Source organism: Metallibacterium scheffleri (assembly GCF_002077135.1).
Lineage (GTDB): Bacteria > Pseudomonadota > Gammaproteobacteria > Xanthomonadales > Rhodanobacteraceae > Metallibacterium > Metallibacterium scheffleri.
Genome location: NZ_LDOS01000001.1, coordinates 959658 through 1007500, shown reverse-complemented (window position 1 = coordinate 1007500; position 47843 = coordinate 959658). Strand labels below are relative to the sequence as shown.

Sequence of the window (47843 nt, the reverse complement as noted above, 5' to 3'; positions counted from 1 at the left end):
ATGGTGGCCTCGGTAGTGAGAGCGTTGCGCGCGGTGTGCAGCCTTGGCGCGAAATTCGCTGCATCCAGTTAATTGTGGGTTAAATCAAGCGCGTCGTGCAAAACCTTTGCAAACAAGACGTTGACGAGGTTTTGCCGGGGTGGTTATGGTACTTGTCAATTTCCGTACGAGGGGCCCGTCGATGGGCGATCACCCGCAGGCGCGCAGCATGCGCCATTTCACCCTGCGCGCCATCGCCTCGCGGCGCCGTGTGCGTTACTACCTCAGCGCCGCGCGCCGCGCGCGCGGAATTCTGCTGGCACGCAAGCGCCATCGCTGGATCCTGGCCGGCGTTGCATTCACCGCGATGATACTGGGTCTGGCCATCCTGCCAGCCTGGGCCACCCTGCAACGCGAGCACGCCGCTCTGGGTCCACGCATACAGTTGGCGCTGGCCATGCCGAGTCTGGTCCGTGATCAGGCCGACATGCTGGCGCAAGAGCCTGTCTGGCAACAGGCCATGGTGCTGCCCGGACAGTCGCTGGCAGATCTGTTCAAGCAGCAGGGCCTCAGTGCAACCGAATTGCAGAGGGCGCTGGATGCCGACAACGGCCAGTCGGGCCTGGCGCGCATCCGCCCCGGCCAGCAGTTCGAGTTCCTGCGTGGCGCGCATGCCGAACTCCTGGCGATGCGCTACGAGCGCAACGATGCGCAGCGCGTGACGCTGCAATTTTATGGCAACCGCGTCGCCGAGACCGTGCAATCCCTGGCGCTAGAGCGCCGCACGCAAGTGGCGCACGGCGTGATCACCGACTCGCTGTTCGATGCCGGCAGCCACGCCGGAATGAGCAACGCCATGGTGCTGGAACTGGCCAGGGTGTTCGGTTACGACATCGACTTCGCCCAAGACCTGCGCGTTGGTGACAGCTTTGCGGTGGTCTACGACAGCATGTACCGCGGCGGCGAGTATCTGCGCCCGGGCACTATCATCGCCGCAGAGTTCGTCAATCGCGGGCGCCGCTACACCGCGTTCCGCTACACCCAGCCGGATGGCAACGTGGCCTATTACAGCGAGGACGGCCGCCCGCTACGCAAATCGTTCCTGCGCACGCCGGTGGATTTCACGCGCATCTCCTCGCGCTTCTCGGTGGCGCGCTTGCACCCGGTGCTGGGCCGCATGCGTGCGCACAAGGGCGTGGATTATGCTGCACCCCAAGGCACGCCGATCTACGCCGCCGGCGATGGCGTGGTGCAGTTCAAGGGCTGGGAGAACGGCTATGGCAACTTCGTGCTGATCCGCCACAACAAGGACGTCAGCACCGCCTATGGCCACATGTCGCGCTTTGTCAGCATGCTGCGCAAGGGTGAGCGCGTGCGCCAGGGACAGGTGATCGGCTACGTAGGCATGACCGGTCTCGCCACCGGGCCGCATCTGCACTACGAGTTCCGCGTCGATGGCAAGCAGCGCGATCCGCTGACGGTGACACTGCCCAAAACCGTGGCGCTGCCCGGGCCGCAGCTTGTGGCCTTCCGTCGCAGCATCGCGCCGATGCTGGCGCAGATCGAGCAGGCGCACAGCCGCGACACACGCCTCGCCAGCGCCAAGTGAGCGCCGCATGAGCAGCGAGCTGTATCTGGGCCTGATCTCTGGCACCAGCGCGGATGGTATTGACGTCGCGCTGGTCGACTTCTGCCACGGTGCGCGCCTCCTACATGCAGCAACCTATCCGTATGCGCCCGAACTGCGCGCCGAAGCACTGATGCTTGCGCAAGGTGAAGGAACTTTCGAGCTTGATCAATTTGGCCGTCTGGACGTCCGCATTGGCGAAGCTTTCGCCAGCGCTGCCATGAACTTGCTGCGCAGCGCTGACACCCGCACAACCTCGGTGCGCGCACTGGGTTCGCATGGCCAGACCGTGCGCCATCGCCCTGACGGTCCACACCCGTTCACACTACAACTGGGCGATGCCAGCGTCATCGCCGAACGCACCGGATTAGTTACCGTGGCCGACTTCCGCCGCGCAGATGTCGCTGCTGGCGGCCAGGGCGCGCCACTGCTGCCGGCGCTGCACGCGGCGCTGCTGGCGCAGCCGGGCGAGGCCCGCGCGGTGCTCAATCTAGGCGGTATCGCCAATTTCACTTTGCTCGGCGTCGATGGCGGCGTGCGCGGTTTCGACACGGGTCCGGCCAATGCGCTGCTGGATGCGTGGTGCCAGCGCCATACTGGCGCTGCGTGCGATACCGACGGAGCCTTGGCGGCCAGCGGCCACGTCGACCAGACACTGCTGGCTGCGCTGCTACGCGAACCCTATTTTGCTCTGCCAGCACCCAAGAGTACCGGCCGCGAATATTTTCATCTGCGCTGGCTGGATGCCCGACTAGCGGGGCGCGCGCTGAGCGTGGCCGACGTGCAAGCCACGCTGCTCGCCCTGACTGCGCACAGCATCGCCGCGGCACTGCAAGCCCACGCACCGGACACACACACGGTCTATGCCTGTGGCGGCGGCGTGCATAACCCTGTACTCATGCGCGCGCTGCAGCAGGCTCTGCCCTGCACGTTGCTGAGCACCGCTGCCGTGGGTGTCGATCCGGATTTCATCGAGGCCATGGCGTTCGCGTGGCTGGCCCGCGAGCGCCTGCACGGGCGTGCCGGCAACCTGCCCGGCGTGACCGGTGCGCACGGGCCACGCGTGCTGGGTGCGGTGTATGCCCCCCTGCCAACTTCGCACGCGGCGCAATGAACAGCGCCATCAACGCTGCGGGCCGTCTTCAGGTTTGCGCGCAAATTGTCCGGCCGGCACATCAGCCAGCGCCGCCAGTGCTTCACTGAATGCGCGATCCTCGCCTGCACTGAGCCCGGTGCCCATCTGCCGGCCAAACTCGACCTCGCGCCCGGAGAAAGGATCGCAGCTGGCCATGCCCAAGCCATGACGCAAGGCGTGCAAAATCACGTCGTTGAGCGACCACTTGCGCGCCAGCGCCAGTTCCTTGATGCGCTCAGCCAACGCTTCGTCGATATGACGCACCACGATATCCGGCACTGGCTGGCTCCCGATGTCATGAGTCCTGCCCCTGTGCCCGGATTCTGCCACGGCGCGAGTACTGCGATAACCGCCACCATGGCGCGCTCAGTTCGCGGCATGGTGTTGCAACAGTCGCGGCCGCACCCAGAACCACACCACCAGGGCCGGCAAAGTGGCCAGGCAGGAAAATATGAAAAATCCGCTGAAGCCCACCGTGCCAACGATAAAACCCGACAGCCCGCCGATCAGTTTGCCGCTGACCACGGTCAACGAACTGAATAGCGCGTACTGGGTCGCCGTGTAACGATGATCGGTAAGGTCCGACAGAAACGCCACCGCGACAGTACCCAACAAGCCGGTGGAAAAATTGTCGCCGGAAATCATCACCACGAACAACGGCATGCTGCCGTGATGCCAGGTCAACAGCAAAAACAGCAGATTCGACAAAGCCGCGGCCACCAGCGCCCATGGCATGCAGCGCTCCGCACCCCAGCGCAGCACCGCTGCACCACCGGCGAAAGCACCCACGAGTCCGACGATGACGCCGTAGAGTTTCGAAACCTCGGCCACCTGCACCAACTTGAATCCGGCATCCAGATAAAACGGCAGCGCCACCGGGCCCAGCATCTGGTCTGAAATCTTGAACAGCAAGATGAAGGCCAGCAACAGCAGTGCGAGATTCGCGCCAAAGCGCTCGAAGAACTGCCGGAACGGCCCGATCACGCCATCATCCAGCGCCGCGCGCCAGTTGGCCGCACGTGCGCGCCGCTCGACCGGTTCACGCGCCAGCAGCGTGGTTGCAATCGGCACCAACAGCAATGCCGCCATGATGCGATAGGCCTCGCTCCAGCCAGCGTACTGCGCCAGCACCAATGCTCCAGCGCCGCTGGCGATTAGCGCCACGCGATAACCGAATATGTAGGTCGAGGCCAGTGCGCCCTGCATCTCAGGCGGCGCGATTTCGATGCGATAGGCATCAATCACCGTGTCCTGGGTGGCGCCGGCGAATGCAGCTACTCCCGTGATGAGCAAAAACAGCGACAGCTGCGCATGCGGAGTGACTTGCGCCATGCCCAACAAGGCCATGGCCAGTATGCATTGCGCCAGCAACAACCAGCTGCGGCGCTGCCCAAGTCGTCGCAGCAGCGGCAACCGGATGCGATCCACGGCTGGTGACCACAGGAACTTCAACGAGTAAGTCAGGCCGATGTAACTGATCAGACCGATGTCATCGAGCGAAACATGATCCAGCTTCAGCCAGCCCGACAGCGTGTAGCCGATCAGCAGAAACGGCAGGCCCGAGGAGAAACCGAAAAAAAACAGCGTCAGCGCCGCCGGCTGGGCAAACGCCGTCAGCGTGGCGCGCATGCCATGCGCGGTACTCATCGCAAATCCATCGCGTAATCCACGGCATACGGCGCATGGTCGGAAAAGCGCGGACTCCGATGCACGCGGCAGGCACGCAGGCGTTCACGCATCCCCGGTGTCGTCAACTGGTAATCGATGCGCCAGCCGACGTCATTCGCGTAGGCTGCGCCACGATTCGACCACCATGTGTATTCTTGCGCCGCGGGCTTCAACGTGCGATAGGTATCCACCCAGCCGCGTTGTTCGATCAGCTCATTCAACCAGGCGCGCTCCTCGGGCAGACAGCCCGAGTTTTTCTGATTGGATTTCCAGTTCTTGATATCCAGCGCACCGCGCACGATGTTCCAGTCACCGCACAGCACATACTCGCGGCCGCTGCGCAGCCAGCCATCGAGCACTCCGGAAAACCACGCCATCACCTCGAACTTGAAGCCCTGGCGCAATTCGCCCGAGGAACCCGAAGGCAGGTACAGCGACACCACGCTGAGTGTGCCGAAGCGCACTTCGAGATAACGCCCCTCGCAGTCGAATGATTCCCAGCCCAGCGTATCCAGCACCGAGTCCGGCGCATGCCGCGAAAATACCGCCACGCCGCTATAGCCCTTCTTGCTGCGCGCGTCGTGCCAGTGGCAGTGATAGCCGGCGGGACGATGCGCTGCGTCGAGCTGCGCTTCCTGCGCCTTGGTTTCCTGCACGCACACAACATCGGCCTGCTGTGCCGGCAGCCACTCGAACAGACCCTTGCGCGCGGCCGAGCGGATGCCGTTGGCGTTCAAGGTCAGGATACGCATGTGTGGGCTCGGCGACGAAGCAGGCGCGACCATGCCTCGCCGATGCGCGCGAAGTCAACGAACGAAAACCAAATGACCCGCACATGCGGTGCGGCTGCAACCCATGGATGCGCCGTGCAGCCCTCGCCTCGATAATGCCCGCACTTGGCTCGCGGTGATCCCCATGCATGCTTACCAGCACGATTTTATCGCCCTCGCGCACCGCGCCGGGGTGCTGCGTTTCGGCAGCTTCACGCTGAAATCCGGACGCCAGAGTCCCTACTTTTTCAACCTCGGGCAGATCGCCACGGGCGCCGGACTGGCACGTCTCGGTGCCGCCTACGCTGCTTGTATCGAAGCCTCGGGCGTGAGTTTCGACATGCTGTTCGGCCCCGCGTACAAAGGCATTCCGCTGGCCACGACCACTGCCATTGCCCTGGCTGAGCGCCACGGCCGCGATATGCCGCTAGCCTACAACCGCAAGGAAACCAAGGATCATGGCGAAGGCGGGATGATCGTCGGCGCACCTCTGGCCGGGCGCGTGCTGGTGATCGACGACGTACTGACCGCGGGCACCGCGGTACGCGAATCGCTGGCGCTGATCCGCGCGCATGGCGCCACGCCCGCCGGCGTGGTGATCGCGCTGGATCGTCAGGAACGCGGCACTGGTGAACGCTCCGCCGCGCAGGAGTTGACCCACGAACATCACGTGCCCGTGCTCGCCATTGCCGGCCTGAGCGAAGTCATGGACTACGCGGACACACAGCCCGATCTGGCCGTGTTCAGCGCCGAGCTGGCGACGTATCGCGCACACTACGGCGTCGCCTGAGCGCGCGACGTCGGCCACGGCACGCGCGGCACAGCGCTTGTTGTTCGCCAACAGCCGGTTACCATGCGCGTCTACTCGCGCCAGTGAGCGGAATCGAATGCGGATGCAGCTGATGCGGGTCAACGTGATCGCCTGGGATAACGGTCTTGGCTTGTCCCGCCATCTGCGCCTGTTGGCCGGCGCGCTGCGCGCCAGCGGCCACGACGTCACCATGACCGGTTTGCGCCGCGGCAACTGGCGCAAGCTGGGACGGCGCATCAAGCTGGGCACGCGCAACGTCTGGAATCACGCCTTTGGCGATCGCGGCTGGGCGCGGCACGACGTCAATCTGCTGATCGAGCACATCCGCCCCGAATTCCTGCCGGCCGCGCGATACAACGTGCTGTTGCCGCATCCGGAATGGTTTCTCGACAGCGACCGCGAATTGCTGCCACGCATCGACGCGGTGTTCGCGCAGACACGGCACGCCATCGCCATCTTCGAGCAGCTCGGCCAGCGCGTGCTGTACACCGGCTTCACCAGCGAGGACCGTCGCGATGGCGCGGTACCGCGCGAGCGCGCGTTCTTTCACCTCGCCGGGCGCAGCCAGCATAAAGGTACCGTGCGCCTGCTGGCACTGTGGCGCAAGCATCCGGAATGGCCACGCCTGACCGTGGTGCAAAATCCCAAGAGCGCCACGCCAGGCGCGTCTGCCGCCAACATCGAGCATCGCATCGATTACCTCGACGACGCGGCGCTGCAGCGTCTGCAGAACGCGCACTGGTTCCACCTGTGCCCGTCAGAAACCGAGGGCTATGGCCACTATCTGGTCGAGGCCATGGGAATCGGCGCGGTGGTACTGACCACTGACGCCGCACCCATGAACGAGTTCATCACCTCCGCGCGCGGTCTGCTCGTGGCTTGCACGCGCAGCGGCCGGCAAAACCTGGCCACCACGCACTACTTCGACGAAGCCGCGATGGAACAAGCCGTCGCGCAAGCCATTGCACTGAGCGATGCCGACCTGGCGCGTCTGGGCAACGCCGCACGTACCTGGTTTGCAGATAACGCACGTGCGTTTCCGCTACGCGTGGATGCTGCGCTGCAGGCTTTGCCACACTGAAGCAGTTGCACATTTACCATTGCTGCTTGGGCATTATTTTTGCGCTGCCGTTGCAAATCATGCCGTGCGCCACGGAATCCGCGCCGCGTAATTTAATCGTATCTTGTGAGCCGCACGCGTCATGCATCAGCATTCAGCCCGCATTCGCACAGCGACCAGCACACCAGTGCATGATCATGCCGGGCACAGGGGCGATCGTAAGGATATGTGGATCTGCAATGGAGTGGCTCACCATGGCCAGCGTCAACTTGGTCTATCGCGACAATGGCTTCGGCCTCAGCCGCGACTTTCGTCTGCTGGCTGGCGCCCTGCGCCATAACGGATGTGAAGTTTATGCCACGCGCATTGATGCGCGTGGCGAGCGCCGCCGTCGCCGCCGCGGTATCGCTGCGTGTCTGCAGGCACCGCGATCGCTGTTTGGTGGCTTGCAGCGGCATCTGGCCGCACCGCGTTTTGATTTGAACATCATGTTCGAGCACCTGTGGCCCGAGCAACGCCCGCTGGCGCAGCGCAATGCCGTGCTGCCCAACCCGGAGTGGTTCGATCGTCACGACCAACGTCGCCTGCACAGCATCGACGCGGTCTGGGCCAAGAGTCGCGATGCGCTGGATATCTTCCAGGCGCTGGGTTGCAGCGCGCAGTTGGTGGGCTTTCACAGTGAGGATCGGCTGGACCGCGACATACCGCGCCAGCGCCAGTTCTTGCATCTGGCTGGTGGTAGCCGTACCAAAGGCACGCGGCGATTGCTGGCACTGTGGCGTCGCCATCCGGAATGGCCGCTTTTGACCGTTTTGCAGCATCCCAGCGAAGCAATCGAGACTCCTGCGGCGGCCAACATCGACCATCGTATCGGCTATCTCGATCCGCGCCGACCCGAGGCGCTGCATGAATTGGTGCGACTGCAAAACAGCCACCAGTTCCATGTCTGCACCTCGGAGACCGACGCCTGGGGGCATTATCTGGTCGAGGCGCTGGGCGTTGGCGCAGTGACGTTGACCGTGGATGCGCCACCGATGAACGAGCGCATCACGCCCGAATGCGGTTTACTGGTGCCCTACGCGCGGCACGAGCCCATGGCCTTGGCCACACGTTATTACTTCGACGAACAGGCGCTGGAAGACACGGTGAATCATGCATTGAGCCTGGACACGCGCGCGCTGCGGCAGATCAGCGACAACGCCCGTGACTGCTTCGAACGCAATCGCGATGCCTTCAATCATCGCGTCGGTCTGGCGTTGCATCGCAGCCTGCGCTGAACGCATGACGGAGGATCTCGCCGCGTACTGGCGCGCGTGTCTGCGCCAGCCATGGCAGACGTGGCTGGGGCTGAGCGCACTGGCACTGGCTGCGCTGACCGCGGTCAGCAACCTGCCGCAGCCGCTGCAATCCAGCACCGCCGCGGCGCTGGCGCTGTTGGCACTGCTGGCCTGTGGCGCGCAGCCATGGCAGGCATTGCGTCGGCATCCGCTGCCGAAGCTGATCCTCGCGCTGCTGCTGTACAGCCTGCTCCAGGCCGCCGTGACCGCGCAGCCCGGCGCGAACCTGGGTTACGTGCGCCAGCTCACCCTCGATCTCGACCCTGTCAAGGTGCTGATCTACGCCTGCGTGTTCGGCTGGTGGCTGGGGCGCTATCCACAGTGGATCATGCGCGTGCTCAAGCTGATGGCGCTGGGCTGGCTGTTGTGGGGGCTGGCGCAATTGCCGTGGCTGCGCATGGACGCTCTTGCCGCGGGCACGCTGCGCCTGCGTCTGGGCTATGCCGAAAATCTAACCGGCGCTTTTGCCTCCCTGGTGCTGTTGATCGGCATGTATGGCGCATGGCTGTGCCGGCGCAATGGGCGTGCGCCAGAGGCGACCGGCTTGCGTAGCGACGCCTGGGCGCTGCTGACGCTGGCGGCACTGCTTGCGCTGCTGTTCGCGCAATCGCGCGGCGCGTGGCTGGCTGCGGCTGTCGGCACCGCGCTGTTGTTCGCGCTGGGCCGTATACCGCAGCGTGCCTCACACCCGCTGCGCTGGCGCCGATGGGTCGGCCTGGGCGTGCTGGCTATCGCGCTATTCGCGTACATGGCGCGCCCGGCGGTACTTCAGCGTTTCGATGGCGGCGGCGCGGCCGCCTTGAGCGTGCTCGATGGCGGCGCGGTCACCGCCGCAGCACCATCCATTGGTCTGCGTCTGGAACTGTGGCGCTTCGCCCTGCACCTGATCGCGCAGCGCCCGCTATTCGGCTCCGGTCTGGCAAGCATCCAGCCAGCCATCGCCGCCCGCGGCATCGCCTGGCAAGGTTATGTGCCGCCGCACTTGCACGACACGCCACTGCAGGTCGCCGCCGGCATGGGGCTGGTCGGCTTGCTACTGCTGGGCGCTGCGTTCCTGCTGCCGTTGCGCGATCTGCTGCATGCATGGCGCCGCGATGTCGACGCGCGCCCGCTACTGGCGTTGTTGCTGGCGCTGTGCGTCGTGCTGCTTACCGTCAATCTGTTCGATTATCTGGCGTGGAGCAACGGCTACATGCGCGGCCCGCTGGAGATCGTGCTGGGTTGCGCGATGGCGGTCTCGCTGCGCTGGCGCAGCAGCGAATTTGCCTTGTCGGCGGGCTGATTGCCGTGCAGCAAAAAGCCCGCTGCAAGGCGGGCTTTTGCGTCGCGCCGACCATCGTGCTCGCTTACTTGATCTTGCCTTCCTTGTAGATCACGTGCTTGCGAACGACGGGGTCGTACTTTTTGACTTCCATCTTGTCCGGCGTGGTCTTCTTGTTCTTGTCCGTGGTGTAGAAGTGGCCGGTGCCGGCCGAGGACGTCAGACGGATCTTGTCGCGCTTGGATGCCATGGCTGCATGCTCCTCAGATTTTCTCGCCGCGCGCGCGCAGCTCGGCAATCACGGTTTCGATGCCCTTCTTGTCGATGGTACGCAGGGCGTGGCTGGATACGCGCAACTTGATCCAGCGGTTCTCACTGGGCACCCAGAAACGGCGCTCGTGCAGATTGGGCAACCAGCGGCGACGGGTTTTGTTGTTGGCGTGCGAGACGTTATTGCCGACCTGCACACCCTTGCCTGTGACTTGGCAGACGCGGGACATCGGAACCTCCGGTGATGACATGAACGCCGCCCTTGGCCAGAGCGGCAGCGGCCGGCGACCCAAGCGGGCCACGCGATGCCGACAATGTGCCGCAAGCCCGTGCATCGCGTCGCGCGGGCGACCCGGGCAAGTGCACGAGTCGGCGTAATACAGCCGCATAGCTTAGCCAGTTTGCCGGCGCGCAGGCAACAGGCGCTCGCGCACAGGTGCAGTACGGGCGCTGCTGTGGGATGATTTCCGGCCTTTGTTCCCACACATCCCTTCAAGCATACGGAGTCCAACCCATGGCAGAGACCCTCACCAACGGCCAAGCAGAGCAGCCGCAACTTTCACTGCAGAAACTCTACGTGCGCGATGTGTCCTTCGAGGCACCCAATGCGCCGCAGGTGTTCCAGGACATGGGCCGCAGCGAGGCGCAGCCGCAGATCCAGCTTAATCTCAACCAGAAGGCCACCGAGTTGGGTGAAGGCGCGTATGAGGTGGTGCTGACGCTGACCCTGACCTGCACCATGGACGAGCGCACCGTGTATCTGGCCGAAGTGCAGCAGGCCGGCATTTTCGGCATCACCGGCTTCGATGATGCCAACCGCGAGGCCATCCTGGGCGCCTACTGCCCCAACGTGCTGTTTCCCTATGCACGCCAGGTGATCTCCGAACTGATCCAGAACGGCGGCTTCCCGCCCTTCTTCCTGCAACCGGTCAATTTCGACGCGCTGTATGCCGAGCAGCAGCGCCGCCAGGCGATGCCGGAAGCGCCAGCCGCGCACGTCTGAGGCAATGAGCGATACCACGCGCGTCGCGGTTCTGGGCGCCGGTTCCTGGGGCACCGCGCTGGCCGCGGTGCTGGCGCGACATGGCAGCGACACCTGCCTGTGGGGACGCGATGCGGCGCAAATGACGGCGCTGGCCGCAGCGCATCGCAACCTGCGCTATCTGCCGGAGCTGGAACTCCCGGACACGCTGGCGTTCACGCATGATTTGTCGCGCGCGCTGGCCAATGTCGACGTGGTGCTGATCGTGGTGCCCAGCCACGCTTTCGCCACGCTGCTGCTGCAGATCGAACCCCTGCTGCCGGCGCAGGCCGCGATCGCCTGGGCGACCAAGGGTTTCGAGCCCGGTACCGGACGCTTTCTGCATGAGTTGGTCGGTGCGCGTTATCCCGGGCGACCGGCCGCAGTGGTCACCGGGCCGTCATTCGCGCGCGAAGTGGCGCAGGGCCTGCCCACGGCGCTGACCGTGCATGCGCTCGACGCCACGTTCGCGCAGCAGCTTGCCGCGCTGCTGCACGGCCCGGCATTGCGCGCCTACTCCGGCACCGATGTGCTGGGGGCGGAGCTGGGCGGCGCCATGAAAAACGTGCTGGCCGTGGCCACCGGTGCCGCCGACGGCATGCAGCTGGGCCTGAATGCACGCGCCGGATTGATCACCCGCGGCATGAACGAAATGCTGCGTCTGGGCGTAGCCCTGGGCGCGCATGCGGAAACGCTGATGGGTCTGGCCGGGCTCGGCGATCTGGTGCTGACCTGCACCGGCGACTTGTCACGCAACCGCCGTCTTGGCATGGCCTTGGGCCGCGGCGTGCCGCTGGCGCAGGCATTGGCCGAAATCGGCCAGGTCGTCGAAAGCGTGCTCAGCGCAGAAGAGGTTGTGCGCCTGGCCGAGCGCCTCGATCTGGACCTGCCGATCAGCTTCCATGTGCGCGCCGTATTGCGCGGTGAAATGACGCCCAGCGAAGGCCTGCGCGCGCTGTTGGCGCGCGAACAGAAGCCCGAATACCCGTCCGGGCTGTTCGAGTCACGCTGAATCGGTTCAATGCCACTCCCTTGCATATCGTGGACCGGTCGCAGTCATGGCCGCAGCCGTCGTCCACGGTGCTAAGCTCGAAAGGTTTGGCGCCCGCCGGGCGCCTGGAACGAGACTGTGGGGAGCACGCCTTCGCGCATCCGCCCGCCGGCCGCCGAGCCGCAACTGATCAGCCTGCCCGCCGCATGGCGGCGGCTGTTTCTCCGCCCTGCGCCGACGCCAGACGCGGCCGGCGTGCTGGGCTTCCTGCTTGAATTGACCGCCCCTGACGGCCAGGCCGCGGCCGAACTGGACGTGGCCCCGGTCCTGTTGACCGCGCTCGGCAACAGCCGTTATGCACGGCCGTTGCCGCTGGATGCCAAGCGCCTTGGACAAGGCGGCTTGAGTCTGCCGCAACAACGTTTGGCATCGAGCCTGCTGGGGCTGCCACAAGTGCCGCGCAAGGGCCGCAGCTATGCGCGTCTCGCCGGTGCACTCGGCGACCTGCTCCTGAACGAAATGCTCGATAGCGCCCCTTGCCTGTTCGGCGGCGTCGCCGGCCTGCACATGCAGCGCGGCACCGGCAAGCCGCTGCGCTGGCACTGGCAACTCGAAGCCGACGGGCGCCAGCGTCTGTTGCCAACACTGCACCCCGGCCAGCGCCTGCTGCGCATTGGCGCGTTATGGGTGCTGGATGCCGAGCATGCCAACCTGTGCCCATTCGAAGGCGAGGCCGATGCCGCGGCGCTGCTCGACGCACCACCGTTGCCACCTGAATCCAGTGCCGCCCTGGCCACGCTGTTGCCGGGCACACGCTGGGCCGGACGTATCCCGGCACCCCAACAATTCGCCGCGGTCGCGCGCGCCGAACTCAGTCCCAAACCGGTGCTCACCCTGCACGCGCTCACCCGCCACGCACGCCTCGCCGCCGGCGCACCGCCGCCGGCCTATGCGCGATTGAGCTTCGAATACGGCGGCGAACGCCTGCCCGGACGCGGCGGCGAGGGCCTGGTACGGCGCGTGCGCGAGGGCAGACTGGTCGAGATCGCACGCAAGCGCGCCGATGAGCTGGCCGCGATGGAACGTCTCGAGGCCGCCGGCCTGACCCCGGCGGTGGACACCGAGGGCTTGCCCTGGGATCTGGCCGACACGCTGCCCGAGGACGCATGGATGTTCCCCGGCGCCGGCCACACCGGCGCACTGGAGGTCAATACGCCGGCGCGCTGGCTGGCCTTGCGCGCGCGTCTCGAAGCCGAAGGCATGCAGTTCGATTACGCGCCCAGTTTCCCGTTCGAGGTGCTGGATGGTGCCCCGCAATGGTACGGCGTGGCCACGCCCAGCGCCGATCAGCAGCAGTTCGCGCTGGAGGTGGGACTGGAACTCGACGGTCGTCGCATCAACCTGCTGCCGGCGGTGGCACAGGCGTTGGCCGAGCGCCAGATCAGCCTTTCCCCAAGCGCGCACGAATCCGAGGACGCGGTGTGGTACGCACCACTCGATGCGCGGCGCCGCATTCCGGTGCGCCTGTCCGCGCTGCGCGCGCTGCTGGCGCCGCTGGCCGAATATCTGGATCGTCCACGCGCGCAGTTGCTGCTGCCGCGCGTGCAGGCCGGGCGCCTGGCCGAACTGCGCAACGCGCTGCCGGCCGAGCGTCCGCTGGAAGCGCCGGCCGAGCTGGCCGACTTCACCCAGCGCCTGCTGCGCACTGCCGCCGCCGCCAGCGACGCACCACCCGCGGCGCTGCGCGCCGAACTGCGTTCCTACCAGCGCGAAGGTCTGCGCTGGTTGAATGCGCTGGCCGAGGCCGGCCTGGGCGGCGTACTGGCCGACGACATGGGTCTGGGCAAGACCGTGCAGTTGCTCGCGCATCTGCTCACGCTGAAAGCGCAAGGCAAGCTGCCGGCGCCCGCGCTGCTGGTGGTGCCGACCAGCCTGATCCCCAACTGGGAACAGGAAAGCGCGCGCTTCGCCCCGGATCTGCGCCTGCTCACCCTGCACGGCGCGCAGCGCAGCGAGCACTTCGCACGCATCGCGCAACACGATGTGGTGCTGACCAGTTATGCGCTGCTGCCGCGCGATGTCGCCGCGCTGCGCCGTGAACCGTTCGCGCTGGCGGTGCTGGACGAAGCGCAGCAGGTCAAGAACCCGCGCACGCGCGCGCGCCGTGCATTGCAGGAGCTGGCGCCACCGCGCGTGCTGGCGCTGACCGGCACGCCGCTGGAGAACCATCTTGGCGAGCTGTGGGCACAACTCGATCTGACCGTGCCCGGCCTGCTCGGCGACGAACACGGCTTCCGCAGGCACTACCGCCAGCCGATCGAGAAACAAGGCGATGCCGAGGCGCAGGCACGACTCAACCAGCGCATCGCGCCGTTCATCCTGCGCCGTACCAAGGCGCAGGTCGCCACCGAACTGCCGCCGAAAACCGAGATCACGCGCAACGTGCGCCTGGAAGGCCGCCAGCGCGAACTGTACGAGGGACTGCGCCTGACCCTCACCGAGGAATTGCGCCAGGTGATCGTGCAGCGCGGCATCGAGCACAGCGGCATCATCGTGCTGGATGCGCTGCTGAAGCTGCGCCAGGTGTGCTGCGATCCGCGCCTGGTCAAGCTCGAAGCGGCGCGTGGCGTGCACGAATCGGCCAAGCTCGAATTGCTCATGGAAATGCTGCCGGCCCTGGTCGACGAAGGTCGCAGCGTGCTGCTGTTCAGCCAGTTCACCAGCATGCTGGCGCTGATCGCGCGCGAGCTGGAACGCCTGCGCATCCCCTATCTCTTGCTCACCGGTGACACGCGCGATCGCGCCACGCCGGTGCGCCGTTTCCAGGCTGGCGAGGTGCCGCTGTTCCTGTTGTCGCTCAAGGCCGGCGGCGTCGGCCTCAACCTCACCGCCGCCGATACCGTGATCCACTACGACCCGTGGTGGAACCCCGCCGCCGAAGCACAGGCGGTCGACCGCGCGCATCGCATCGGCCAGGACAAACCCGTGTTCGTGTATCGACTGGTCGCCGCCGGCACCGTCGAGGAGCGCATCGAGGCACTGAAACAGCGCAAGGCGGCGCTGGTCGAGGCGGTTCTCGACGGCGGTGGCAGCCGTGAACGGCTGAGCTTCGATCAGGATGATCTGGATCTGCTGCTGGCACCCTGCGCCAGCGAGTGATCGGATGCCGCGCTGCTGTTGCGTGCGCGTGCACAGTGCGTGCGCCGCGGCGCACTTGGCGACCGGCGCGAACACACGCATATCGCTCGCAGTGGCGCAGCGCGCCTTGAGGAATCACCGCCATGAGCACTCGCAACCTGATTCGCCGCATCCCCGGCTTGCCCACCAGCGACGGCGCTGGGGTCAAACTCACGCGCCTGATCGGCCAACCCGCGCTGGACATGCTGGATCCGTTCCTGTTGCTCGATGCCTTCGGATCGGAGCGCGGCACGGATTACATCGCCGGCTTTCCCGAACACCCGCATCGCGGCTTCGAAACCGTCACCTACATGCTGGCCGGGCGCATGCGCCATCGCGACAACCACGGCAACAGTGGCCTGCTGGTCGCCGGCGGCGCGCAGTGGATGACCGCGGGCGCGGGCCTGATCCACTCCGAGATGCCCGAACAGAGCGACGGCGAGATGCGCGGCTTCCAGCTGTGGGTGAACCTGCCGGCCACGCACAAGATGATCGCGCCGCGCTATCAGGACATCGCACCGGAACAGATCCCCGTGCTCACCCCGCTGCCTGGTGCCAGCGTGCGCGTCATCGCCGGTGACGCATTCGGCACGCAAGGACCCGTGCAGGGCATCGTCACGCAGCCGCTGTTCGTGGACATCACACTGGCCGCTGGCGCCGCGCTGACACTGCCGCTGGAGGCCGCGCACAGCGCGTTCGCATATGTATTCGAGGGCGCCGGCGTGCATTTCGGCGACACGTGGCTGCCGACGCAGGAACTCGGCGTGCTCGGAGCGGGCGCGCAAGTGAAACTGCGTTCCGCAGATGCGCCCAGTCGGCTGATTCTGGTCGCCGCCGCGCCGCTGCACGAACCGGTGGCACGCTACGGCCCGTTCGTGATGAACACGCGCGCGCAGATCGAACAGGCGATCGCGGATTTCCGCAACGGCCGCATGTGAGTTGCCGCGCCGCGGAGCGCCTCAGTGCAGCCAGCGCCCGCCGCGGCGGCCGGGCGGCACGCGAAATTCGATGCTGGATGCGCTGCCGGTAGCGGCCTGTTCGCGCGTGGTCGGCGGATGCACGCGCCAGTATTCGGCCAGTGCCCCGACCGTCTCGGGCAATTGCGCGAGATAACTGTCGTACTCGGTGTCATCCAGCGCCGCGACGCTGTCGTCGGTTTCCAGTGCACCGGATTCGATCGCCAGCACCACCACGGGATTCAGCAGGCGCATCAACTCTGCGTCCTGCTCCAAGCGCAGCTCCCAGAGCTCGGCGCGCAGGTTGATGCCTTGCGCGAAACCATGGCACCAGCCGGCGGCGCTGAGCGCGCTGTCGCCCGCGTCGGTATCGACCTCGCCGAGGATCGGCTCGTAGCGCTCGTGCTCGATCTCCAGCGGAATCGAATCGCTGAGCCGCGCCAGCAGGCTGAGGATGCGGCTGCCCTCGGCGGCATCGGCGAACGGCTCGCGCAGCACCTCCGGCAGCCATTCGTCGGGTCGCGCCCGTTCCGGCCCGATCAGCAACGCGGTGAGCAGGCCATGCACGCCATCCAGCAACGGGCCGTCATCGCTGTTATGACGGCGCAGGAACAGATCCAGCTCGTCGAGCTCGGCATCGGTCAGGGACAGGGCAAGGTCGTCGTTCATGCCAGTTCCAGCAGCACGGGTGTGTGATCCGAAGGCCGTTCCCAGGTGCGCGGGATGCGGTCGATCGCGGCGGCACGCAAGCGCGCATGCAAGGCGCGGCTACTGAGGATCAAGTCGATGCGCAAGCCCAGATCGCGCCGAAAACCACCCTGGCGATAGTCCCACCAACTGTACTGGCCGGACTCGTCGTGCAGCGCGCGGAAACTGTCCTCCAGTCCCAGATCAAGCAGGCCCTGCAAGGCCGCGCGTTCGGGCGCGCTGCACAGGATCTGGTCGCGCCAGACCTCGGGATCGTGCACGTCGCGATCATCCGGCGCGATGTTGAAATCGCCCAGCACCACCAGCTGCAGATGCCGGGCCAATTCGGTTTCGAGAAACGCGCGCACGGCGGCCAGCCAACGCAATTTGTAGGCGTACTTGTCGCTGTCCACGGACTGGCCATTGACCACGTAAAGATTCACCACGCGCAGGCCATCGATGTCGGCGGCGAGAAAACGCCGCTGCGGATCTTCCAGCCCTGGCAGCTCACGCAGCACCTGCTGCGGCGGCGTGCGCGCCAGCAGCGCCACGCCGTTGTAGGTTTTCTGCCCGCTGTACACGGCGTGATAGCCGGCCGCCGCGAACTCGGCCGCGGGAAAGCGCGCATCCTCGAGCTTGGTTTCCTGCAGCGCCAGCAGATCCGGGCGCTCATTCTCGAGCCACCGCAGCACCTGCGACAAACGCACAGTCAGCGAATTGACATTCCATGAGGCCAGCTTCATGCCTGCATTTTAGACGCGCGCACGGCCAGGCGCGCGCGGCAAGCCGGCCGGACCTTGCTGCATCGTAATAAAAAAGTGCCTCCGGCAGATCGCGTTTGTCATGCACCGGCACACCTGCGGGGTTAACGTTGCACAACTGTCCGAGGCCGCAACCATGTCCCGCAAACCCATCGCACTGAGTGCAGTCAGCTTGCTGTTGCTCGCCCACGCCGCCGCCGCCGCACCCGCGCAATCGCCGACGGCGGAACTACCCAGCGGGCGCCTGTTGACGCCGGTGGGCGTGCTGGCACGCACGCCCAATTTTCCCACCCAGGTGGTGGCGCATGGCGGTCACGTGGCGGTGCTCGATGGCGGCGCCAACAAGCTGCAAAGCCTGCGCTTGTATGCCAGCGACGACCTGCAGCTGCTGGGCGTGGCGAACACGCTGCTCGGCCCGGCGCACCCGGCGCCAGCACCCGGCGCAGTGGCACCCGCGGCCGTGACGCCCGGCGCCAACGTCGCGCAGGGCAACACAAGCGAGCTGCCGGCACGGGTCAGTGCTGCGATCCCGAATCAAAGCCTGTTCCAGGGCTTGAGCGCCGGCCGCGCCGGGATGCTCTACGCCACCGGTGGCGCCAGTGATGATCTGCTGGCGTTCACCACGCATGGTGGCACGCTGGCCCTGCAGCGGCGCTATGCGCTGCGCTGGCAGGCATTTCCGCGGCGCCAGTATCCGTACCAGTACGCCGGCAACTGGCAGCAGGCGCGACTTTTTTACCCGGACAGCGTGGTGACCGGGCCTGCCGGCAAGCACGCCTATGTCACTGGCCTGCTGGCCAACAGCCTGGCGCGGGTGGACTTGGCCTCTGGCGCGACGCGCTATCTCAATGTCGGCAGCTATCCGTTCGCGGTGGTGCTGGCCGATGGTGGCAAGCGCCTGGTGGTCAGCGACTGGGGCGGCAATGGCGTGACCGTGGTCGATCGCGCGGCGTGGAAGGTGCTGGGCGAGGTGCCGACCGGGCCGGTGCTGGGCGCACGCAGCTTTGCCGCAGGCGCGCATCCGACCGCGCTGGCCGCGCAGCCCGGTACGCCGCTGGTGTGGGTGGCCGATGCCAATCTCGATCGCATCGTCGCGGTGGACACGCAAACCCTGAAGGTCATGCGCGTGCTCGATGACGCGCCGTATCCCGATGCCCCGCCCGGCGCGTATCCCGATGCGCTGGCGATCGCGCACGGACAGCTGTTCGTGGCCAACGCCGGCAATGATGACGTGGCGGTATTCGATCTCGCCAGCGGCGCGCGCACGGCGCTGATCCCCACCGGCTGGTACCCCACCGCGCTCAGCGTGCGCGGCGACGCCTTGTATGTGGTCAGCGCCAAGGGCATGGGCAGCGGCCCCAACCTCAAGCACCAGTGGGTGGGCGATTTCATGCACGGCCTGCTGCAGCGCGTGGACCTGCGCGAGTTGCCCGCGCATGCCAGCCAGTGGACCGCGCAGGCGCTGCACGATGACGGTTTCAGCACGACGCAGCGCAGCGCGCTGACCGCGACCAATGCCCAGGCGCAAGACTGGCTGCACGCGCACATCCGGCACGTGGTGTTCATCCTGCGCGAAAACAAAACCTTCGACGAGAATTTCGGTGACTATCCCGCCGCCGGTCACTGGGCCGATCCCGCGCTGGATTTGTACGGTCCGCGCCAGTTGCCCAATCTGTACGCGATGGCCGCGCGCGGCGCGCTGTTCGTGAATTTCTACGCCGACGGCGAGGTGACCTCGCAGGGCCACCAGTGGACCACCGCCGGTTCCGACTCGGATTTCCTGCAGCGCACCTGGTCGCTGTACTACTCGGCGCGCGGCTATATCCCCAACTCGGGCTGGACGCAGGACCTGGTGCCCGATGAGCCCGCCGCGCGCAACCCCTACGCGATCTATACCAACCTCGGCGCGCTCGGCCACTGGAGCAATCCGTGGATCACCTACCCGGCGCGCCTGTTCCTGTTCAACGACCTGCTCGCGCATCGCGTCAGCTTCGAGGACTTCGGCGAATTCGCCGCGCGCAACAAGATCGGCAACATCTCGCCGGCGCTGCGCGCGCATCTGGCGATGAACTACCCGGCCTGGGACCGGCTGGTGCTGGACACCACGCGCGCGGCCATTGCCGACCGCTGGATTCGCGCGCACGCGCAACACCTGCCGCGGGTGATCTACATCTGGTTGCCGGATGACCACACCGCCGGCCGCGCCGCGTGCATGGCCAGTCCGGACAGCTATGTCGCCAACAATGACTACGCCACCGCCGAGGTGATCCACACGCTGTCCACCTTGCCCAGCTGGAAGCACACCCTGGTGCTGCTCACCGAGGACGACGCGCAATCCGGTGCCGACCACATCAGCGCGCACCGCACCTTCGCCGTGGCGCTCGGACCGTGGGTCAAATCCGGCACGCTGGACACGCAGCATCTCTCGCAGGTGGATTTCCTGCGCACGATCGAAGCCGTGGCCGCTATCCAGCCGATGTCGCAATGGGACGCCAACGCGCATGTGCTCGCTGGCATCTGGCGCAGCACGCCGGACCTCGCGCCTGCGCCGGTGCTGCCGATGCAGACCGCGATGACACGCAATCCCGGTCGCTGCGGCGCCGATTCACCGTTCAAATCATGGCCGCTCAACCACGTGCCCGGCGGCGACCACATCGCCTGGAACGATCTCCCCGCCGCGCGCAGCTACACGCCGACCGCGCTGCTGAAAATCGCCGGTCCCGAGCAGATGCGTCAGGAGTGGCTGGCCAGCAAGGGGCCGACCGCGTATGCCGCGCTGCTGGCGCGCCTGCACGCCATGGCCGCGCAGCAGAAGCGTCCGCTGCAAAGCCTGATCGCCGGCGACGGCGGCGACTGACCGATCGCCCGCCGCGGCACGCGCGCAGTTTCAGACCACCGTCTCGCCGCTGGCTTTTTCCAGACTCACGCGGCGCGTCTCCGGAATGCCAACCAGGGTCAGCGCCGCGCCAATCAGCGCGGTACCCGCCAGAAAAGCCACGGCGAAGCTTTGCCCGTAATCCTGGAACAGGCGCGGAAACACGAAAACGCCCAGCGCCGCGCCGAGGCGTCCTGCGGCCACGCTCAAGCCCTGCACCAGGCCGCGCACGCGCGTCGCGGCCATCTCCACACCGAGCATGCCGGCGCCGCTGATTGATCCCGGCCCGGCCTGGTTGAAGAAGAAAAACAGACCGTACAACGTGATGCCCCACAGCGGCGCGCTGCTGCCGGGGTGATAGGAGTACGCATACAAGCCGAGCATCGCACCCATCAGCACGAAGCCCCAGGCCTGCAATGGCTTGCGTCCCCAGCGGTCGATCAGCAACACGGCCACGATGCTGCCGCAGACGCTGAAAATCGCCGAGTTGACCAGCTGGAATTCGGCCGGGGTCAAGCCCACGCTCTTGCCCAGCAGGCTGGGACCGAACAGGCCACCGGCATAGATGACGATGTCGTACACGAACCACAGCAGGCTGATCATGGCGAAGCGCCGCCAGTAGCGCGCGAAGTACTCGCGCATGCCGGCACTGAGGCTGCCCTCGGCCTGTGTCTGCGCGGCAACGTCGGCGCCCGCCACCTGTGCCACCACCGCCTTCAGCGCCGCGCCATCGCCCTTGATGTGCGCGTAGTAGCGCGGCGTTTCCGGCAGGCGCCGGCGCAGCAGAATCACCGCGCCGGCCGGGATCACGCCCGCGCCGAGGGTGATGCGCCACTGCAGGTCCGGCGGTACGTGGAAGTATTCGAGCGCGATCTGCAGCAGCGCCGCGCTGATCGCACCCAGCACCCACATCAGCGAGAAACCCACGGTCAGCGCCTTGCCGCGGTCCTTGGCGTTGCTGTGCTCGGCCATGATCATCGGCGAGAGGACATAGTCGGCGCCGATGCCGAAACCCAGCAGCGTACGCGCGGCGATCAGCATGCCGATGCTGCCGCAGAACGCCTGCGCCAGCGCGGCGATGGCCATCAGCATCACGTCGATGCCGTAGAAGCGCTTGCGCCCGGCATTGGAGATCACCCCGAACACGATCGCGCCTGCCGCCGAGGCCAGCAGCGCGCTGGCCACCAGCAAGGACGACTGCGTGCCGGTGAGGCGATCCACGCCGAAGCTGTGCAGCACCATCGGCAACACCACGCTGATCGAGATCAGGTCGTAGCCGTCGGTGAACACGCCCATGCCGGTGGTGATGAGCGCGCGCGCGTGGAAGCGCGAGAAGCGCTGCTGGTCGAGCACATCCAGCGCGCTCGGGTTGGGTGTGGACATGCAGGCAGTCCTCATGCGGGTGCGGCAACGGGTTGGCGGGATCCGCCGGCCAGCACGAACCGCTGCAAGAGCGAACGGCCGACACGATGCGACGGTTGTTTCATGACACCGGCCATCCATTTCCGGCGCAGGCGATTACAGCACGAAGCGCCACGCTTGCCGCGTCGCGCCGGCGCATACCGGCACGACGCAGCTGCCGCCATCAGAAATCGATCGTGGCCGAACCGAAGTAGGCGCGCGGCTCCTCGTAGATGGCGCGCACGAACGGCGTTCCGGAATAGGTCGTGTCGCCGTAGCCGAACGTGTAGTAGTGCCGGTCCAGCACGTTGTCGACGTGCAGCGCCAGCTTCACGTCCTTCAGCATGCCCTGGCCGATGTGCAACGTGTCGCGCAGGGTGAAATTCATCACCGCGTAGCTGGGGATGGTCTCGGCCGTGGGTATGCCGGCGTTGTATTCGTTGACGTACTGCGAGCCGGCGTAATGCTCATTGACACTGGCGCGCCAGGTCTTCCACTTCCAGCCGATGCCGAGGTTGGCGAGGTGCTGCGGAACGCCGGCCAGCGGTTGGCCCGCGACGACGCTCTGGCCCGCGATCGCGGCCGTACCAGCGGCGCCGGCGACGGTGAAGTCGGAGGTGAAGAAGGCCTTGTTCTGCGAGATGTTGCCGAACACGCTGAAGGCGCCCAGCGGCGTGTCCATGCTGTCCTGCAGATCCAGCTCGATGCCCTCGTAACGTGAGGACCCGCCATTGGAGGTGGTGGTGACCTGGGTGGTGGGATCGGTCACCGAGATGAAGGTATTGGCGAAGTTCTCGCGGTAGACGTTGAACGCACCCTCGAATCCATGCGCCTCGTAGCGCACACCCGCCTCCAGATCACGCACGTACTCGGGCGTCACATGCAGCGGTTCCACGATGGGCTGTCCCGCGCCATTGGTCAGGCCGACGTTGTCGTAGAACGCCGCGATGCCGGGGAATTTGGCGGTCTTGCCCCAGGCGGCATACAGGCTGACGTGGCGTACCGGGCGCCAGTTGATGCCCAGGGTCGGCGAGGTGTAATGCTCCGAGTCCGACACGGTGCCGCTGATCGGGTAGAAGAATCCGACATTGTCGAAATCAGCCGTGCGCTCGTACATGTACTTCAACCCCGGCGTCACATGCACCGCGCCGCCGAACAGGCGGATGGTATCCTGGGCAAAGACCGAGCCCAGGCTGCGCTCGTCGTGCTCGTCCCAGGCGTTGTTGTAACCCGTAACCAGCGGCATCGGATTGGCGCCGTACCAGTACTCGGCCGAGTGCAGCTTGGTGTGCGACCAGTCGGCGCCAAATTTGACCTGGTTGTCGGGAAGATTCAGGGTGAAATGCGGCATGAACCCGTATTGCTGGGTGCTGTACAGGTAGGTGTGGTAGGCATTGCCGGCCAGATCGCTGCCGAAGGCCGCGGCCGGGTCATAGCTGGGATTGGGCAGCCAGAATGAAGAATTGCCCGGTGTGTTCGGTATGAAGTAGGGCTGCGTCGCGCTTTGGATGAAGTTCGGATTGGCGTAGGAGACGCGGTTGTAGTCGACATTGCGCGCATACACGCGGGCGTTGAACGACAGCAGGTGATTGACACGCATGCGGTCACCCAGGATATAGGTGCCGCCGTGGTCCTTGTTGTAGCTGTTGGTCCAGTCCAGCGGCCAGCCGTAGTTGTAGCCGTACTGCTGGATCAGTGGCAGCGGGATGGTATGCGGGGTGAAGCCCTTGTTCTGGTTGTAGATGGCGTAGGCGTAAACCTCGCCATCACCCTCGTCATAGGGCAACACGCCGGCGTAATAGAGATTGGTATTGCGGTTGCCGGAATTCGCCTGCCAGCCACTGCTGCTGTTGTGGTCGATGCTGAACAGGCTGCGCACGCCGCCGATGTCGCCGGTATTGGCGGTGAGTCCGTAGAACCAGGTGCTGAAGCTGCCACCGCCCAGGGTTGCCTGTGCGTTCGCGGTGGCGCTGGGATCGCGCGGCTCGAACGCGATCGTGCCGCCCAGCGAGTTGTACGAGGTGACCGCCGGGTTGTTGATGCCGCGGTAGATGTTGACGCTGTCGATGTCGTTCAGCGTCAACGGGATGTTGTTGCGCGTGGATGCCGAATTGGTGGTGCCGCCATTGAACGGGTCGTTGATCGGTACGCCGTCGAAGGTTTCCGAAAACTGGCCGCTGCTGAAGGCGCGGAAAGTGATGTTGGTGCGCACCCCGTTGGCCGCCGGTGTGCGCACGTTGATCGACGGCGTGCGTTCGAGCAGGCTCTGTACATCCAGCATGGGCGAGGCGAAGCGGATCGCGGAAGGGCCGATGACTGACTCGCTGAAAGCGGCGTGCATCGGGATTCGGGTCAGCGTCAACTCGCGGGCAATGACTTGGATTTTGCTCAGCTGCTCCACGTGTGTGGACTTGCCGGACTTCGTGGACGCTGGCTGGTCCGTGGCGCTGGATGACGCTGCCGTGGTCTGCGCCAGAACGACGCCCGGCATCAGGGATATCAGGCCGGTACTGGCCAGTGCGAAGAACAGGGCGGAACGCTTGTATTTATATTTGTACATGGTCGATTCCTCGGGGCTGGGACTAATGGGTTGCGACGGGTCGTTGTCAGTGCTGCTGATCGCGATGCTCGATAATGCGATGCCCATGGTGCGGACAAGCCATACTCGGTAATGCGCCAGATAATGCCGGTCGGTGTTCATTCCGTGATTGCCGATCTTGTTTGATGCGCAGGAGCGAACACGCGGCCATGCCGGGACACCCGCGGCAAAGCCACTGCGACCATGGGCATCGGCCTATTGCTGCGGTCGCAGCCCGTGCGCCGCGCTGTTTGCGGCTTGCGCCTCAGGCCATGCATGGCGCTGCGCACTGCCGGCAATACGTTCGCGGCAATCGGAGCGAGCGGTGGCAATGGGACCGGCGGCATGCGCAGACGATTCACGGGACACGCGCACTCTGACCGGACGCGATGACCGCGCAATGACAGCGCCTGGACATTACGTAAATGTAATTTATTCGTATGACCCCCGCGATCCGGAATTGCGTTTCCCGCAATTACCATTTCCAACTCTATTGTGGATCGGGAGCACAGACAACTGGATGTTGCGCCGCGCCATCCAGACCCGGTGGAGCACTGCTGCTGCCGCGCGTGGGCCGGATCGATCCCGCGCGGATGCAGCGCCCGCGGCCTCGCGCGCGCGCCGCGGTGCGACCACGACCGCCGCTCAGGCAGCCAGACCGTAACTGCGCAATAACGGCAATGGATCAGGGTCGCGGCCGCAGAACGCGCGGAAACTGTCCAGGGCCGGACGGCTGGCGCCCACGGCCAGAATCTCGCGGCGGAATGCGGCACCAGTGGTGGCGTTGAACACGCCCTCGTCCGCGAAACGCGCAAAGGCATCGGCGGCGAGCACCTCGGCCCACAGATAACCGTAGTAGCCGGCCGCGTAGCCGCCGGCGAAGATGTGCGTGAACGCCTGCGGAAAGCGCTGCCAGGCCGGCGGCAGCATCACCGCCACGCTGCGCCGCACCTCGGCCAGCAGCGCCAGCGTGCGCGGCCCCTGCGCGGGGTCGTATTCGGCGTGCAGGCGCAGGTCGTAGAGCGCGAACTCGAGCTGGCGCAGCAGGTGCAGGCCGGCATGAAAATGGCGCGCATCGAGCATGCGCTGATACAGCGCGTCCGGCAGATGCTGCTGCGTCTGGTAGTGGCGCGCGAATAAATCCAGTGCCTCGCGCTGCCAGGCGAAGTTCTCCATGAACTGGCTGGGCAACTCCACCGCATCCCATTCCACGCCATCGATGCCGCCGACGCCGGGCAGATCGACCTCGGTGAGCAGGTGGTGCAGCACGTGACCCATCTCGTGGAACAGTGTCTGCACGTCATCGTGGGTCAGCAACGCGGGTGCATCACGCCCGGGCGCGGCGAAGTTGCAGGTCAGGAACGCCACCGGCAGCTGCGCGTCCTGCGCGCTGCGCAAGCGCGACCGGCATACATCCATCCATGCGCCGCCGCGCTTGCCACGGCGCGCGTACAGGTCCAGATAGATCCCGGCGCGCAATTGGCCATCGGCATCGAACACCTCGGCGTAGCGCACATCCGGATGCCAGACCGGAGCCGCGCCGGATTCGCGCACGCGGATGCCGAACACGCGCGTGAGGATGGCGAACAGGCCATCGAGCACCTGCGGCAGCGGGAAGTAGGCCTTGATCTGCTCTTCGTCCAGTGCGTAGCGGGCCATCCGCAGTTTCTCCGAGACCCAGGCGATGTCCCATGATTCCAGATCGGGCAACGCCAGCTCGGCGGCGGCATAGGCACGCAACGCCTCGCGCTCGTCCACGCCGCGCGGACGCGCGCGCTGCACCAGGTCATCGAGAAACGCACGCACCGCGGTCACACCGGGCGCCATCTTGTCGGCCAGCGACAACGCGGCGGCGTTGGCGTAGCCAAGCAGTTGCGCGGCTTCGTGCCGCAACGCGAGGATCTGCGCGATACGTGGCGTGTTGTCATAACGCCCGGCTTGCGGACCCTGATCGGAGGCGCGTGTATTCCATGCCCAGTACACGCGTTCACGTAGCGCACGGTCCTCGGCATGGGTCAGCACCGCCTGCACTGCGGGCTGCTGCAGCGTGATCAGGAACCCGTCCAGCCCGGCCGCGCGCGCATAACCGGCCAGGACCTCGCGCGCCGAGGGCGGCAGGCCGACCAGATCGCGTTCGTCGGTGATGTGCTCGCGCCAGGCTTCGCCGGCATCCAGCACGGCTTCCTCGAAGCCGGTGCCGAGCCGGGAAAGTTCTTGCGCGATGGTGCGAAAGCGCGTGCACGCGGGTTCATCCAGCGCCACGCCGGAGAGTTTGAAATCGCGCAGCGTGTGTTCGACCAGCGCACGCTCCGCGGCGCCGAGCTGATCGAAGTCGGCGCGCTCACGCACCGCGCGCACGGCTTCGTACAGGCCACGATGCTGACCCAGCCGCGCCTGCACTTCGGTGATGCGCTGTTCGGCCTCGGCATAGGCCGCGCGCAATTCGGCGCTATCGGCAACCGCGTGCAGATGAGCCACCGGCGACCAGGTGCGCGCCAGCGCCTGCTGCAGGCGCTCCTCGGCCAGCAGCACATGGTCGAAATCGCGCGGTGTCTGCGGCGCGACGATGGCCGCGATGCCGGCCTCCAGCGCATCCAGCCGCGCCTGCACCGCGGGCAGCACGTGCGTGGGGCTGATGGCGGCGAAATCGGGCAGTAAAGCGTCATCCAGCAGCGGGTTGAGCATGCGCATTCTCCGTGGACTCCCGGCGTGGGGCTGCAGGACGCCTATTTCAAGCGCTGCGCCGCATCATGGCGACCTGTCGACGCGCGGCTAGCATGTTGTCATGGACCTCGCGCTGCGCACGGTGCTGATCGAAACCCTCGAACGCACCGCATTGTTCGGCGCGCTCGACCCCGCCACGCGCGTCGCCTTGCTGCCGTATCTGGAGCCATGCAGCCTCGCTGGCGGCGACACCCTGTTCGTCCGCGGCGCGTCCGCCGATGCCGTCTATGTGCTGCGCTCGGGCAGCCTCGGTGTATTCGGTATGGCGCAAAGCGATGGCCGCGAGCGCCTGCTCGGCGTGATTGCACCGGGAGAGACCGTCGGTGAGCTGGGCCTGCTGACCGATCAGGCGCGCGCGTATGCGGTGCGCGCGCTGCGTGACTGCACCTTGCTGCGCTTGCCGCGCGCCAGCTTCGAACGCCTGCAGGACAGCCACCCCAAGGCCTTGCTGGCGGCATCGCGGCGTGTGCTCGAACGTCTGCTGGCCAACGACATGGGCGATCCACTGGCACGGTCGCGCGGCTTCGCGCTGCTGCCGTTCGATGATGCCGTCGATGCGCGCAGCGTGGCCGAGGATCTGGCCCGCGCGCTGCGCCTGCACGGCGTCACCCTGGTGATCGATGCCGCGACCGGGCGCAACCGCGATGCCGACTGGTTCAGCGCACGCGAGCGCGAGCATGAGTTTCTGCTCTACGTCGCCAACGGCGGCGATCCGGCCTGGCGCGCGACCTGCATACGCCAATGTGACCAACTGCTCCTGGCCGCGAGCACAGCCAGCGCCCCGGCAGCGTGGCCGGATGCCGGCTGCCACTCCGGCGACGATGCCCTGCACCGGCCACGACATCTGCTGCTGCTGGGCGCCGGCGGCACGCCCACACACGGTCGGGCCACGCGCTGGCTGGCGCAATTCCACGAGGCGCCGCAGTGGCACCACCTGCGCGGCGCCAGTGACTGCGCGCGCCTGGCCCGCCTGCTGACGCGGCGCGCGCAAGGCGTGGTGTTGTCCGGCGGCGGCGCGCGCGGCTTCGCGCACATCGGCGTGATACGCGCGCTGCGCGCGCTGGGCCGGCCCATCGACAGCATCGGCGGCACCAGCATCGGCGCCATCGTCGCCGCCGGCGTGGCCTGCGAATGGGACGATGCCGAATTGCTCGCGCAGATGCGCAAGGCCTTCGTCGACGGCCATCCCTTGCGCGACATGACCGTGCCGCTGATCGCACTGACCCGTGGCGCACGCAGCACGCGCCTGCTGCGCGCGGCGTTCGGCAACCGTGCCATCGAGGATCTGGCGCTGCCGTATTACTGCGTGTCTTCCAACCTCAGCCGCGGCAGCGCCGATGTGCACACGCGCGGACCGCTGTGGCTATGGCTGCGGGCCAGCGCGGCGATCCCCGGCGTGCTGCCGCCGCTGCTGCACCGGGGCATGGTGCATGTCGATGGCGCGGTGATGAACAACCTGCCCGTCGATGTCATGCGCGACCGCGACATCGACACGGTGGTTGCGGTGGACATCAGCGGCGATGACACGCTCAGTGCCGGCTTCGACGCCATCGCCCTGCCACGCCTGCCGCGCCTGACCTGGCGCTGGCTGCGCGGTCACCGCTGGCCCAGCCTGTTCGCCATCCTGGTGCGCGCGGCGATGGTGCAAAGCGAAACCGCCAGCGCGCAGCGGCGCAGCCTGGCCACGCATCTGCTCACCCCACCGCACGCCGATATCGGCCTGCTGGATTGGCGCGGATTCACGCGCGCCGTCGAAGCCGGCTATCGCTACACCATGGAATACTTCGACAAGAGCCGATAGCGCGGAACAACATGGCCCGGAATAACCAGGCCTGCGGCGTCTTCCGCGGCCGACTCCCAGGTTTCGCCATGCGACTCAGCGCGCCAGCCAGCGCAGCATGCGCTCGGCCAGCTTGCCGTAGGGCGGGCGCAACAGGCCGAGACCCGACCAGCGTGACTGGCGAAATACCGGCAGTTGCTTGCTGAAGTTGAGAAATCCGGCGTGGCCGTGCAGATGGCCCATGCCCGAGGCGCCGATGCCGCCGAACGGCAGCCGCGTCTGCGCGAACTGCACCACGGTGTCGTTGATGCCCGCCGTGCCGGCCGGAATCGCAGCGATCACGCGCGCGGCACGACGCGCATCGTCGTCGAACACATACAGCGCGAGCGGACGCGGCTGGCTGTTGATCGTGGCGATGGCTTCCTCAAGGCTGTCGTATTCAAGCACGGGCAGGATCGGGCCGAAGATTTCCTCCTGCATGACGCGCATCGAGGCGTCGGCCCGCAGCAGCAGGGTGGGCGCAAAGATGCGCCGCGCCGCATCGTGCGCCGTGGTATCCGGCAGGGTGATCACCTCGGCACCCTGCGCGCGCGCGTCATCGACCAGCGCGTGCAGCCGCGTGTAGTGGCGCGCGCTGACGATACTGCTGAAGTCCGGCGTGCTGCGCAGTACCGGATAATGCTTTTGCACGTACGCGCGCAGCGCCTGCACGAAGTCCGGCACACGGCCACGCGGCAGCAACACGTAGTCGGTCGCCACGCAGGTTTGTCCGGCGTTAAGCAGCTTGCCCTGCGCGATGCGCGCGGCGGCGAGGGCCAGCGCGTAGCCAGGCGCAATCAAGGCAGGCGACTTGCCGCCCAGCTCCAGCGTCACCGGGGTGAGATTGGCGGCGGCGGCCAGCGCCACTTTGCGCCCGACCGCAGTGGACCCGGTGAACACCAGATGATCGAACGGCAACGCTGCGAACATCGCGCCGACAGCGGCGTCGCCTTGCACCACGACCACGCGCTCGGGCGGAAACACCGCGGCGACCAGCTCGGCCAGCGCGGCGCTGGTGCGCGGGGTCAGCTCGGATGGCTTGAGCATCACGTGATTGCCCGCGGCCAGCGCCTCGACCAGCGGCATCAGCGCCAGGCTCACCGGGTAATTCCATGGCGCGATCACGCCGATCACGCCCAGTGGGCGCGGGTGCACTTCGATATGCGCGGGGAAAAACGCGATGTCGGCCCAATGCCGGTGCGGCCGCATCCAGCGCTTCAGGTGCCGGCGCGCGTGATCGATGTCGTGCAGCACGGTCATCTGGTCGGACAACTGGCTCTCGTGGCGCGAGCGCTGGCCGAAGTCGTCGCTCATCGCCTGTGCCAGCCGCGCGAATCGCGCCTGGAATGCCACGCGCAGCCGCGCCAGATCATCCATGCGCTGCATGTGATCAGGCACCTGGCGCGCCCAGGTCATGCGCTGCGCATGCAGCAGCGTGCGCAGCCCGGATTCGGAAATGTGGTCATCCATCGGTGGCTCCGCGGATCGTGGCCGATGCGCCAGAATACGCGCCTCGCGCACGCTGCGCGGCCTGGAGTGGTGGTGTCGTGATGACCAATTTGCGTCCGTTTGCCGGTACCGCTCCGCGTCTCGGTGCGCGCTGCTACATCGATGCGGGCGCCTGCGTGATCGGCGATGTGGAGCTGGGCGAGGACGTGTCGTTCTGGCCGGCCGCGGTGGCGCGCGGCGATGTCAACTACATCCGCATCGGCGCGCGCAGCAATATCCAGGACGGCGCGGTGCTGCACGTGACCCACGATGGCCCGTACACGCCGGGCGGCGCGCCGCTGATCATCGGCAGCGATGTTACCGTCGGCCATGGCGCGATCCTGCACGCCTGCACCATCGAGGATCTGTGCCTGATCGGCATGCACGCCACCGTGCTCGATGGCGCCGTGGTCGGGCGCGGTGCGATGGTCGGAGCCGGCGCGCTGGTGGCGCCGGGCAAGCGCATCGGCGCGGGCGAGCTGTGGCTGGGCAACCCCGCGCGGTTTGCACGCAAGCTTGCGGCGCGCGAACTGGAGCAACTGGCCTACTCGGCGCAACACTACGTGCAGTTGAAGGATCGTTACCTCGCCACCAGTTGACGCGAGCGCCCAGTCGATCCATACGCGGACTGCGCACGGCTTCGCCACATGCAGGCACCGGCGCGACGAAACCGCCCGGTTTTGGCGTGACCAGGGTGGCGCCACTCCGCCGTACCCGCTTCATGCAAACTGCGGCAGAATCAGCCTGGTTGCGAACGTCGACCTGCGTGCCGGCAAATCGCTGAATATGTGCAAAATGGAGATCCTGGCTTGATCCGGATCAAGACGTTCGTAACGGGATCGGGCGTAGTGTAGTCGCTGTGTCCAACCGGCAATAATCGCCATCGATGGAGGTTGTCAATGTCGCAACATGAAAATGATGAATCGCGTCGCCATTTCCTGAAGATCGCTGCAGGCACCGCGGCCGCGGCCGTGGTGTTTGCTGCCATGCCCAAGCGCGCTGCGGCAGCGGGTTTGCCGCATCTCAGCCCGAGCGCTCCGCAAGCGCAGGCACTTGGTTATGTCGACAATACGGCACAGGCCGATCAGGCCAAATTCCCCAACCACAAGATCAACCAGTACTGCGGCGACTGCGCGTTTTATCAGGGCACCGCAGCCGAGCAATGGGGGCCATGCCAGTTGTTTCCGGGCAATGACGTGCACGTCAAAGGGTGGTGTTCAGCCCACAAAATGAAGAAATAAATTACGGAAATAATACGCCCGTTCCTCAATCACGAAAGCCGGCGCAAGTCGGCTTTCGCATTATGTGGCGCCTGAACTGGTCAGTCCCTGGCGCAACACGAGCGGGCTCTGTCCGGCCGCGTCCGGGCCCATGGCGTACAGATACGGGCCGGTCACGCTTTCGGGCGCGGGGTGCGTCCCCTGGGCTTCGCCGGGGTAGTGCTGTCGACGTCCCGCGGTCATTACCGGGCCGGTGTCAATGCCAAACATGCGCACGGGTTGCGAACTTTGCTGGTGATATTCCTCGGCCAGAACATGCAGCAGCGCTTCCTGACCCGCCTTGGCCATGGCGAATCCACCCCAGTAGGCGCGACTCGTTGCGTGCAGTGAAAAGCCGATGACCGGATCGGCCGCCTTGCGCAACACCGGCATGCACCATTGGGTAAGAAAAAACGGCGCGGCGAGGTTGATGTTCATGACCTTGAGCCAGGTCTTCGGTGCGTAGTGCTCGAAGGGGCTCAGCGCACCAATCCAGGATGCGTTGTTGAGCAGGCCATCCAATGCACCAAAACGCTCCTCGACAAGCCGCACGACATCGCGCAGGCCATCGATGGTCACACCGGAAAAATCGATCGGGCACAGAACCGGCTCGGCAAATCCGAGGTTGCCGATTTCATCATGCACGTGATCCAGCGCCTTGCGATTCCAGTCAAGAAGGATCAGCCGGGCCCCGTGCGCGGCATAAGCCAGCGCGACGGCGCGACCAATGCCATCGGCTGCACCCGTGACCAGGATCACGCGTCCGGCAAGCAGATCCGCGCGCGGTTTGTATCCGAGCAAGCCCTGATAATCGATTTTCAGCTTGGTGCGTTGGGTCATGGTGGTGATTCGTCAAGGCACAACGGAATGAGTGGCAGGGTCTCATCAGACCCGGTGATGCCGTGCCGGGTCCACTCGAATCTGCGACGCTGCGGGAAGATCCTGCAGGCGCGCGCCATGCCCACCGGCGCCATGGATGGTGCAGGCAGGGCTTTGACAGCGGAGCAGGATGCGTAGCTGTCAACGTGCCGCCGCGACGAGCACGCACGTGCTTGCTGCGACGAAAGTGGCGTGTCTCTGCCGCGCCCGTTGGTTTGCAAACTGCGGCAGGACACCCGGTTTTGCAAACTGATCATCAGATGGCGCGCGAGTAGCGCGCGTTCTGCGCGGTGCCGAGGTAGGCATCGAAGCGCATCGCCACCTGGCGCGTCAGCAGGCGGCCGCGCGCGCTGATGCGCAGGCGCGCGCCCTGCCACTGCACCAGGCCGTCGTCCGCGAACGCCCGCAGCGCGTCCAGCGCGTCGGCGAAGTAGCTCCGGAAGTCGATGCCGTGGCGCGCGCCAAAGGCGTCGATGTCGATCTCGCCCTGGCACATCAGCGCGTTGATCAGCTCGCGCCGCAGGCGGTCGTCCGCGCTCAGCACCAGCCCGCGCGCCACCGGCAGGCGCCCGGCCTCCAGCGCCGCGTAATAGCCCGGGAGGTCCTTGGCGTTCTGGTAATAGGCATTGCCCACGCGGCTGATCGAGCTCATGCCCAGACCGATGATGTCGCACTCGGCGTGCGTCGAGTAACCCTGGAAATTGCGCTGCAGCGTGCCCGCGCGCTGCGCCCGTGCCAGCTCGTCCAGCGGCCGCGCGAAGTGGTCCATGCCGATGTACACATAGCCGGCCGCGGTGAGCCGGTCCACGGTCAGGCCCAGCAGCGCCAGCTTGCTCGCGGCATCAGGCAACTGGCTGGCGTCGATCCGGCGCTGCGCCTTGAACAGCTGCGGCAGGTGCGCGTAGCTGTAGGCGGCGATGCGGTCCGGCGCCAGCGCGATGACCTGCTCCAGCGTGTGCGCGAAACGCGCCGGCGTCTGCAGCGGCAGGCCGTAGATCAGGTCCACGCTGGTCGAGCGGAAGCCGGCCGCACGCGCGGCCTGCAGCAACGCGGCGGTGTCCTGCACGCTCTGCACGCGGTTGACCGCGGCCTGCACCGCCGGGTCGAAGTCCTGGATGCCCACCGAGAGCCGGTTGAAACCCAGCGCCGCCAGTGCGCGCACGTAATCCGGGTCGGCGCTGCGCGGGTCCAGCTCGATGCCGAACTCGCGGCTGGCGGCCTGGCTGAGGTTGAAGTGCCGGCCCAGGACCTGCAGCAGGTCCTGCATCTGCCGCGCATCGAGAAAATTGGGCGTGCCGCCGCCGAAGTGCAGTTGCACCACGCTGCGGTCGCGGTCGAACAAGGGCGCGGTACGCTCGATCTCGGCATACAGGTGCTGCAGGTACTGCTCGCCCTTGGCGTGATCGCGCGTGATCAGGCGCGTGCAGCCGCAGTAGAAGCACGGGCTCAGGCAGAACGGCACGTGCACGTATACCGACAGATCGCGCGGGATCGGGTCGTCGTTGCTGGCGTGCGCCTCGGCGCGCAGCGCGGCCTCGCCGAAATCGGCGTGGAACTGCGGCGCGGTCGGGTAGCTGGTGTAGCGCGGTCCGACCACGTCGTAGCGCCGGATCAGCTCGGCGTCGAAGCACGGTGCCTGGGGTGCATGCAGGGTCATGGCCGCAGTCTGCCGCGGCCGCCGCGCGCAGGTCTTGATCTGGATCAGATTCGCGGAATGCCGACACAACTTCACTGATTCATGAATCGCGGCGGCATGGTATGGAACAAATTCCTCTCCGCCAGGGTCCCACCGGCCAATCCGGGCGTCATGCCCATGTCCACCGAGGAGGTTCCCATGCGCAAGACTCATTTCTGGTTGCTGGCGGCGGGCGCGTGCATCCCCGCCATCGCGCTGGCCGCGCAGCCGCTGCTGGTGCATTTCGATGGCAGAAGCCTGCCCATGCATGAAACCGTGCGGGTTGAACACACGGCCGCAGGCCCGGTGCAGGTGCACACCTGGAGCTGGCGCAGTCCGCAGGGCAATGACAGCATCGTGATCGAACGCAGCAACGGCGACGCGGCGATGCCCACCTGGGCCTTGCAGCAGATGCGCGCCATGCAGGCGCAGATGGCGCAGATGCAGGCCATCGAAACCAGCATGAACCGGCAGATGCTGATGCCGCTGCAGATGCTGTCGGCGCGTCAGCTGCAGCCCTTGCTGCTGATGCCGCGCGGACTGATTCCGGTTGCCTACGGGCAGGCCATCGGACCGATGCCGCTGTTCAGCCCGCTGCTGCCAACGGCAGTGATCATCGTGCCGGCGCCGCACACTGCGCCGCCGGCGTCGCGCGCGCCGCAGACGCAGCCGCCGGGTATCGCGGTTTGATGCATCGCTGTGCGGACGGCGGGCTGCGCCGCAATGGCGCGGTCCGCCAGATGCAGATGCTTGCGATCAGCAGCATGGCGACACCGGCGCGCGTGCGATGCGCTGCTCGATGGCGCCGAACAGGCTGTGCCCCTGCGCGTCCGTGATCTCGATGCGAACGCTGTCGTCGAATTTCAGGAACGGCGTCGATGGCCGGCCATCGCGCAGGGTTTCCACCGTGCGCTGCTCGGCCAGGCAGGAGGCACCGCGCGCGGTGTCATGGTTGGCGATGGTGCCCGAGCCGATGATCGTTCCGGCCGCCAGCGGGCGCGTTTTCGCTGCGTGCGCGATCAGCTGGGCAAAACTGAATTGCATGTCCTCACCGCACTCGGCGGCACCGAACCACTGGCCGTTGATCCAGGTGCGCATCGGCAGGTGCAGTTTGTCGCCATGCCATGCCGCGCCCAGTTCATCGGGCGTGACCAGCACCGGCGACAGCGCCGAGCGCGGCTTGGATTGCAGAAAGCCGAAGCCCTTGGCCAGCTCGGACGGAATCAGATTGCGCAGGCTGACATCGTTGACCAGACCAACCAGCTGGATGTGCGCGGACGCCTGCGCCTGCGTCACCCCCATCGGCACGTCGTCGGTGACCACGATCACCTCGGCTTCCATGTCGATGCCCCAGTCCTCGCTGGCCGCCAGCACCGGATCGCGCGGGCCGTAAAAGCCGGCACTGGTGGCCTGGTACATCAGCGGATCGGTGTAGAAGCTGGCCGGCACCTCGGCGCCGCGCGCCTTGCGCACGCGCTCGACGTGCGGCAGGTAGGCGCTGCCGTCGACAAACTCATACGCACGCGGCAGCGGCGCGGCCAATGCGGTGAAATCCAGCGCAAAGCTGCATGCGGCGCTGCCGGCCTGCAATGATTCGGCCAGCGCGTTGAGGCGCGGCGCGATGCGCTGCCAGTCGTCCAGCGCCGCTTGCAGGGTCGGCGCGATGCCATCGGCACGCAGCGCGCACGACAAGTCGCGCGCAACCACGATCAGCGTACCGTCGCGGCCGCCTTGTTTGAGGGATGCAAGCTTCATGCGTTCTCCGTCATGCCTGGGCGGGCACTCAGCGGCGCGTGGGATCGAAGTGTCGGGCCAGACCCTGCCAGCAGCGCCAGTAATCGGCTTGCAGCCCGGGCAGCGCCAGCGCCTGTGCGGTGGGATGGATGACCGCGCGTGTCTCGAACATGAATGCCATGGCCCCGGTCAGATGCTGCGGTCGCGTGGTATCCAGCGCCACGGCCCTGGCGTGCGCGGCGGCATCGGGGCCATGCCCGCTCATGCAGTTGTGCAGACTGGCACCGCCCGGGCTGAAGCCGCCGGCGCCGGCGCCCTTGGCGTCGTACTCGCCCTGGATCAGGCCCATGAACTCGCTGGCCACGTTGCGGTGGAACCATGGCGGGCGGAAGGTATGCTCGGCCACCAGCCAGCGCGGCGGGAAGATGGCGAAATCCATGTTGGCCGTGCCTGGCGTGTCGCTCGGCGCGGTCAGCACAGTGAAGATCGACGGGTCGGGATGGTCGTAGCTGATCGAGCCGATGGTATTGAAGCGCGCCAGGTCGTATTTCACCGGCACGGCATTGCCGTGCCAGGCCACCACGTCAAGCGGCGAGTGGTCGATGGCGGCGCGCCACAGACGACCCTGGAACCTGGCGATCAGCTCGAACTCGCCCTCGCGGTCCTCGTAGGCCGCCACCGGTGCAAGGAAGTCGCGCGCGTTAGCCAGCGCGTTCGCGCCGATCGGACCCAGCTCGGGCAGGCGCATCGGCGCGCCGAAGTTTTCGGCCACATAACCGCGCGCGTCGCCATCCAGCGGCGTGACGGCGAAACGCAGGCCGCGCGGGATCAGCGCGATTTCCAGCGGGGCGATCTCCAGCACGCCCAGCTCGGTGGCGACGCGCAGCCGTCCCAGCTGCGGCACGATCAGCAGTTCGGCGTCGGCGGCGTACACATAGCGACTGTGCATCGGCCGGTTGCAGGCGTACACATGGATGCCCACGCCGGTTTGCGCCGCGGGTCCGCCGTTGCCGCCCACGGTGAACAGTCCGTCGATGAAATCGGTCGCCGTGGCCGCCAGCGGGAACGGATCCCAGCGCAGCGGGTTGGGGGTGGCTGGCTGCTCGTCGAAACGGTTGCGCCAGCGTGATTCGGGCAGCAGCGTGAAGGGCTGGTGCATGGCCCCGGGGCGGATGCGGTACAGCCACGAGCGCCGGTTCAAATGCCGCGGCGCGGTGAAGGCCGTGGCCGAAAACTGCTCGGCGTACAGGCCATAAGGCACCTGTTGCGGCGAGTTCTGTCCCTGCGGCAGCGCGCCGGGCAGCGCCTCGCTGGCGAATTCGTTGCCGAAACCCGATTGGTATTGCAGCGTGTCGGTCATGCGGAGATCTTGATGGTGGCTCATCGTGCTTGCGTCCGGCGTGCGGCGCGGCCGGTCCTCACAACACCCCGCGCTTGATCTGTTCGCGTTCGATCGACTCGAACAACGCTTGGAAATTGCCCTCGCCGAAGCCGAGGTTGCCCTTGCGCTGGATGATCTCGAAGAAGATCGGGCCGATGCAGTTCTGCGTGAAGATCTGCAGCAGCAGCTTGCGATGTGTTTCCTGATCGGCGTCGATCAGGATCTTGTTGCGCGCCATGCGCGGCACGTCTTCGCGGTGACCAGGGATGCGCCGGTCGATCACCTCGTAGTAGGCGTCGGGCGTGTCGAGGAATTCGACGCCGGCGCTGCGCATGGCCTCGACCGTGGCGTGGATGTCATCGGTGAAGCAGGCGATGTGCTGGATGCCTTCGCCCTTGTATTCGTCGATGTATTCATTGATCTGGCTTTTCGGGTCGGACGACTCGTTGAGCGGGATGCGCACCATGCCGTCCGGCGCGGTCATCGCCTTGGACACCAGCCCGGTCTTCGCGCCCTTGATGTCGAAATAGCGGATCTCGCGAAAGTTGAACAGGCGTTCGTAGTACTGCGACCACTGCTCCATGTGGCCGAAACGCAGATTGTGGGTGAGGTGGTCGATGAAGGTGAGGCCATAACCCCTGGGGTTGCGCTCGACGCCCGGCAGATATTCGAATTCGGCTTCATAGCAGCTGCCCTTGGCGCCGTACCGGTCGATCAAGTACAGCATGCAGCCGCCGATGCCCTTGATCACCGGCGTGTCGACGGCCTTGGTGTGCTCGAGCGCGCCGATGGCCTCACCGCCGTGGCCCAGCGCCTGCGTCCGCACCCAAGGGGCGGGTTTGCTGAAGCGGATGGCGAAGCCACTGGCGCAGGGCCCGTGCTGACGCGCGAAGCCCATGGCGAAGGAGCCGGGCTCCTCGTTGACCAGAAAATTGCAATCGCCCTGGCGGTACAGCGTCACGCGCTTGCGCCGATGGCGCGCGACGGCGCTGAAGCCGAGCCTGGGGAACAGCGCATGCAGCATGGCCGCATCGGGTGCCGCGAACTCGACGAACTCGAAACCGTCGACGCCCATCGGGTTTTCGAACTGTACCGGCTGCATGCCGACATTGGGTTGCGCGCTCATGCGGATCTCCTCTGACAAGGCGCTTGCGTCATCGAGGATGAAATTATAGTTTCAGGTGCAACCATTTGCAGGATGCGTCGCACCATGCCCGATCACGCCCCGCTGCAACTGGAGCATTTCCTGCCGTACCGGTTGTCGATCCTGAGCAATACGGTCAGCCAGGCGATCGCGCGCGAGTACCAGCAACGCTTCCACCTGGGCATGACCGAATGGCGCGTGCTCGCCGTACTCGCGCGCTACGACGGCGCGGGGCTGTCGGCGCGCGAGCTGGCCGTGCGCACCGCCACCGACAAGGTTGCGATCAGCCGGGCGCTGGCGCGCCTGATCGCGAGCGGGCGCGTGCTGCGACGCATGCACCACGGCGACAAGCGACGCTCGGTGCTGCGCCTGTCGGCCAAGGGCTGGGCCATCCACGATGTCGTGGCGCCGCGCGCGCGCGCGCACGAGCGCGAATTGCTGGCGCATCTGGATGCCGATGAACGCGCCTGCCTGACGCGCATCCTCGACAAGCTGCTGGGCAGCGTTCCCGGCGCAATCGCCACGGCGCCCGAACCACTGATTTCCGCGCGCGGCGTGCGCCCCCCTGTCACAGCGCCGAGCCGGATGCGAGGATAGCGCTCCGCTCAACCAGCACCGACGCATGCAACCCAATCCCGCCGCGCCCGCCGCGCATCGTTCGTCCTGGCTGCGCGTGCTGCGCTGGCTGCTACCGCTGGCGCTGCTCGCCGTGACCTTCGTGCTGGCCGGGCGCGAGCTGTCGGCGTTCGATCTGCGCAGCCTGCAGCGCACCCTGATCCGCATTCCCACGCTGGATGCCGCGGGCGTGGCGGCGTTCGCGCTGGCGGCGGTGGCCTATACCGGGCTGATCGACCTGGCCATCGCGCGCTGGTTGAAGTTTCCCGTCGCCACGCTGCCGCTGCTGCGGCTGTCGTTCGTGGCCAATGCGCTGGCCAACACGCTCAATCTCTCCGGCGCGGTGGGCTCGGGCGTGCGCCTGCTCGGGCTGAAAAGCCATGGCATCACCCTGCGCAACGGCGCCGCGCTGGTGGGATTGCAGATCCTGTCGCTGCCACTGGGCCTGTCAGTGCTGGTCATCATTGCCTTGGCCAGCGGCCACCTGCCGGCCACGCCCAACCACGCCAGCCGCGTGCTGGCGTTACTGGTGCTGCTGGCCGCGGCACTGTACCTGCCGCTGTATTTCGTGCTTACCGGACGGCGCAGGTTGATGGGCTGGCTGCCCGCGGACCTGGGCGTACCGCCGCTGGCGCTGCGCGCGCATCTGGCGCTGCTGTCGCTGATCGACTGGGTGCTGGCCGCGGCCACGCTGTGGCTGTGCCTGTACCTGGCCGGCGCGCAGATATCGCCGCTGGAACTGCTGGCGGCATTCGGCGCGGCGGCGACGCTGGGTCTGGTGAGCATGATCCCCGGCGGCCTCGGCGTGTTCGATGGTCTGCTGCTGCTGGCGCTGAGCATCGCCGGCGTACCGGTGGGCGCGGCGGGTGCCGGGCTGTTCCTGTTCCGCGTGGTGTACTACCTGCTGCCGATGCTGCTGGCTCTGTGGCTGGGCGCCGGCATGCTGGCGCAGCGCATGCCGGCGCTGACGCGCCTGCGCGAGCGCATGGCCGCGCATCCGTTGATCGAGCTGCTGGTGGTGCCGGCCGGCTACCTGGCCAATTTCGGCATCCGCGTCCTGGCGTTGCTCACGTTTGCTGCCGGCGTGCTGCTGCTGATTTCGGCGGCGCTGCCCAGTCTGCACCAGCGCTTCGTGCATGCCGCGGGCTTCATCAGCATGCCGGTGCTGGAGGGCTCGCACTGGCTGAGCATCGTCATCGGCGTGCTGCTGCTGGGCCTGGCGCGCGGCATCGACGGGCGTCTGCGCGTGGCCTATCGCGCGGTGCAGTGGCTGCTGTGGCTGGCCGCGCTGCTGGTGCTGCTCAAGGGCCTGCACTGGGGCGAGGCGCTGTTTCTGCTGGCGGTGTCGCTGCTGCTGCGCGCGCGCCGCCAGGATTTCAGCCAGCGCGCGGTGGCCATGACCTCCGCGGTCAGCCTGGGCTGGCTGCTCGGTCTGCTGCTGGTGGTCGCGGCATTCTTCGCCGTGGGCGTAGCGGATATTCTCGGTCAGGACAGTTTCGATCTGCTCGCCACCGGCGCTTACGCGCACGCCTCGCGCCTGGCGCGCGGGCTGGCCGCGGCGCTGCTCGGGCTGGCGCTGTACCTGGCCTGGCATGCGTTCGCGATACGCCGGCCCAAGTTGCCGCTGCCGGATCACGCGGAACTGGAACGCGTGCGCGCGTTTTACGCGCAGTACGGCGGCGGTGCGTTCGCGCACCTGAACCTCATGGGCGACAAGCATCTGTTCTGGGGTGCCGGCCATCGCACCCTGATCGCCTACGGCAGCGTGCGTCATCGCCTGATCGCGCTGGGCGCGCCTTGCGGCGACCCCGCGGCGCAGGCGCAGGCGATTCTCGATTTCCGCCGCTACGCCGACAGCATGGGCTGCGCGCCGGCGTTCTACGCGGTGCTGGAGCCGGATCTGGCGCGCTTCCACGATCTCGGCTTCGACCTGTTCAAGCTGGGCGAGCTGGCGCTGATCCCGCTGGCGGATTTTTCGATGAGCGGCAAGCGCTGGGAGGATCTGCGCCAGGCGATCAACCGCGCGCCGCGCGAGAAGCTCGAATTCCGTCTCGCGGAAGCGCCCTACGACAGTGCGCTGCTGGCCGCTCTGGAACGCGTGTCCGATGCCTGGCTGGCCGACAAGGGCGTCGCCGAGAAAGGTTATTCGCTGGGCCGCTTCGACGCGGCTTATCTGGCGCGCGGCCCGCTGGCGCTGGTGTACCGCGAGGACGAGCTGATCGCCTTCGCCAGCCTGATGCCCGGTTACGGCGCACAGGGTGTCGCCGCCATCGACCTGATGCGGCACCTGCCCGACGCACCACGCGGCAGCATGGACCTGGTGTTCGCGCACGCGCTGAACTGGGCCAAGCAGCAGGGCTACGCGTCCTTCAGCCTGGGCATGGCGCCGCTGTCCAACGTCGGCACCACGCCCTACGCGCGGCTCAACGAGCGCCTGGCCGCGCTGGCCTTCCGCCACGGCAACCGCTTCTACAATTACCAGGGCGTGCGCCGCTACAAGGAAAAATTCCGCCCCGAGTGGGTCGGCGCGTATCTGGCCTATCCACGCGGCCTGTGGGTGCCGGCACTGCTCACCGACATCGCCGCGCTGGTCGCCGGCGGCTACCGGCGCATGCTGCTGCCCTGACCCGCCCGCCCTACTTCGGCAGCGCCTGCAGGATCACCTGGCCGAGGCGCGCGTAATCGCCTTCGTAGTGGTGGCCGCCCGGCAGGGTGATCAGCCGCGCCATGTGGCGTTCGGCCAGACTGTCGCAATAGGTCTTGTGGCCCTCGCTTTGGCCGGACAGGCAGATCACCGGAATCCTGGTGCGCGCGATTTCCGGATCCAGCGGCACGTTGAACTCGTGCTGCGTGGTGCCGAACCAGTCGCCGATGTGGATGTCGAACCAGCCTTCGGGATCCGGCGAGACCAGCACCTCGGCATCGACGTGCTGCTTGAGTTCCGCCGGCAGCAGGTTGTACACCACCGGCACCACGCCGGCACCGAACGAGTAACCCATCAGCGTGTAGCGCGCGTCGGGATAGCGCGCGGTATAGGCGGCGAGGATGCGCGCCAGCGCCTGCGCGGTTTCGGTGGGTGTCTTCTTGTGCCAGAAGTATTCCAGCGAACTGAGGCCAACCACGCGCACGCCATGCATGGACAGCACCTTGGCCACGCCCTTGTCCAGCCCGGCCCAGCCGCCGTCACCGCTGAACATGATCACCACGCGGCCATCCGGCTTGCCGACCGGTGCGATCTCGGTCAGCGGCAGATCGTCGAGCTTGTCGGCGAAGGCGCCGGCGCTGAGCGTCGGCTTGCGCACCAGTGCGTCGAGTTCGGCAGCCAGCAGCGCACCATCGGCCGGTGCGCGCTGCGCGCGCCCGAAGGCCACGGGTGGACCGATTTCATGCGCGCCGGGGCTGCCCGCGGCCAGCCACGGCAGCGGCAGGGGTTTCACCGGGGTGAATCCGAACGCCTTGCCCTGCGCCACGGTGGCGTTGCCGGCGTCGCCCTTGCACAGCGGTTTGCGCAGGGTGAAGCGACCGTCCCAGCCCAGCGTGGCCATGCCGGCGAAAGTGCCCGCCGGCGCCTGCACGCCCAGCGCGTAGGTGAAGTCGGCGCCGCCGTCGAAGCCGACGATGAACGGCCGCAGGTAGACCGGCAGCTTGAGCGTCTTCTGCATCCAGTGCGACAGCTCCTCGACATGCCCGGCCGGGTAGCTGCACTTGCCCTTGAGCGCTTCCAGCGTTTTCAGATAGCGCGGCAGATCGACACCGATCACCAGGCTGCCGGCCTGCTGCAGGCCGGTGGCGTAGCGCGCCTCGTTGACGCCCCAGCCGGAGGCGCGCGAGAACACGATCAGCGCACGCCGCGGCGTGCCCATCGGCTGATACACGCGCACCGGGCCGAACAGCCCGTAGTTGATGATGTGCGCGCCATAGGTAGCGTCGGCGATGGGCGGCTGCTGCGCGGCCTGCACGCGCGGCGGCGTGGCAATGCCAGCGATCGACAGCATCAGGGCAACCAGCAACAGGGCGAAACGGGGCTTGCGCATGATCGGACTCGACAGGATTTTCATGGAGGTCAATGGGTGCGGCTGCCAGCGGACGCCAGGGCGTCCTCCAACGCATCGGGATCACTGGGCAACGCCATGGTCAGCACCTCGGCGCCGTGCGCGGTGACCACGACATCATCCTCGATGCGGATGCCGATGCCGCGATAACGCGCCGGGGCGTTGCGCTCATCGGGCGCGATATACAGCCCCGGTTCGACCGTGAGCACCATGCCGGGTTCCAGCAGGCGCGGCTCGCCGTGGATGCGGTAATCACCGGCGTCGTGCACATCCAGCCCCAGCCAATGCCCGGTCTTGTGCGGAAAATATCGCCGGTAGACGCCGCTGGCCAGCGCCTGCGCAGGCGTGCCCTTGAGCAGGCCCAGCGCGCACAGGCCGGCGATGAGCACCTCGCGCGCGGCCTGATGAAAAGCCTCCCAGCTTTGCCCGGGACGGATCCGCGCCAGCGCCGCGCACTGCGCGTCCAGCACCAGTTGATAAAGCGCGCGTTGCGGCGCACTGAAATGCCCGCTCACCGGCAGCGTGCGGGTGATGTCCGAGGCATAGCCCTGCCATTCGGCGCCGCCATCCAGCAGCAGCAGCTCACCCGCGCGCAGCGGCGCGTCGTTACGCGCGTAGTGCAGCACGCAGGCATTGCGCCCGCCGGCGACGATCGGCGGATAACTGGGCTGCGCGCCCGCGTGGCGCAGCGCATGCACGAAATCGGCCTCGATGGCGAACTCGGTCGCGCCCGGCACCAGCGCCGCCCACGCGACACGGTGCGCCTCCATGCCGAGGTTGGCCGCATGGCGCAGCAGGCCCAACTCGGCCGGCGACTTGAACAGGCGCAGCTCGTGCAGCAGGTGGCCCAGTGCCAGCATTTCCTGCGGCGCCTGCGCCGCGCCCGGCATGGCGCGCAAGCGCCGCAGCCAGGCCAGCAGCTGCGCGTCAAACGCAGCCTCGCGACCGAAGTGGCAATACAAGCGCGCGCGGCCTTCGAGCATGCCGGGCAGAATGTCGTCGATGTCGGCGATCGGAAACGCGTCATCCAGGCCCAGTTCGCGCACCGCGCCCTCCGGACCGCGCCAGGCGCCGTCCCAGCGTTCCTGCGCAGGCTCGCGCTCGCGGCAGAACAGCACGCTCTGTCCGGCCTGGCGACCCGGCAACAGCGCCAACACCGCGGCGGGCTCGTCGAACCCGCTGAGGTACAGGAAATCGGAATCCTGGCGATACGGCCACGCGGTATCGCCATTGCGCAGGCGCGGCGGCGCGGCGGCCAGCAGGATGGCGGCATCGGCACCGGCCATGCGCATCAGTTCGCGACGCCGGCGCGCGTATTCACGCACGCCGATCGAGCGCGGAGCACTCATGTCGAGGCGCGGTCCACGTCGACGCCCAACTCGGCATGCACCAGCATCACGCCGACGCGCACGAACTCGATCAGCTCGGTGAGTGCTTCCAGATCGCCGGCATCGTCGTCCAACATCACCGGGCCGGCACCAAGCTCGGCAAATGCACGCAGCACCTCGTCGACTTCCGCCGGCAGGCGCTGACCCGCGCCGACGCCGGCCAGACCCAAACCTTCCAGAAATCCGCGGCAGAAATCCACCAGTGCCACGGCCTGATCCGGCAGTGGCGCCTCACCCTCCGGCAGCAGTGGCACATAGCTCAGATCGGGATCGCCCAAGGCACGTTGCGTGTCCCTCATGCAAGCGCGTGCCAGGTCGCGCAGCGCATCTGCCGCGCTTCCGGCAACATCCTCCAATTGCGCGTCCAGCTCACGCATGGCTTGCTCCGGCGCCAGCGCGCTGGCCAGCGCGGTGATGCTGCCATGCAACTCGCTGGCGCTTACGGGCGCGCGCGCGGCGTTCAGGGCCTGGCTCAATGCCGGGTGGTCAGGGGCGGTGGTCATGCGGGGCAATATCCATCAGTGCGGTACGGATGTGTCATGGCGAGGCGCAGCGATCAGCCTAGCCGCTCGCATGCGGATTGCCTACACTCGCCGCAACGGGGCCCATCGGATCGTCATGTCGGCAGGTTTCACGCGCGCCTTGCACGCTCTGGCCTTCGCGCTGGGGTTGGGTACCCTGCTGCTGGCGCCGCGGGATCACGCGCAGGCGGCGGTACCGGTGCGGCACACGGTGGCGATCAGCCACTATTATTTCGAGCGCATCGGCGCCAACGACGGCTTGCAGCAATCCGGTGTCAGCAGCATTTACCAGGATGCCGAGGGTTTCATCTGGATTGCCGCGCCGTCCGGATTGTATCGCTTCGACGGTCATCACCTGCTGGCTTTTCTCGATGCTGCGCGCCGCCGCCATGGCAGCAGCGCGGCGGCGATCACCGGTATCGCCGGTGCCGGCGACGGACGCCTGTGGTTGTCGATGGGCGCACTGACCGATTCGACCAGACCCGGACTGCTGCTGTTTGATCCCGGCCATGGCTTGTTGCCGCTGCCGGCCGGGCTGCATGCGCCCGGCCCCGGGGCCACACTGCTGACAGTGCCAGGCGCGCGCCTGTTGATGGCGGGCCCGGCCGGCGTGAGCCTGTGGGACGGCCGCCAGTCACGCCTGCACGTTCTCTGGCAGGCACCCGCAGGTGCCGAAGGAGCGCATGCCTTGAGCACCTGCAGCGCCACGACGGCCTACGCGCTTGCCGATGGCAATTTGCTGCGCGTGAACGTGGTGCAGCCGGCCGTCACCGCGCTGGCGCTGCCCGACAACGTCAGCGGCAGTGGCCAGGCACTGCTGTGCACGCCGCGCGGTCAACTGCTGCTGGGTACCCGCGCGGGCCTGTTCGCGCAGACCGCCGACGGCTGGTCGCGGCTGTGGCCCGAGGTGGGCGCTGCGCCCGCGGGCGTGGGTGCGCTGGCCGAAGATGCCAGTGGCGCGTTGTGGATCGCGCCCGATGACGGCGGCCTGCTGCGCCTTGCCGGGGATCTGGTGCAGCGCGTGCCCGCGCGCCACGGCGTGCGCGGCGATCTGCCACCGGGTGTGTTGCGGCAATTGCTGATCAGCCGCGACGGAACCCTGTGGGCCATCGCCGGCATGGCAGGCGTGGTGCATACCGACCCGCGCGGTGCGCGCTTCCAGTCGGTCACCGTGCCGGACCGCAACGATCCCGAGGATCGCGCCAATTTCATCCGCGCCCTGGCGCCCGGTGGCGCCAGCAAGCTTTGGGTCGGCTCGCACGCCGGGCTGATGTTGTACGACGCGCGCTCGCAGACGCTGAACGATTACACCCCCCTGCTGCTGCCGGCACTGGCCGGCATCGCACCGCGAATACCGCCACTTACTGCATCCGCGGTGTCCGGACTGGCGGTGGAGGGCATCGTGCGCGAACCCCGCAGCGGCAAACTCTGGCTGGCAACCAGCGCCGGCCTGCTGCAGTTCGATCCGGCCACCGGCGTGACTCAGTTCGCCTATGCCAGCGACCCCGGCAACCCGGTGCCAGGGCAGTGGCTGTACACGGTCTGGCAGGCGCCCGACGGCACATTATGGTTGGCTGGTGCGGTGCGCGGCGTGGCACGCTGGCGCCCCGGCCTGGCCGCGCCGCAGTGGCTGCCACCCCCACCGGGCAATGCGCAGTTTCCGCATGCCTTCGGCTTCGCCACCGCCAACCAGGGCGGGGTATGGATCGCGACCAACGGTGACCTGCTGCTGTGGCAACACGATCGATTGCGGGCGTTCCGCCACCAGCCAGGACAAGCCGACAGCCTCAGCAATAACGAGGTGATCAGCCTGGCGCGCGGCGCCGGCGGCACGCTGTGGGTCGGCACGGGTGACGGCCTTGATCGCCTGCTGGGCGTGCGCGGTGGACAGGCGCGCTTCCAGCACTATGGCTTGCGCCAGGGATTGCCGGACAACGTGATCTACTGCCTGGTCGAGCAACCCCATGGCACGCTGTGGATTGGCACCAATCTCGGCATCGCCGCGCTGGACACCGCCAGCGGCCGCATCGTGCGCTACGGCCAGCGCGACGGTATCAACGGCATGGAATCCAATGCCGGCACCTGCGCGCGCATGGATGACGGCAGCATTGCGTTTGGCGGTCCCGAGGGTTTCGCCATCGGCGCGGCTCTGCGCAAGCAGCCCGACGCGCCCGACAACGTGCAGTTGACTGCGCTGCGCGTTGGTGACGAGGGCGAGCGTGTGCCGCCGCGCGCTGGCAGCCTGCGCGTGGCGCTAGGCCAGCCGGTGCGCATCCGCTTCGCCAGCCTCGACTACCGCCACCCCGCGGCGGGCCTGTACCGCTACCGTTTGCTCGGCCGCAGCACCCGCTGGAGCGCGCCGGCGCCAACGCGCGGGGTGTCCTACGCCGACCTCGACGCCGGCCGCTACACCTTCGAGGTCGCCGCCAGCACCGGCGCCGGGGCCATGATCGCGCCGCCCGCGCGTTTGTCCCTGAGCGTCGTGCCGCCGTGGTGGGACAGTCCGGCCATGCGCGCGCTGTATGCGTTGCTGGCCGGCGGTGTCGTGCTGCTGCTGATCGGCATGACCTGGAACCGGCGCCGTACCGAGCGCCGCTATCGACTGGACAGTGCCGCGCGCGAGGAGCGCCTGAAGCTGGCGCTATGGGGATCCGGCGATGCGCTGTGGGAACTGGATTTGCAGCGCGGCGTGCTCAGCCGCATGGGAGATCTGCACTTGCTGGGCGGGCCGCGCGAGGACGTGCTCACCATCGAGGACTGGCGCCGCTACGCGGTGCATCCCGACGATCTGCCGCAGCT

At 66.9% G+C, this 47843-nt stretch carries 38 protein-coding genes (2 of these 38 cut by a window edge); 18 read left to right on the top strand and 20 right to left on the bottom strand.

Features of this window, described 5'->3' with window-relative positions; genetic code table 11:
• On the bottom strand, positions 1-2 hold a 2-nt sliver of the coding sequence (gene tyrS, locus Mschef_RS04455; RefSeq protein ID WP_081126587.1) for a tyrosine--tRNA ligase. The gene continues 1213 nt to the left of window position 1, outside the view; only 2 of the gene's 1215 nt are visible here; only part of the start codon is in view: it crosses the left edge, with 2 bases visible at positions 1-2; its stop codon lies beyond the left edge, outside the window.
• Between the two features lie 206 nt (positions 3-208).
• Here tyrS and Mschef_RS04450 point away from each other — a divergent pair, with 206 nt between their 5' ends.
• Both Mschef_RS04450 and Mschef_RS04445 read left to right on the top strand, forming a co-directional pair.
• On the top strand, positions 209-1588 hold the full coding sequence (locus Mschef_RS04450) for a M23 family metallopeptidase (RefSeq protein ID WP_242426445.1): 1380 nt from the start codon (positions 209-211) through the stop codon (positions 1586-1588).
• A 7-nt stretch (positions 1589-1595) separates the two neighbouring features.
• The gene (locus Mschef_RS04445; protein WP_081126585.1) at positions 1596-2720 is read left to right on the top strand and encodes an anhydro-N-acetylmuramic acid kinase; all 1125 of its coding nucleotides are present in this window, start codon (positions 1596-1598) and stop codon (positions 2718-2720) included.
• A 9-nt stretch (positions 2721-2729) separates the two neighbouring features.
• On the opposite strand, the gene Mschef_RS04440 is transcribed toward Mschef_RS04445, so the two are convergent.
• The 3 genes from Mschef_RS04440 to Mschef_RS04430 form a co-directional block, all read right to left on the bottom strand.
• Positions 2730-3005 carry a hypothetical protein gene (locus tag Mschef_RS04440; RefSeq protein WP_136256359.1) on the bottom strand — a complete coding sequence of 92 codons (276 nt, stop codon included), beginning with the start codon at positions 3003-3005 and terminating at the stop codon, positions 2730-2732.
• A gap of 102 nt (positions 3006-3107) precedes the next feature.
• Positions 3108-4388 (bottom strand): AmpG family muropeptide MFS transporter, encoded by a 1281-nt coding sequence (locus Mschef_RS04435; protein WP_081126583.1) that lies wholly within the window; start codon positions 4386-4388, stop codon positions 3108-3110.
• Positions 4385-5161 (bottom strand): exodeoxyribonuclease III, encoded by a 777-nt coding sequence (locus Mschef_RS04430; RefSeq protein ID WP_081126582.1) that lies wholly within the window; start codon positions 5159-5161, stop codon positions 4385-4387. Before Mschef_RS04430 ends, Mschef_RS04435 begins: the two co-directional genes overlap by 4 nt.
• A 163-nt stretch (positions 5162-5324) precedes the next feature.
• On the opposite strand from Mschef_RS04430, the gene pyrE reads away from it, so the two are divergent.
• The 4 genes from pyrE (at position 5325) to Mschef_RS04410 (ending at position 9669) form a co-directional block, all read left to right on the top strand.
• Positions 5325-5969, top strand: a complete 645-nt coding sequence (gene pyrE / locus Mschef_RS04425) for an orotate phosphoribosyltransferase (RefSeq protein WP_081126845.1) — start codon at positions 5325-5327, stop codon at positions 5967-5969.
• A 103-nt stretch (positions 5970-6072) separates the two neighbouring features.
• Positions 6073-7071, top strand: a complete 999-nt coding sequence (locus tag Mschef_RS04420) for a glycosyltransferase (protein ID WP_242426444.1) — start codon at positions 6073-6075, stop codon at positions 7069-7071.
• A 233-nt stretch (positions 7072-7304) separates the two neighbouring features.
• Entirely contained in the window at positions 7305-8327 is a 1023-nt protein-coding gene (locus Mschef_RS04415; RefSeq protein ID WP_136256358.1) for a glycosyltransferase family protein, read from the top strand.
• 4 nt (positions 8328-8331) lie between these two features.
• Positions 8332-9669, top strand: a complete 1338-nt coding sequence (locus Mschef_RS04410; RefSeq protein WP_168708880.1) for an O-antigen ligase family protein — start codon at positions 8332-8334, stop codon at positions 9667-9669.
• Between the two features lie 64 nt (positions 9670-9733).
• Here the strand turns inward: Mschef_RS04410 and rpmG are convergent, their stop codons facing one another.
• Positions 9734-9898, bottom strand: a complete 165-nt coding sequence (gene rpmG, locus Mschef_RS04405) for a 50S ribosomal protein L33 (protein WP_081126579.1) — start codon at positions 9896-9898, stop codon at positions 9734-9736.
• Between the two features lie 13 nt (positions 9899-9911).
• Complete coding sequence (gene rpmB / locus Mschef_RS04400; RefSeq protein ID WP_081126578.1) at positions 9912-10148, bottom strand: 50S ribosomal protein L28; 237 nt, start codon at positions 10146-10148, stop codon at positions 9912-9914.
• A gap of 284 nt (positions 10149-10432) precedes the next feature.
• Here rpmB and secB point away from each other — a divergent pair, with 284 nt between their 5' ends.
• From secB to Mschef_RS04380, 4 genes are all read left to right on the top strand, one after another.
• Positions 10433-10921: a protein-export chaperone SecB gene (gene secB / locus Mschef_RS04395; protein WP_081126577.1), complete on the top strand. Its 489-nt coding sequence runs from the start codon at positions 10433-10435 to the stop codon at positions 10919-10921.
• 4 nt (positions 10922-10925) lie between these two features.
• Positions 10926-11951, top strand: coding sequence for an NAD(P)H-dependent glycerol-3-phosphate dehydrogenase (locus Mschef_RS04390; protein ID WP_081126576.1), 1026 nt, complete (start codon positions 10926-10928; stop codon positions 11949-11951).
• A gap of 117 nt (positions 11952-12068) precedes the next feature.
• On the top strand, positions 12069-15089 hold the full coding sequence (locus Mschef_RS04385; protein WP_081126575.1) for a DEAD/DEAH box helicase: 3021 nt from the start codon (positions 12069-12071) through the stop codon (positions 15087-15089).
• Positions 15090-15211: 122 nt separating this feature from the next.
• The gene (locus Mschef_RS04380) at positions 15212-16045 is read left to right on the top strand and encodes a pirin family protein (RefSeq protein ID WP_081126574.1); all 834 of its coding nucleotides are present in this window, start codon (positions 15212-15214) and stop codon (positions 16043-16045) included.
• A 21-nt stretch (positions 16046-16066) separates the two neighbouring features.
• On the opposite strand, the gene Mschef_RS04375 is transcribed toward Mschef_RS04380, so the two are convergent.
• The gene (locus Mschef_RS04375) at positions 16067-16732 is read right to left on the bottom strand and encodes a UPF0149 family protein (protein WP_081126573.1); all 666 of its coding nucleotides are present in this window, start codon (positions 16730-16732) and stop codon (positions 16067-16069) included.
• A complete protein-coding gene (gene xth / locus Mschef_RS04370) occupies positions 16729-17493 on the bottom strand; it encodes an exodeoxyribonuclease III (RefSeq protein WP_081126572.1) in 765 nt (254 codons plus the stop codon). The genes Mschef_RS04375 and xth overlap by 4 nt, the downstream gene beginning before the upstream one ends.
• 154 nt (positions 17494-17647) lie before the next feature.
• On the opposite strand from xth, the gene Mschef_RS04365 reads away from it, so the two are divergent.
• Positions 17648-20368: a bifunctional YncE family protein/alkaline phosphatase family protein gene (locus Mschef_RS04365; RefSeq protein WP_081126571.1), complete on the top strand. Its 2721-nt coding sequence runs from the start codon at positions 17648-17650 to the stop codon at positions 20366-20368.
• A 30-nt stretch (positions 20369-20398) separates the two neighbouring features.
• Here Mschef_RS04365 and Mschef_RS04360 read toward each other — a convergent pair whose 3' ends face one another.
• The 3 genes from Mschef_RS04360 to Mschef_RS04350 form a co-directional block, all read right to left on the bottom strand.
• On the bottom strand, positions 20399-21769 hold the full coding sequence (locus tag Mschef_RS04360; RefSeq protein WP_081126570.1) for an MFS transporter: 1371 nt from the start codon (positions 21767-21769) through the stop codon (positions 20399-20401).
• Positions 21770-21971: 202 nt separating this feature from the next.
• Entirely contained in the window at positions 21972-24347 is a 2376-nt protein-coding gene (locus tag Mschef_RS04355) for a TonB-dependent receptor (RefSeq protein WP_168708879.1), read from the bottom strand.
• Positions 24348-25010: 663 nt separating this feature from the next.
• A complete protein-coding gene (locus Mschef_RS04350; RefSeq protein WP_081126568.1) occupies positions 25011-27056 on the bottom strand; it encodes a M3 family metallopeptidase in 2046 nt (681 codons plus the stop codon).
• 94 nt (positions 27057-27150) lie between these two features.
• On the opposite strand from Mschef_RS04350, the gene Mschef_RS04345 reads away from it, so the two are divergent.
• Complete coding sequence (locus Mschef_RS04345) at positions 27151-28890, top strand: patatin-like phospholipase family protein (protein WP_081126567.1); 1740 nt, start codon at positions 27151-27153, stop codon at positions 28888-28890.
• A 75-nt stretch (positions 28891-28965) separates the two neighbouring features.
• On the opposite strand, the gene Mschef_RS04340 is transcribed toward Mschef_RS04345, so the two are convergent.
• On the bottom strand, positions 28966-30378 hold the full coding sequence (locus tag Mschef_RS04340) for an aldehyde dehydrogenase family protein (protein WP_081126566.1): 1413 nt from the start codon (positions 30376-30378) through the stop codon (positions 28966-28968).
• An 80-nt stretch (positions 30379-30458) separates the two neighbouring features.
• On the opposite strand from Mschef_RS04340, the gene Mschef_RS04335 reads away from it, so the two are divergent.
• Together Mschef_RS04335 and Mschef_RS04330 are read left to right on the top strand one after the other, a co-directional pair.
• Positions 30459-30995: a gamma carbonic anhydrase family protein gene (locus tag Mschef_RS04335; protein ID WP_081126843.1), complete on the top strand. Its 537-nt coding sequence runs from the start codon at positions 30459-30461 to the stop codon at positions 30993-30995.
• Between the two features lie 300 nt (positions 30996-31295).
• Positions 31296-31637, top strand: a complete 342-nt coding sequence (locus Mschef_RS04330) for a high-potential iron-sulfur protein (protein ID WP_081126565.1) — start codon at positions 31296-31298, stop codon at positions 31635-31637.
• 60 nt (positions 31638-31697) lie between these two features.
• Here Mschef_RS04330 and Mschef_RS04325 read toward each other — a convergent pair whose 3' ends face one another.
• Together Mschef_RS04325 and hemN are read right to left on the bottom strand one after the other, a co-directional pair.
• A complete protein-coding gene (locus Mschef_RS04325) occupies positions 31698-32495 on the bottom strand; it encodes an SDR family NAD(P)-dependent oxidoreductase (RefSeq protein WP_081126564.1) in 798 nt (265 codons plus the stop codon).
• 295 nt (positions 32496-32790) lie between these two features.
• Positions 32791-34191: an oxygen-independent coproporphyrinogen III oxidase gene (hemN, locus tag Mschef_RS04320; protein ID WP_081126842.1), complete on the bottom strand. Its 1401-nt coding sequence runs from the start codon at positions 34189-34191 to the stop codon at positions 32791-32793.
• 177 nt (positions 34192-34368) lie between these two features.
• Between hemN and Mschef_RS04315 the strand changes: the two genes are divergently transcribed.
• Positions 34369-34899 (top strand): hypothetical protein, encoded by a 531-nt coding sequence (locus Mschef_RS04315; RefSeq protein WP_136256333.1) that lies wholly within the window; start codon positions 34369-34371, stop codon positions 34897-34899.
• Positions 34900-34965: 66 nt separating this feature from the next.
• Here Mschef_RS04315 and Mschef_RS04310 read toward each other — a convergent pair whose 3' ends face one another.
• From Mschef_RS04310 to hppD, 3 genes are read right to left on the bottom strand one after another with little or no spacing between them, the layout of a single operon-like run.
• Positions 34966-35964, bottom strand: a complete 999-nt coding sequence (locus Mschef_RS04310; RefSeq protein WP_081126562.1) for a fumarylacetoacetate hydrolase family protein — start codon at positions 35962-35964, stop codon at positions 34966-34968.
• Positions 35965-35992: 28 nt separating this feature from the next.
• Positions 35993-37303, bottom strand: a complete 1311-nt coding sequence (gene hmgA, locus Mschef_RS04305) for a homogentisate 1,2-dioxygenase (protein WP_081126561.1) — start codon at positions 37301-37303, stop codon at positions 35993-35995.
• A gap of 58 nt (positions 37304-37361) precedes the next feature.
• The gene (gene hppD / locus Mschef_RS04300) at positions 37362-38426 is read right to left on the bottom strand and encodes a 4-hydroxyphenylpyruvate dioxygenase (protein WP_081126841.1); all 1065 of its coding nucleotides are present in this window, start codon (positions 38424-38426) and stop codon (positions 37362-37364) included.
• Positions 38427-38522: 96 nt separating this feature from the next.
• On the opposite strand from hppD, the gene Mschef_RS04295 reads away from it, so the two are divergent.
• Together Mschef_RS04295 and mprF are read left to right on the top strand one after the other, a co-directional pair.
• Positions 38523-39065, top strand: coding sequence for a MarR family winged helix-turn-helix transcriptional regulator (locus Mschef_RS04295; RefSeq protein ID WP_081126560.1), 543 nt, complete (start codon positions 38523-38525; stop codon positions 39063-39065).
• 25 nt (positions 39066-39090) lie between these two features.
• A complete protein-coding gene (mprF, locus tag Mschef_RS04290; protein WP_081126559.1) occupies positions 39091-41709 on the top strand; it encodes a bifunctional lysylphosphatidylglycerol flippase/synthetase MprF in 2619 nt (872 codons plus the stop codon).
• A gap of 10 nt (positions 41710-41719) precedes the next feature.
• Here mprF and Mschef_RS04285 read toward each other — a convergent pair whose 3' ends face one another.
• From Mschef_RS04285 to Mschef_RS04275, 3 genes are read right to left on the bottom strand one after another with little or no spacing between them, the layout of a single operon-like run.
• Positions 41720-43117, bottom strand: coding sequence for an AcvB/VirJ family lysyl-phosphatidylglycerol hydrolase (locus Mschef_RS04285; protein WP_168708871.1), 1398 nt, complete (start codon positions 43115-43117; stop codon positions 41720-41722).
• A gap of 29 nt (positions 43118-43146) precedes the next feature.
• Complete coding sequence (locus Mschef_RS04280) at positions 43147-44484, bottom strand: aminopeptidase P N-terminal domain-containing protein (RefSeq protein ID WP_081126557.1); 1338 nt, start codon at positions 44482-44484, stop codon at positions 43147-43149.
• A complete protein-coding gene (locus tag Mschef_RS04275; protein ID WP_081126840.1) occupies positions 44481-45026 on the bottom strand; it encodes a UPF0149 family protein in 546 nt (181 codons plus the stop codon). The genes Mschef_RS04280 and Mschef_RS04275 overlap by 4 nt, the downstream gene beginning before the upstream one ends.
• A 115-nt stretch (positions 45027-45141) precedes the next feature.
• Between Mschef_RS04275 and Mschef_RS04270 the strand changes: the two genes are divergently transcribed.
• Positions 45142-47843 carry the 5' portion of an EAL domain-containing protein gene (locus tag Mschef_RS04270; RefSeq protein ID WP_136256332.1) on the top strand. 1882 nt of this gene lie beyond the right edge of the window, so only the first 2702 of its 4584 coding nucleotides appear in the window; the start codon lies at positions 45142-45144; its stop codon lies beyond the right edge, outside the window.

Coding starts and splice junctions, on each gene's coding strand:
- hemN (WP_081126842.1), bottom strand. CDS start 34,191: ATGACCCTGCATGCACCCCAGGCACCGTGCTTCGACGCCGAGCTGATC.
- Mschef_RS04365 (WP_081126571.1), top strand. CDS start 17,648: ATGTCCCGCAAACCCATCGCACTGAGTGCAGTCAGCTTGCTGTTGCTC.
- Mschef_RS04325 (WP_081126564.1), bottom strand. CDS start 32,495: ATGACCCAACGCACCAAGCTGAAAATCGATTATCAGGGCTTGCTCGGA.
- Mschef_RS04340 (WP_081126566.1), bottom strand. CDS start 30,378: ATGGATGACCACATTTCCGAATCCGGGCTGCGCACGCTGCTGCATGCG.
- Mschef_RS04355 (WP_168708879.1), bottom strand. CDS start 24,347: ATGTACAAATATAAATACAAGCGTTCCGCCCTGTTCTTCGCACTGGCC.
- Mschef_RS04390 (WP_081126576.1), top strand. CDS start 10,926: ATGAGCGATACCACGCGCGTCGCGGTTCTGGGCGCCGGTTCCTGGGGC.
- Mschef_RS04420 (WP_242426444.1), top strand. CDS start 6,073: ATGCAGCTGATGCGGGTCAACGTGATCGCCTGGGATAACGGTCTTGGC.
- rpmB (WP_081126578.1), bottom strand. CDS start 10,148: ATGTCCCGCGTCTGCCAAGTCACAGGCAAGGGTGTGCAGGTCGGCAAT.
- Mschef_RS04310 (WP_081126562.1), bottom strand. CDS start 35,964: ATGAAGCTTGCATCCCTCAAACAAGGCGGCCGCGACGGTACGCTGATC.
- Mschef_RS04430 (WP_081126582.1), bottom strand. CDS start 5,161: ATGCGTATCCTGACCTTGAACGCCAACGGCATCCGCTCGGCCGCGCGC.
- Mschef_RS04280 (WP_081126557.1), bottom strand. CDS start 44,484: ATGAGTGCTCCGCGCTCGATCGGCGTGCGTGAATACGCGCGCCGGCGT.
- hmgA (WP_081126561.1), bottom strand. CDS start 37,303: ATGACCGACACGCTGCAATACCAATCGGGTTTCGGCAACGAATTCGCC.
- Mschef_RS04415 (WP_136256358.1), top strand. CDS start 7,305: ATGGCCAGCGTCAACTTGGTCTATCGCGACAATGGCTTCGGCCTCAGC.
- Mschef_RS04435 (WP_081126583.1), bottom strand. CDS start 4,388: ATGAGTACCGCGCATGGCATGCGCGCCACGCTGACGGCGTTTGCCCAG.
- Mschef_RS04375 (WP_081126573.1), bottom strand. CDS start 16,732: ATGAACGACGACCTTGCCCTGTCCCTGACCGATGCCGAGCTCGACGAG.
- Mschef_RS04315 (WP_136256333.1), top strand. CDS start 34,369: ATGCGCAAGACTCATTTCTGGTTGCTGGCGGCGGGCGCGTGCATCCCC.
- Mschef_RS04330 (WP_081126565.1), top strand. CDS start 31,296: ATGTCGCAACATGAAAATGATGAATCGCGTCGCCATTTCCTGAAGATC.
- Mschef_RS04445 (WP_081126585.1), top strand. CDS start 1,596: ATGAGCAGCGAGCTGTATCTGGGCCTGATCTCTGGCACCAGCGCGGAT.
- mprF (WP_081126559.1), top strand. CDS start 39,091: ATGCAACCCAATCCCGCCGCGCCCGCCGCGCATCGTTCGTCCTGGCTG.
- hppD (WP_081126841.1), bottom strand. CDS start 38,426: ATGCAGCCGGTACAGTTCGAAAACCCGATGGGCGTCGACGGTTTCGAG.
- Mschef_RS04380 (WP_081126574.1), top strand. CDS start 15,212: ATGAGCACTCGCAACCTGATTCGCCGCATCCCCGGCTTGCCCACCAGC.
- xth (WP_081126572.1), bottom strand. CDS start 17,493: ATGAAGCTGGCCTCATGGAATGTCAATTCGCTGACTGTGCGTTTGTCG.
- Mschef_RS04275 (WP_081126840.1), bottom strand. CDS start 45,026: ATGACCACCGCCCCTGACCACCCGGCATTGAGCCAGGCCCTGAACGCC.
- Mschef_RS04350 (WP_081126568.1), bottom strand. CDS start 27,056: ATGCGCATGCTCAACCCGCTGCTGGATGACGCTTTACTGCCCGATTTC.
- Mschef_RS04360 (WP_081126570.1), bottom strand. CDS start 21,769: ATGTCCACACCCAACCCGAGCGCGCTGGATGTGCTCGACCAGCAGCGC.
- Mschef_RS04295 (WP_081126560.1), top strand. CDS start 38,523: ATGCGTCGCACCATGCCCGATCACGCCCCGCTGCAACTGGAGCATTTC.
- pyrE (WP_081126845.1), top strand. CDS start 5,325: ATGCATGCTTACCAGCACGATTTTATCGCCCTCGCGCACCGCGCCGGG.
- rpmG (WP_081126579.1), bottom strand. CDS start 9,898: ATGGCATCCAAGCGCGACAAGATCCGTCTGACGTCCTCGGCCGGCACC.
- Mschef_RS04285 (WP_168708871.1), bottom strand. CDS start 43,117: ATGCGCAAGCCCCGTTTCGCCCTGTTGCTGGTTGCCCTGATGCTGTCG.
- Mschef_RS04410 (WP_168708880.1), top strand. CDS start 8,332: ATGACGGAGGATCTCGCCGCGTACTGGCGCGCGTGTCTGCGCCAGCCA.
- Mschef_RS04335 (WP_081126843.1), top strand. CDS start 30,459: ATGACCAATTTGCGTCCGTTTGCCGGTACCGCTCCGCGTCTCGGTGCG.
- secB (WP_081126577.1), top strand. CDS start 10,433: ATGGCAGAGACCCTCACCAACGGCCAAGCAGAGCAGCCGCAACTTTCA.
- Mschef_RS04450 (WP_242426445.1), top strand. CDS start 209: ATGCGCCATTTCACCCTGCGCGCCATCGCCTCGCGGCGCCGTGTGCGT.
- Mschef_RS04345 (WP_081126567.1), top strand. CDS start 27,151: ATGGACCTCGCGCTGCGCACGGTGCTGATCGAAACCCTCGAACGCACC.